Here is a 57671-nt window from a genome sequence, read left to right as displayed (position 1 = left end):
ATAACATATAAATGTAAATACGTAAAAATTAAAGTATTTTGTGTAAAATCATGAATAATTTATGGCTGTGGTGTTTGCTGCAGCCTTTTTATTTTGATTAGTACTATTATTCAAACAATTTTACGCAAAGAATATTTTGCGAAATGTTTTGCGTGTTTGCCTAATAACAAACATAGTGTAAAGTTGTTCATTGTTTGAATATTCCATCCAATTTATTCGGAGATTAGTATGAGTGATGCATGTTCTTCATGCGAATCAAACTCGCATAGTAAGAACGGCGTTCGTGTATCTCGTTGGCTAAGATTTGTTGCTGCGTTTACGTCGCTATCTTTACTAGGATTTTCTAGTGCTTGCGGAACAAGTGATGCTGTTGGGCCAGATCCTCTTTTAGCGCGCAGCTACGATGTTAATCGTATTAAAAAAGATAAAAGTATTGCTGCAATGTTGCCAAAAAAGCTTGTTGAAAGTGGCGAGCTTGTAATGGGCACTAATGTTGGGTATGCGCCAGCAGGATTTTATGCTAGAGATGGAAAAACGGTTGTAGGATACGAAATTGACTTAAACAAAGCGTTAGCAAAATTAATGGGGTTAAAGCTTCGCATTGTTCACGCGCCTTTTGACGCGATTTTGCCATCTGTTGGAAGCAAATTTGATATTGGTGTTTCGGGATTTACGGTTAGCAAAGAGCGAGAAAAGTCGGTTGATTTTGTAACGTACGCGGATGCTGGCTTGCTTTTTGTTGTTAGAAAAGGCAATCCAACAAATGTGAATCTTAACGACTTATGCGGTAAAAAAGTCTCTGTTCAAGTTGGAACAACAAGCGAAACTCAAATGTATGACGCAAGAGATGTCTGTAAAGTAAGTCGCAAAGCGCCATTAGACGTTCTTGCATTTAGGGAACAAACGGATGCTACGACTGCAGTAGTTGCAGGCCGCGCAGACGTTATGTATGCAGACACTCCTGTTTCTAGTTTTGCGATTGAGCAAACGGACGGGCAGCTAGAGCCATTGGGTAAAAGCCGCGATAAAGCTCTTATGGGCATTATTGCTCAAAAAGGAGATACTCAGCTTGTAGAAGCAATAAAAGCTGGTATTGAAAAGCTGATACAAACTGGCGCGTATCAAGAAATAATGAAGGCGTGGGGTGTTGAAGACGTTATGATTAAGCACCCAGAAGTAAATCCAAAAGTGTGATTGCTTTTTAGTTGATTAGACTAGGATAAAAACATGAGTGCTAAAAATAACAACAACAACGAGCGTATTTTGCCAGTCAAAAATCCAGTGCCGATTATATCTGGCATTATTGTGGCGATTATAGCGTGTGCTCTTGTGTATTCAATTGCTACAAATCCTCGATTTGAGTGGGCAATCGTTTGGAAGTACATTTTTAACGAGAATGTTCTTGCTGGTATTGGTTGGACTTTGTTGTTGACTTTGCTTTCTATGGTTATTGCGATTGTTTTGGCTGTTTGTTTGGCTATGATGCGTAAGAGTGTTAATCCTGTTTTGCGTGGTGTGAGTTGGTTCTTTATTTGGTTTTTCCGTGGTACGCCTGTTTATACGCAGCTTGTTTTTTGGGGTATGTTTGCGGTTCTTGTTCCTAAGTTGAGTTTGGGTGTTCCGTTTACGTCTGTTGAGTTTTTCTCGATTGATTCTAATGTTGTTATGACTTCTTTGAATGCTGCTGTTATTGGTTTGTCTCTTAATGAGGCTGCGTATTTGTCGGAGATTGTTCGTGCTGGCTTGGAGGCTGTGGATGCTGGTCAGGTTGAGGCTGCTCAGGCTTTGGGTATGGGTAGGTCTTTGACTATGCGTAGGGTTGTTTTGCCTCAGGCTATGCGTATTATTGTTCCGCCTTTGGGTAATGAGACTATTGGTATGCTTAAGACTACGTCTTTGGTTTTGGCTGTTCCTTTTACTTTGGAGCTTCAGTTTGCTACTAATGCTGTTGCTAATCGTATTTATAAGCCGATTCCGCTTCTTATTGTTGCTAGTGTTTGGTATTTGGTGATTACGTCTGTTTTGATGGTTTTGCAGGTTATGTTAGAAAAGCATTTTGGCAAAGGATTCGAAGCAAAAGCAGATAGCATTCATAGCAACAGATAGCAGTAATTGCAAAACATAATTCAAAACATAATTCAAAACATAATTCAAAACATAATTCAAAACATAATTCAAAACATAATTGCAAAACGAGTAGAAACACACACGTTTTATAACGTACAATAGAAAATTATGTGTGGAATTGTTGGATACGCAGGTTTTGGCACAGTTTGCGCAAAGCCTTTAGAAGTTTGCTTAAACGGATTAGAACGCTTAGAGTACAGAGGCTATGATTCGTCTGGTGTAGCTCTTGCTGCTCCAGGAATGGATTCTATATGCGTGCGCAAAAAAGCTGGTCGCTTAGCTGTTTTAAGAAAAGATATAGCCGAAAATCCAATGCCAGAAGCGAGCGTTGCAATAGGCCACACGCGTTGGGCTACAAATGGTGCTCCATGCGACTTAAACGCGCATCCTCACGTTAGTGCAGACGGAAAAATCGCCCTTATTCACAACGGTATTATTGAAAACGCTATTAGTCTTAAAGAACAAATGCAAAAAGAAGGCATAGAGTTTTCGTCTCAAACAGATACGGAAGTTGCAGCAAAAGCGCTTGGAAAAATCGCGAATCAAATAATTGAAGAAACTGGTAAGCCAGATCTTTTTGAAGCAATAAGACGAGTTGCAAAAATTCTTAAAGGAGCTTTTACTCTACTTGCAGTGGATGTTAGACAGCCTAATATTGTTGCTGCTGTTCGCCACGATTCGCCGCTTGTAGTAGGTGTTTCAAATAATGAGTATTTTCTAGGCTCCGACGTTGCTGCTTTTGTTCAATACACAGATAAGGTTCTTGAAGTTGGTCAAGATCAAGCTGTTTTAATCGGAGATATAGAAGGAAACAAAAAAGCACAGCTTTTACTTACAGATTTTGATGGCAATAAGATTGAAAACCCTAGTTACTTTACAGTAGACTGGGATGCTTCTGCAGTAGAAAAAGGCGGATGGGATTCCTTTATGGATAAGGAAATTCACGAAGATCCGCATGCTGTAGCCGATACTTTGCGTGGGCGATTCGACGCAAAAGGGAACATTATTCTTGACGAAGTTAGGATTAGTCAAGATATTTTGCGATCAATCGACAAGATAATAGTTGTGGCTTGTGGAACAGCAAGCTACGCTGGATTAGTTGCAAAATATGCGATTGAACATTGGGTGCGCGTGCCAGTAGAAGTGGAGTTGGCTCACGAATTTAGGTACAGAGACCCGATTTTAACGCATAGAACGCTTGTTGTTGCAATATCTCAATCTGGCGAAACAATGGACACGTTAATGGCGTTAAGGCATGCGCGTGAGCAGGGTAGCCGCGTGCTTGCAATATGCAACACTCAAGGATCGAGTATTCCTCGAGAATCGGATGCTGTACTTTACACGCATGCAGGCCCAGAAATCGCAGTTGCTTCCACAAAAGCATTTGTTGCGCAAATCGTAGCAGCATACATGCTTGGTCTTTATTTGGCTCAAGTCAAGGGAACAATGTACAGGGATGAGATTCAGCAAATCGTGTCTCAGCTTAAAGAAATGCCAGATAAAATTCAAAACGTTTTAGACACTCAAACGGATTCGATTATGCAAGCTGCAAAGCGAACAATGGACGCAAAATCGTTCTTGTTCCTTGGCAGGCATGTTGGTTACCCAGTAGCGCTAGAAGGCGCGTTAAAGCTAAAAGAGATTGCATACACGTTTACAGAAGGCTTTGCTGCAGGAGAGCTAAAGCACGGCCCGATTGCTCTTGTAGATAAGGGAGAGCCAGTTGTTGTTATAGTGCCATCTTCTAGAGGCAGAGACGTTTTACACGCTAAAGTGATATCGGGAATTGAAGAAGTTAAGGCTCGCGGAGCGTTTACGATTGCGGTTGCAGAAGACGGCGATCCAGACGCTGAGCGTTACGCAGATATTGTGTTTTGGCGCCCTAAATGCCCAACATTGCTAAGCCCTCTTGTAGATGTTGTAGCATTGCAACTTTTTGCTATGAATATGGCAAAGCTTAAAGGCTACGACGTTGACAAGCCTAGGAATCTTGCAAAATCCGTAACTGTGGAATAGCAATACAATGAGTGTTATGAGTGCAAGAAGACCGCACAAAAATCGCAAGCAGTATTTTGGTTGTTTTGTTATGCGTAATATAAACCGTAATATAAACTGCGATTTGACTCGTTATATAAAGCGTGTAATTTCTGCGATTATATGCGTTTTTGCTGTTGTTTTTTGTGCATCATGCGGATCTGTTGATTCTAGAACAAAAATCACAGTGTGGTCTTGGGAGCCAAGCATGAAGCGGATTGCTGCAGATTTTGAGAAGCAAAATCCAGATATTCGTGTTAGTGTTAAAGACACAAGTGGGTATAGCAATCTTAATAGCGCTATTCAAGACGGCTACGGTATGCCAGACGTTGCTCAACTTGAGTACTATGCTTTGCCACAATACGCTGTTAGAGGTCAGCTTCTAGACATTACAGATAGGGTACAGGGAACTCAAACATTTTACACGCAAGGATCATGGTCTTCTGTGCAATTAGGAGGCCGAATATACGGTTTGCCAATGGATTCAGGGCCTTTAGCGTGGTTTTATAATCAAGATGTGTTTAGCCAAGCAGGCGTGGATGCTACGCAAATTCACACTTGGAAAGACTACATTCACGCAGCAAGAAAGCTAAAAAATATTGGTGTTTATATTGCTGCGGATTCTGGAGGTGCTAGCTTTTACAACGCTATGATTTGGCTTTCTGGCGGGCATCCGTTTATAACTTCGCACGACGGAAAAACTGTTACTGTTCGCTTAAGCAAAGATAAAGGAACAAAAGACTTTACAAAATTTTGGCAATTAATGATTGACGAAGACTTAGTGGACACAAGGCTTACAACGTGGACTCCATCTTGGAAGAGCGCTGTTGGTTCTGGAAATGTTGCTTCCGTTTTTGCTGGAGCATGGATGACTTCGCTTTTAATGCACGATATTCCAGGCGGAGCAGGGTTGTGGCGTGTTGCAAGAGTTCCAACAATGGATGGCAAAAATCATAATGCGCAAATGGGCGGATCTGCGCTAAGTGTATTGCAATCTAGCAGGAAGCCAGAAGCTGCAATGCGTTTTGTTGATTTTGTTTGCCACAATCAACAAGGCATTAAAGAACGCGTTAGTTCGGGAGCGTTCCCAGCAGACGTTGTAACTCTTAGAGATAGCGCATTTTTGAATAAGACTACTGTTTTGGATTCTAGAGGAATTAAAGTGCCATACTTTGGCGGGCAACACTTTAATAGAGTTTTTGCGGATGCAGCACAACATGTGTATACGGGGTACAAGTATTTGCCATTTGAAGTATATTCGCGTAGTGATTTTCGCTCCACAGTTGGCTTGGCTTATGATTGGAATCGAAAGTCAAAAGCGCGATTAAATATTAAAGCTATGATTGACGCTGGAATTAAGCAAGATGACGGAAAAGATTTTGTTCTTCCAGACGACCCTGGCCCTAAGATTCGACTTAAAGACGGAATCGCGCTTTGGAAAAAAGACTTAAAAGAATACGGGTATAATCAAGGTTTTGTTGTTCGATAAGAGTGTTCGCTGAGACTTATGCGCTTTAGGTTTGTAATCCAAAGGAAAAGTCGCTAGCAACCGATTGTTCTTCTATAAATCTCGTACATTCCCTTAAAAATCAAATTTGGATCGTAGTGATCAATCGAATCAACATCTTTTTCAAAAAGTCGCCCCAAACCTCCTGTAGCAACAACCTTAAAAGGCTCATTTATCTCTATTTTGAATTGCTCAATTGTGCGCTCAATGCCTCCGAGGAAGCTGTAGTAGAGGCCAGCTTGCATAGCAGGACGAGTTGATTTTGCAAGAACGGATTTAGGGCGAGAAATCTCAACTTCTGGAAGCTGAGCAGTATTATCCCATAGAGCTGCCGCAGCCGAGCTGATTCCCGTGCAAATAAGTCCGCAAGTAATTGCTCCGCTTTTATCAACGTAGTTATAAGTGGTAGCTGTGCCGAAATCAATTACCAATGCTGGGCCGCCGTATTCGTAAAACGCGCCAACACAATCCGCTAAGCAATCTGCACCCAAAGAGCGTGGCTCGTCAATCCTAATATTTACGCCAGTTTTTACTCCAGGACCTACAATCATAGGGTCGATTTGCAAAAACTTAACAATGCTTGCGCGGAACGAGTGCATAACTTTTGGAACAACCGAAGCAACAATAACATCTTCAACATCGTTTACGCTAAAACCGCTTAAATTAAGGAATTGCGTAATCATAATGCCGTATTCGTCGGAAGTGTGATTTGCTTTTGTAGTCATTCTATATGTGCCAACAATCTTGCCGTTATCTAAGAATCCAAGCACAATATTCGTGTTGCCAATGTCTACTGCTAAAAGCATATTCGCCTCCAGTGTGTTTGTTGCGTGTTGCCAAACTTAAGTATGCGCATCTTTAGAGCAATACTACATTAATGCTAAGTCGTTGCGTGCAATTTGATTGTTTGTGCTTGCTGTTTTAGGAAATCACATAAAAGTGTGTCGGTGTGGCACAGTAGGTGATAAAGTCGAAAACAATGGCAGCGAGGCTAGAAAGGAATTGTAAATGATAAATCGTCAAGCAATATTGCATAGGCCACTTTCACAATACGCGTATTCTACGGCAGAATATTGCTTAACAATTCGCTTGCGTGCAGCAAAGAATAATCTTTGTTCATGCGTTTTGCATTACGGAAATCGCGTTGATTTAACTCCGTTAGACAAGTTTTGCACGCTGAAAATGGAAAAGATTGCAAGCGACGATTATTTTGATTACTATGAAGCGAATATAAGCAGCGATTTAGATAGAGTTTGTTATTACTTTGAGATGCAAGATGCGGATGAGCACTTGTATTTGTACGCCGATACTATTGCAGCTGATTTTCCAGAAGATCGTACAGAAGTCTACCAGTTCCCATTTATTCGTCGCGAAGAGATTAGCGACGTTCCGCGTTGGCTTAAAGAGGCTGTTGTTTACAACATTTTCCCAGATAGTTTTGCAGATTCTAAACGCGGCATAAGTTGCATTGCAAAAGATTATTTTGATGAGAAAACTGGCCAAACTTTACACACTCGTTTGGGTGGAACAATTAGAGGCATAATCGAAAATCTTGATTATATTGAGGATTTGGGCTTTAATTGCTTGTATTTAAATCCTATTTTTACAGCTGCAGAGTACCATCGTTACGATCTTCTTGACTATTACCATGTTTGCCCTAATTTAGGAACCGACGACGATTTTAGGGAGCTTGTTAGCGAGGTTCATAATCGCGGCATGCACATAATTATTGACGGCGTTTTTAATCATTCTAGTTGGTATTTCTTCGCGTTTGATGATGTTGTTAAAAATGGCGAAAATTCGCAATACAAGGATTGGTTCTATGGATTAAAGTTCCCTGTTAAACGCCCCGAAGATGGCGAGCGCCCAAGCTATACGTGTTTTGCGTATGAGCGTAAAATGCCAAAGCTTAATACTTCTAATCCAAAAGTTCGCGACTATTTTATGGACGTTTGTCGCTATTGGCTTGAAGATTTTGATGTTGACGGTTGGCGTTTGGATGTTGCTAATGAGGTTGATAAAGACTTTTGGCGTGCCTTCCGCTCTGTTGCTAAAAAGACTAAAAAAGATAGTGTGCTAATTGCGGAGATTTGGGAGAATTCTGAGCGTTGGTTGCAAGGAGACATGTTTGACTCCACTATGAACTATGAATTCCGCAAAGTTTGCCGCGATTTCTTTGCTTTTGGCAAGATTAATGCGCGCGAGTTTAATAGTCGATTTGTGGATATGCTTTTAAGATACCCATTCCCGATTGTTCAGGGTCAATTGAATTTGCTTGATAGTCATGACGTTAGTCGCTTTAGGAGCTTGTGTGCGCAAAATTCCGCGGATTCTGGCGATTCTTCCGCGGTGGATAAGCGATTCCGTTTGGCTGAGCTTTGTTTGCTTACGTCTGTTGGAACTCCAAGCGTGTTCTACGGGGACGAGCTTGGCGTAGTTGGTTTTGAAGAGTGTGATTACCGCGCGGCTATGCCTTGGGTAAATCCTGTAAAGGATAATCGCGACTGGTTCCGCGAACTTATAAACTTGCGTAAAAGTAACGATTGCTTTAGTCATGGCAATTTTAGAGTTCTTGACTATGATGAGCGCGGAAAATTTGTGTTTGCGCGAGAAACCGACTCTAAGCGCGTTGTTGTGGCTTTAAATGCGTTTAATGAGTCTAACGATTCGTTTAGTGGCTTGCCAGATTGTAAGCCGATTATTAGCTACAATTATGATGCTCAAAATTACTCTCTTGGAGCTTTTGGATACGCGATTTTTGAAGCAAAATAGCGATTTTTACTAGCGATTTTTGCTAGCGATTTAATCAATAAAAGTGGCACTTAATCAAGTGATTTAAGTGCCACTTTTATTTACAAGCTTAAGATATTTGCAAATCAAACTACAAATCTAAGAAAAGCTGGTGTATTCTAGTATCTTCGTCAAGCTCTGGGTGGAAAGCTGTTCCGATTTGATTTCCCTGGCGAGCAGCTACAACGTTGCCATTTACTGTTGCAAGAGTCTCGGCATTTGAGCCGACTTGCGCAATATAAGGCGCGCGAATAAACGTCATTGGAACAGCTCCAAGACTGCCAAAATCCGATTCGCAATGGAAGCTTCCAAGCTGGCGGCCGTAAGCGTTTCGCTTAACAGTAACGTCTAGTGTGCCAAATCCGCTAACTTCGTTACCTTCCACGTTTTTTGCAAGTAAAATCAATCCTGCACAAGTGCCAAGAACTGGCATTCCGCTTGCAATTCTCTCGCGCAAAGGCTCAAGCATGTTTTGCTCTTTAAGAAGCTTTGTTTGCACAGTGCTTTCGCCGCCAGGCAAAACAAGACGGTCAAAAGATTGCTCCAAATCTCGTGCTTGACGAAGCTCAATGACGCGCGCGCCAAGCTTTTCTAGCATTAAGCGATGCTCAAGAAAAGCTCCTTGAACAGCTAAAACAGCTACAGTGTGTGCGCAATTATTTGTATTGATAGGTGAGTTTGCCAAAATAATTCGCCTCAATCACTCGTCTTAATTACTCGCCGCGATTAGCCATTAAAAGCTTGATTTCTTGCTCGTTAATGCCAACCATAGCTTCGCCCAAATTCTCGGAAAGCTTAGCAATCATCTTGGCATCTTTGTAATTAGTAACAGCCTTAACGATTGAAGCAGCGCGCTTTGCTGGGTCTCCAGACTTAAAGATGCCAGAGCCAACGAATACGCCTTCTGCGCCAAGCTGCATCATTAAAGCAGCGTCTGCAGGGGTAGCAACACCGCCAGCTGCAAAGTTTACAACAGGAAGCTTGCCGTTTTGCGCAACATACTTTACAAGATCGAAAGGCACGCGCAATGTCTTAGCTTCTTCAAAAAGCTCATCCTCACGCATGCTTGTAAGCTTACGGATTGCGGAATTCATCATGCGCATGTGGCGCACTGCCTGAATCACATCTCCAGTTCCAGGCTCGCCCTTAGTGCGAATCATGGAAGCGCCTTCGTTAATCCTTCGCAAAGCTTCGCCCAAATCCTTAGCTCCGCAAACAAATGGAACTGCAAAATCGCGCTTGTTAATGTGGTACACGTCGTCTGCTGGGCTAAGCACTTCGCTTTCGTCAATGTAGTCAATCTCAATAGCCTCAAGTACTTGCGCTTCTACAAAGTGACCAATACGGCATTTTGCCATAACAGGAATAGACACAGCCTCTTGGATTCCGTGAATCATAGCTGGGTCGCTCATTCTAGATACGCCACCAGCTGCGCGAATATCGGCAGGAATACGTTCCAACGCCATTACAGCGCAAGCTCCAGAATCTTCAGCAATTCGTGCCTGCTCTGGAGTAGTAACGTCCATAATTACGCCGCCCTTAAGCATTTGTGCAAGCTGGCGATTTAGAGCAGTGCGGTCTTGGCTGCCGTTATTTTGCGGATCTGAGGATTCGTTTACTGTTACTGTAGTATTCAAGTTTTCTGCCATTATTCCTCGCTTTTTATTGGCGTTTTATTGGCGCATTTTGCATGCATGCTGTGTGTAACATCTTTATGCGTCTGTTATACATTTTTGCAAATATGCAAGCTATCGTATTGTTTTTTGCGCACGTTTGCAAGTTTACGTCTGATGGCATTTAACCACATTCATAGGATATGTGATTAGAATAACGTCAAATTTTTATAGAATAGTGTTAAATTTTTTACACAATGATGTCAAATTTTTGTAAAAACGTATAAATATCAATTACTTATTAATGATTTATAACCAGGTTTTTAGACTCGCTCTAGTTTTGATTGACTTGCTAGCAAGCTACGATTGTATATGCCGTTGACTTTGTGTTGCAAGTGTTGCAATTAGACAAAGCAACGAGCTTAAACAATTAAATAACAACATAAACAACAATTAAATAAATGTATCTAATTCAATCCAGAAAGGTTTGTTGAATGGATAACAAAGAACCCAAAGATGGCGCATACTCTAAAGATGTGACCAATAAATTCTATGTGCAAGAAAACGCGCAAGAGCGCCAAGAATCGCAAGCTGGATTTAGTACAGATGCTTCGCTTAACGCTGCGTCTAAAAGTGCGTATAAAACCAATAAGCGTGGTTTGGGAAAATTCTGGCTTGTTTCTGTAGCAATCGTAGTAATCGCAATATTTAGCGCGATTGTTGCAACGCTTACGGGTCCACAAAAAAATCCTGCAAGTCAAACATCTTCTGCGCAAGTTTCAAATAAAACTGTGTCAATAGGATTAAAACTTGCTCCTACAAATCTCGATATTCGTAATCAATCTGGCTCGTCATTGGAGCAATTGTTAATTGGAAACGTGTATGAAGGTCTTGTAGCTAGAAATACTAAAAATCAGGTTGTTCCATCCCTTGCAAAAAGTTGGAAAATAAGCAAAGATGGCTTAAAATACACTTTCCACATGCGTAAAGGCGTTGTTTTTTCTAATGGGAATAAGCTTACTGCAAAAGACGCTGAGTGGTCTTTTAACGAGCTTGTTGCAAAGAAGTATCGCGGATCAAACATGGTTGGAAAAGTTGAATCTGCTAAAGCTAAAGATGATTACACGTTTGAAATTAAGCTTAAAGAGCCAAATGCAAAGCTTTTGTGGGCGTTGTGCTCTAGAGCTGGCTTAGTTTTCGATAAGCTTGCGAATTATGACGCTAAAACTCAAGCTGTTGGATCTGGTCCGTATTTGGTAGAAAAGTTTGTGCCAAACGACCGAGTTGTGTTAAAAGCAAATCCGCGCTACAAGGGCGTCAATAAGGCAAAAACTCAAAAAGTTGTTGTTCGCTATTTTGTAGACGATGTTGCTGCTGTAAATGCGCTTTCTTCGGGATCTGTTCAAGCTTTGGCGCCTATTTCTGGCCAGCTTGCTAAGACTTTTAAGGCGGATTCAAAGCACTATGTTGTTAAAGCTGGAAACACTACCGATAAATTTGTGCTTGCTATGAATATGAATGGTGAGCGAACTAAAGATAAGCGCGTGCGTCAAGCGATTCGCTATGCGATTGACCACAAGCAAATTATTGCTTCGCGCGGAGGTACGGATGCTTTGCTTGGCGGACCAATTCCTTCTTTAGACCCAGGATATGAGGATTTAACTAAGATTTACGCGCATAATGTTAAGCGCGCTAAGTCGTTAATGAAGGAAGCTGGTTTTAGCGAGTCGAATCCTTTGCATCTTTCGCTTACTTACCCGAATATTTATGGAACGCAACTTGGTGAGCAATTGATGTCTCAATTAAAGCAAATTGGCATTGATCTAAAAGTAAACGTTGTTGAATTTACTACTTGGCTTCACGACGTTTATACAAATAAAAACTACGATTTGTCTATGGTAGATCACAATGAAAGCCATGATTTTGGCCAGTGGGCAGATCCTAAGTATTACTACGGTTACAACAATAAGCAGGTTCAGGATTTGTATGCTAAGGCAATGCTTTGCGCGAATATTAAGGAGTCTAATAAGCTTCTTGCTAAAGCTGCGCGAATCGTTAGCCAGGATGCTCCTGCAGATTGGTTGCTTAATTACAAAGTTGTTACAGCTAAGGTAAAGAACCTTGAAGGCATGCCTTTTGACATTAATCAAGTTCTTTTGCCGCTATACAACTTGCGACTTAAGTGATTTGGTCTAAATTTCCCGATTTTGTTGCTCAAAACCGCAAAATCACGTACAAAAAGCGGAAATTCTCGGGAACATTAAACTAAGTAAGGGGTTTGTATGAAGCGCATGATTCTTCGACGCATCGCGTTGTTTTTTGTAGCGCTGCTATTTATTTCTGCAATCGTATTTCTTGCTCTTAGAGTTTTACCTGGAGACGTTGCTCAAGTTATGGCTGGCTTAAACGCGCCAGATGGAAAAGTTGAGCAATTAAGACGCGATTTAGGATTAAACAAGCCCCTTTTCATTCAATATTTAGAGTGGATTTTTGGCGTTTTTAGGGGCGACTTCGGCATCTCAATGCTCACTGGTCGCTCCGTTGCGTCCACTATTGCTATGCGTGCTAGCATAACTTTTCCGCTTATTTTTCTAGGGCTTTTAATTGCGCTCGCAATTGGTATTCCGCTTGGATGTTTGCAAGTTTTGCATTCTGGCAAGTCTTTGCAAGGCTTTTTAAGATTTTGCGCTATTGCAGGCGGCTCTGTTCCTGCTCTTTGGGGCGGAATGATTTTAATCATGATTTTTGGCAGGGGCATTGGCTTAGTTGAGATTTTTCCTACTCAAGGTTTTCCAACAGACGGTTGGCGTGATTTTTCTAGCGCATTTTTGTCGTTGATTCTTCCATCGCTAACAGTTGGCATTATTGTTGGATCTGGCTTTATGCGTTACGCTGCAGCATCATTAGAGCAGATTTCTAATAGCGACATTGCTTTGCAAGCTATGGCTTGTGGCATGACTAAAAAGCAAATGATTTGGCGAGTTGGCTTGCGATTAGCGTTGCCGCAGCTTGTGTCTGTAATCGGCTTGACTTTTGCGCATATGATTATGGGCGTAATGGTTATTGAAAATCTGTTTTCGCTTCCTGGAATGGGTATGGGTCTTGTGCGCGATGTTGGTTTGCGAGATCTTATATCTGTTCAAGGCAATCTTTTTATGCTTTCTGCATTGTTCTTGCTTGTTGGGTTTGCGATTGACGTGTTGCATCGTTTGCTGGATTCAAGGCTTAGCCAAGATTCGAGTAGTGAATGATTCGAGCTGTGATTCAAGTGGGGAGTGATTCAAGCAATGATTAAGTTTTTAAGACGCATTTGGCGCGGAATTATTGGAAAATTCGTGTGTATTGTTTTGTGCTTGTGGATTTTTGTAGCTGCGCTTTCTTTTGTGTGGACGCCTTATTCTCTTCTAGAAACAAACGGGTACCAGGTATGGCAAAAGCCTTCTCTAAAGCATTGGCTTGGCACAGATGGCACGGGTGCAGATATGCTTAGCTGGCTTATGGCTGGTTCTAGAGTAGAGATTTTGCTTGTTATTTCAACAATTGCGATTGCAAGCGTTGTTGGGTTTGTTGTTTTAAGCTTTACGATTTGTCGTGTTCAAAAAATTCGTTCCCTAAGCATTATGGCAGTAGACGCTTTAATTTCCATTCCAACAGTTTTGATTGCGCTTATGCTTGCTGTGCCTCTTGGAGCATCCGTTCTTGTAATCATGCTTGCATGCGGATTTGGCTACGGCTTAAATCTTGCTCGTATTTTGCGACCAAGTGCTGTTCTTGTTCTTAAGTCTAATTATGTTGATTGCGCGATTTCTAATGGTGCTAGCAGAAGCTACGTTTTGCTAAAGCATGTTCTTCCTAATATTTTGCCAATTGCTTCCGTTCAGCTTTCGCTTTCGGCAGGAACTGTTATTTTAGCGGAAAGCGGATTGACTTATCTAGGTGTTGGTGTTCCTTCGGGAGTGCCGAGCTGGGGTCGTGTGCTTTCTACTTCGGTTACTTTGATTCACGTTTATCCGCTTGCGGCTTTATGGCCTGGTCTTGTTGTTACATTAACAGTTTTGGCTCTTAATCTTTTTGGCGATGTTTTAAGAAGTGCTACAAATCCAGCAAATAGGGAGTCTAAGAATGAGTCTTGATATAAAAGGATTATCGCTTAGCATTGGATCTTCGCGCATTTTAAGCGATGTTTCACTTAACGTTAAAGATGGCGAGCGCGTTGGGCTAGTTGGATCTTCTGGCTCTGGCAAATCAATGCTTTTAAGAGCTGCGATTGGCCTAGTTCCGTCTAATTGCAAAATCACTGGCTCTTGCCATGTTGGCAATGCCCAAACTGTTGGCGCTAACGATTCTGCGCTTGCAAACATTCGCGGTAAGTATGTTGGCGTTGTTTTTCAGCAAGCGGATCGTGCTCTTAACCCTATTATGAGTGTTAGCGAGCAAATCGCCTTACCTCTTAGGCTCCACTACAATTTAGATGAAGACGATATTCAAAATCGCGTTAAAGTCATGCTTGAAAAAGTTGGTTTAGGCACAAATATTTTGAATAAGCGTACTTTTGAGCTTTCGGGCGGGCAAATGCAACGAGTTGGGATTGCTACAGCGCTTATAACTTGCCCTAAGTTGATTCTTGCAGACGAGCCGACTACTGCTCTTGATTCTGTTACGCAAAAAGATGTTGTGAATATGCTCACTTCTTTAGTTGATAATATGGGCGCTTCAATGCTTTTTGTTACTCACGATTTTTCTGTTCTTTCTTACGCTGCTACGCGTTGCTATGTTTTGGATTCTGGGCGATTAGTCGATAGTGCGCGTGTTGGTGAATTGCTAGAAAATCCTAAGGTTCACTCTACTAAGCAACTTGTTTTTGCAGCGCGCGCTTTAAGTCTTAGTAAAAATGATTTAAGTCTTAGTAATAAAAATGATCTAAGTCTTGATGATAAGAATGATTTAAGTTTTAGTAATAAAAATGATTCTTCCAAAGATGATTGCATTTTTAACGCTAAAAACGTTCATGTTGTTTTAGGAAGTGCAAAGACTCGTGTTGAAGCATTAAAAGGCGTTGACTTTAATCTTAAAGTTGGCGAATCTTTAGCACTAATTGGCGGATCTGGAAGTGGTAAAACGACTTTGATTCGTTCTTTGCTTGGATTGCAAGAAATACGCCAGGGGAGTATAGAATATTGCGGAAAGCTAGTCGAAACCGTTGAAAATGCTAGAAAATCAAGTTTAAAAGATTCTGCTTACGTAAATATGAGAAGACAATGTTCGCTTGTGTTTCAGCATCCTTTTGCAGCTTTAGACCCGCGTTGGACAGTTAGAAAAAGCGTTGCTGAGCCGCTTGAAATATGGCGTAAAAACATGAGTTCTGATTCAAATACTGTTGATTCACATGTTATTGATTCTAAAGTAGATGATGTTTTGAATTTAGTTGGATTAGATCCTAGTGTTTTTGGCAAAAGATACCCTTGCCAGCTTTCTGGCGGACAAGCTCAATGCGTTGCGATTGCGCGCGCGCTAATCAATAATCCTAGAGTTTTGGTTGCAGATGAGCCAATGAGTGCAATCGATGTTGCTGAGCGCACAAGAATCTTAGATGCGTTTAATGTGATTCGCGCAAATCGCCCTAATATGGCGTGCATATTCGTTAGCCACGATCTTGGTATGATTCAACATTTAGCTTCTAGCGTTGTTGTTCTAAAAGATGGCGTTGTTGTTGAATCTGGGCTTGTAAGTCAAATTTTAAATAATCCAAAACATAGCTACACTCGCGAACTTATTGATGCTGCTACTTTGTAAGTCTGTATTGGTAAGTCTTGAAAGTTTGTAAGCAAATAAGTGTTGCAAGTCTAATAAAAAATATTTTTAGATTCGCGTTTATGTGTGTTTGGCAAGAATAGCGTCTAATATTGTTAGTAATCGTTATTTGCGTATGTATTACAAGTTAGGAAAGATAAAATGAGCGAAAATCAAAATAATCAGCCAACACCTCGTCCAGAAAGCTTTGAGCTTGACCACACTAAAGTTAAAGCTCCATACGTTCGCTATATTGACACTCAAAAAGGCCCGAATGGAGATGTTATTTCTAACTACGATATTCGCTTAACTCAGCCTAACCAAGAGGCTATTCCTACGGGCGCTTTACACACGATTGAGCACACGATTGCTGTTCTTTTGCGCCAGCGCATTGAAGGCTACATTGATTGCTCTCCATTTGGTTGCCGTACAGGATTCCACCTTTTAACTTGGGGCACTCATAGCACGGAAGATGTTGCGCGCGCGTTAAAGGAATCGCTTGAATTTATTGCGTATAAAGCTACTTGGGAAGATGTTCCAGCTACAACTATTGAGTCTTGCGGAAACTACCGAGATCATAGCTTGTTCGGAGCGCGTCAATGGTGCAAAGATATTTTAGACAAGGGCATTAGCTCCGATCCTTTTGAGCGTAAGATTGTGTGATTTGTTGCGTTTGATTGTGTAAGACTGTAAAACGCCATATTCTAAGCATAGGGGGGTGTATGTGTGAAATAAGATTGAGGAAAGCAACTCTTAGCGACCTAAAAGATATTGAAAATATTTATGAGAGAGCAAGAGTATTTATGGCAAATAATGGCAATCCTCATCAATGGGGGGATCGTTTTCCTCTAACATCTAGTGTTATAGAAGATATTCGTTTGAATCGTTTTAATCTTCTTGTAGACACGGACCCAGATTTTGGCGAAGAGCGCATTTTGGCACAATTTGCACTGTGCGAAGGTCTTGATGAAGTCTACGCAAAGATTGATGGAGCGTGGCTAGATGACGTTTTGCCATACGTTACAATCCATAGGCTTGCATCTTCGGGAGTCAAGCCAAAAATGGCAAGCGAATGTTTAAGATGGGCTAAGCGTAATTACTCTAATGTTAGAATCGATACTCATCCCGACAACTTGATTATGCAAAAAGTTATTTTGCGAGAAGGCTTTAGCAAGTGTGGTCTTGTTGTAATTCCAGATCGCGCGCATAGTGCAACTAGAATCGCGTATCAATGGTTGCGCTCGCATAATCATGTAATACGGTATTAGAAGTATTAGCAGTATTGAAATGTAAGTCAAAAAATACTTGCATATAAGTCAAAAATACTGGCATATATAGTAGATATAAAAGTAAACGTAAAAGTAAAGGCGTGAGATATGTGTAAAAATTCGAGTATACAAGCGATTTTGCAAGAAAACTACGCTCGCGCCTTGAGTACATACCCTGGGCAGGTAATCGTTGATCTAAAAGCGCTAAGAGATAATATGCGAACGCTTGTTGAGCGCGTTTCTAAAGATTTGAAGCCTGGTCAAAAGTCGCCAGCAGTTATGGGAGTTGTTAAAGCAGACGCTTATGGTCACGGGCTTATTCCTAGTGCGCTCGCAGCTTTAGCAGGAGGAGCAACTTGGCTTGGAACGGCTCAGCCTTATGAGGCTTTGCGACTTCGTAAATGTGGAATTGACTTAAGCAGATGCCGTATTCTTACGTGGCTTACTAGCGCTCCAACGTCTCTTTTTGCGGATTTAATAAAAGCAGATATTGATATTTCTGTTGGCTCACTTGATTCTATTGACGCTGTTGCGCTAGCTGCTAAATCGCTTGGTGCTGCTGCACGCGTGCACGTTAAGGTAGATACGGGATTTGGCAGAAACGGTTTTACGCCTGCTGGCTTTAGTAATGCTTTAGAAAAACTTAGTGAATATTCTAGTCAGGGATTAATCGAAGTTATTGGGCAATGGAGTCACTTGGCTGTTGCTGATTGCCCAGACGTTCCAGAGTTTGTGGCATCTACAGATAGGCAAATTGAGCAATTCCATGACTTTACTAGAAGAATGCGCGAAGCTGGGTTGGAGCCTAAAATCCGACATTTAGCTAATACAGCTGCAACTCTTAACAGGCCAGAGATACGTTTTGAGCTTGTTCGCCCAGGAATTGGATTATATGGATACGAGCCAGACCCTGTTATGGGAGCGCCTCAAACTTACGACTTGCGTCCAGCAATGACCTTACAAGCGCAATTAGGAACAGTTAAATCTGTAGAAGCAGGTCATGGTATTTCGTACGGGCGCACGTATTTAACGCCAGACAATACAAGCACAGCAATCGTTCCACTTGGATATGCGGATGGCATTTTGCGCGCATCTAGCGGATTCGATATGCAAGGATCTCGTCATGTTAATAAGCCTGGAGGCCCTGTGCGCGTGGAAACTAATAACGGCGCTAGGATTTTGCATGTTTCGGGGCGCGTTTGCATGGATCAATTTATTGTTGACTTAAAAGGCAGCGCTAAAGAGCTTGGAGTTGAAGAAGGAGATACAGTCAGGCTTTTTGGGCCAGGCAGGGGTCTTGAATATGCGGAGCCAACGGCAGATGATTGGGCAGCGGCTGCAGGAACAATAAGCTATGAGATTATGACTGGGATTGGCCCTAGAGTTCCGCGATTGTATAAGAATGCTTACGAAGTTTTGTCTGAAAAAGACATAAAAATGTTGGATGAAAAAAGCTTAATATAGCAATCTTGCGATTTTGCGATTAGCTGAATTGTTATTTGCTAATTTATGATTTGCTGCTTGCGATTTTAGATTTGCGATTTGATACTTGCGATTAGTGGAGGAGGTTTTTAATGTGTAACGATGTGATTGCTTCCGATAACGAAGTTGTTGGAGAATACAGCTTGCACGATACTGAGCGCTGGGCTAGTGAGCCTCACCACACGCGCGCTCGCACACCGTTTGAGCGAGACAGAGCCAGAATAATCCACTCTTCAGCGCTTAGAAGACTCGGCGCTAAAAGTCAAGTGCTTGTAGCTGGCTCCGACGATTTTGCTCGCACGCGTTTAACTCATACTTTGGAAGTTGCGCAAATTGGTCGCCAGATTGCTGCAATGCTTGGCGCGGATCCAGATGTTGTAGATTGCGCTTGCTTAGCTCACGACTTAGGTCATCCTCCTTTTGGTCACAATGGCGAGCGCGCTCTTGCTCAAATCGCAAGCAATATTGGTGGTTTTGAAGGAAATGCTCAAACTCTTAGACTTTTAACGCGCTTAGAGCCTAAAGTTTTTAGAGAAAATGGCGCTAGCGCAGGCGTAAATCTTACGCGTGCAAGCTTAGATGCTGCTGTTAAATATCCTTGGGGTTTTGATGAAGCAAAAGCGCACGATAAAGGCGAGCGCGATTTAAAATTCTGCGTTTACCCAGACGATAGAGAAGTTTTTGATTGGCTAAAAAGTGGCTCTCCGCGCGAATCGAAGCCTATGGAGTGCCAAATTATGGATCTTTCCGACGATATTGCATACAGTGTTCACGATATTGAAGACGCGATTGTAACTGGCGCTTTTAATACGGAGCTTGTTTGGGATTCAAGCGTTGCAGATCAAGTTGTTCAAGAAGCTCATAATTGGTACGGCAGCCAGTGGGATGCGGATAGTCTTTTGGCAGCTTTTAAGCGTTTGCGTTCTCTTAACATGTTCCCTGATTCTTATGACGGCTCTAGAAGGTCTCTCGCTCACTTAAAGAATATTACTAGTGCTTTAATCGGCAGGTTTGCAAGCTCTGTTGAGAAAGCAACTAGAGAAAAATATGGAAACGGTGCTTTAATTCGCTACCGCGCAAACGTTGTGATTCCGCCAGAAACATCTTACGAGATAATTGTTCTTAAAAGCTTGGCTGTGCATTTTATAATCCAGCCTAGGGAGCGCGAGTTTTATAAGCGTGAGCAAAAGATTCTAACGGATTTGGTGGAGGTGTTTATGAGCAAGTCTCCACGAGCGCACGATGCTATGGAATTTGTGTTTATAAGCGATTGGGATGCTTGCTCTAGCGATGAAGAGCGTTTAAGAGTTGCGATTGATCAAGTTGCAAGTCTTACAGATGGATCTGCTACAGCTATTCATGCCGCTTTGTGCTAAATCTTTGTGCTAAATCAATGCTTTCCACTTCAATGCTTTTATGCTTTTACGAATAGAGTGTCTGTAGCCTTCGGCTTGCGATAAGCTAGAGACTATGGCTGGAATGATTGTAAAAGAAGACGTTGAGCGTGTGCGCGCTGCTGCAGATTTGTACGATATTGTGTCTGCAACTGTTACGCTTAAGCCTTCTGGAACGGGTACTTTTGTGGGGCTTTGCCCGTTTCACGATGAAAAAACGCCTAGTTTCAGCGTTCGTCCAAGCTTAGGTGTCTGGCATTGCTTTGGTTGCGGTGCTGGCGGCGATGTTTTTAAGTATGTTGAGCAAAAAGAAAACATTGATTTTCGCGAGGCAGTAGAGCTACTAGCGGATCGCTACCACATTGAAGTTCATTATGACAAATCGCAGGATGCTAAAGATAATTCTCATGCTGGCTCCAAGCGCGCTCGTCTTATAGAAGCAAACGAGGAAGCTCAACGTTTCTTTGCGTCTCAAATCAACTCTAATGAAGCGTCTGCAGCGCGTAGTTTGCTTGCAGGGCGCAATTTTACTCAAGCGCAATGCGAGCGTTTTGGTTGTGGATACGCGCCTAACGGATGGGATAATCTTGTTCGCTATTTGTCTAATAAGGGTTTTACTCGTCAAGAATTATTGGATGCAGGATTGGCGCGCCAAGGTCAGCGCGGAATTTACGATTACTTCCGCGGCCGATTAACGTGGCCTATTCGAGATTCTACTGGACGTACTTTGGGTTTTGGCGCTAGAAAGCTTTACGACGACGATTCTATTAGCGCAAAGTACATTAACACTCCAGACACTGTGTTGTACCGAAAAACGCAAGTTCTTTACGGAATTGACATTGCTAAGTCGAATATTGTTAAAAAGCGCCAGGTTGTGATTGTTGAAGGCTACACGGATGTTATGGCTTGCCATTTAGCTGGCGTAGATACTGCTGTTGCAACTTGCGGAACGGCTTTTGGCGCGGAGCACGCGAAGATTATTCGCCGACTTATTGCAGACGATTCTTTGGGAGCGATTCAGCTTGTTGGCCCTGTAAAAGTAGAAGGTCAAAAAGTTAGTTCGCGTATTGTTTTTACTTTTGATGGAGATGCCGCTGGTCAAAAAGCTGCTCTGCATGCTTTTGGCTTAGATTCGGCGTTTTTAACACAGACTTTTGTTGCTGTTGCAGATAATAACTTAGACCCTTGCGATTTGCGTATTCAAAGGGGCGACGATGCTGTTCGTTCTTTGATTGCGCGCGCTAATCCTCTTTACGATTTTGTAATCGATACTGTTATTCGTAAGTTTGACACGTCTTTTACAACAGGGCAGATGGGTGCTGTTAAGGCGGTTGCTCCTCTTGTTGCGCAAATTCGAGACAGGTCTTTGCTTGACTTGTACACTAGAAAAGCTGTTAGAAATATTGGTGTTGATTTAGACGTTATGCGTAAGGAGGTGGAGTCTAATAGAAGGCGATTACACGTTGTAGACGATGACGCTTATTCTAAAGGCTACTCTTCCAACGTTTATGCGGATTCTCGCGTGTTTGATCAGCGTTCTCAAAGCATGAATGAAGCTGCTGTAAAAACAGCCATGCTTAGAAGTGCGTACAAGAATCAAAGCTATTACAAGGTTGACGATTCCGTGTTTATGTGCGAACAGCAGTTTATGGCTGTTCTTATGCAATCTCCTCTAGCATTTAACGGCCAACTTTTTGCGCATCTTACTTTGAATAATTTTATTACGCCAGTTTTTAGAACTCTTTTCCAAGCATTTGTTGCTTCTGGAGGCTTGCCTAGCACAAATATTAGCCAAGGTCTTTGGTTGCACACTATTACTAAGGCTGCAGGCCCTATGTTAGAAGGCGTTATTAACGAGCTTTCCGTAATGCCTCTTCCATTGTCTTTAAGCAAGGGCTTAAGTGGAGCTTCTTCTATTAACTCGTCGGCTGCTTACGATTATAGTTGCGAAGGTACAAAAGGCGGGCCATCCAGCCTTTTGCGCGTTCCTAGCGAAGAAGAACAAAAGTATGCAAACGAGTTGCTTATTAAGCTTTTAGACGTTGGTTTTATGCGAAAAATCGGAGCTATTAAGCTTAGAATGAGTAAGTTAGAAGATGGGAGTGAAAAGCTTAATCTTTTAGGTCAGATTACTAGATTAGAATCTGCTCGAAAAGATCTTCAATCACAAATTCTATAAGATTTATCAATTACTTGTTTTGTCTTTATATACCGAGATACGCGATTTATGTATAAATGTGTAGTTGTGTAAGAAAGAAGTGTAGAAACAATGTTTTTATTACCTGAGCAGCAGTTGAATCGCTGTACAAGAGTTATGCAACAACGCCTATATCCGTATATAAATACTGTTTTATCGCATTGTAAAATTCGAGCGTATGAGATTGCTGGAGAACCTATTTCTTCTAGCGAATTCTTCTCTAAGTTAAAAAGAAACGATATTGCGTTTCGTTCATTTAATGCTCCATGTGTTTGGGGAACAACTTGGGGCACAACGTGGTTTGAAGTTACAGGGTCGATTGATTTTTCAAAGGTAAAAGGGCGCAAAGTTGAGCTAAATGTTGATTTAGGTTGGATTAGCAATCTTTTTCCTGGTTTTCAGGCAGAAGGATTAGTGTATAACGTTGACGGAAGAGTTATAAAAGCTGTAAACCCTTGTAATCATTGGGTTCCGTTGATTGATGAGCATAATAATCGTTCTATTAGTATTGATGAAAATGGTAATTTTACTTTATATTTGGAAGCTGCAGACAATCCATTTGTTGAAGGAGCTACTCCGTTTTCTCCTACTGATTTAGGTGAGCGTGCTACTGGAAAAACTGAATGCCAATATATGTTGAAGTATATTGACGTTACTGTTTTTAATCGTAATATTTTTGATTATTACATGGATCTTCAGACTGTAAGTTCTTTGATGCGCGAATTAAATGATGATAATCCGCGTTATTGGAAACTGGCTAAAGCTTTACAGCGATCCTTAAACGCGTATGATGAGCATGATTTTTCTACTGTTCAAAATGCTCGCAAAGAGTTGTTTAATGTATTAAGTAGCCCTGCTGCAGCAAGCTCTATAAAGCATACGGCTGTTGGTCATGCTCATATTGATTCTGCTTGGCAATGGCCTGTGCGCGAGACTCATAGGAAGGTTGCGCGCACAATATCTAACGTTTTAGCTCTTATGGATGAGGACCCTGATTTTACTTATGCTATGAGTTCTGCTCAACAATACGAGTGGCTAGAAAACGAGCATCCCGATTTGTTTGAGCGTATGAAAAATAGGATTAAAGAAGGGCGTTTTATACCTGTTGGAGGTATGTGGGTTGAGTCTGATGCAATGATGCCGTGCGGTGAATCTTTAATTCGCCAAATGACTTTTGGTAAGCGCTATTTTAAGGAGCATCTTGGCGTTGAGCCGCATGGTATTTGGCTACCAGACAGTTTCGGCTACACTGGCGCATTGCCTCAAATCGCTCGCCGCGCTGGTTTTGACTGGTTCTTAACTCAAAAGCTTTCCTGGAACGATACCACTAAATTCCCACATCATTCTTTCCTTTGGGAAGGAATAGACGGTTCTAGGATTTTGGCTCATTTTCCTCCATCTAATACTTATGCTTCGTCTGTTAGCATGCATGAGTTAGTTTATTCTCAACGCAATTTTTTGGATAAAGATTTATCTGATCACGCAATATTGCTATACGGTTTTGGCGACGGAGGTGGCGGGCCTACTCGCGAAATGACTGCTCGTATTAGGCGCGATCGTAATCTAGAGGGTGCTCCTAGAGTTGATTTCGGTACTCCTGATGAGTTGTTTGAAAAAATACGAAAAGATATTGTTGACGATTCAAATTGCAATACACCAGTGTTTAAGGGTGAGCTTTATCTAGAGTTGCATAGAAAAACTCTTACTTCTCAGCAAGATATGAAGCGCTATTGCAGAATAGAGGAATCATTGTTGCGCGTAGCTGAATATCTTGTTGTTTTAGCTCGAGTTTATGCGCCAGAATACCGTTTTAATAACAATGAGCTTACTAGAATTTGGAAGACTTTATTATTGAACCAGTTCCACGATATTCTTCCAGGCTCCGCTATTGCATGGGTTCATAGGCAAGCTAGAGAAGAATATGCTAGAGATATTTCTTCTTTGCGTAAAATTATTTCAGATATTGCTAATGCGATTGTAAAAGCTAACAGCACTAATAGCACTATTGGCAGTATTGGCACTAACAGCGCGATTAATATGCGTGAAAATGTAAAGTTATTGACTTATACAGGTAAAAATGATGTTGCTTGGAATTTGTACCAATGCAATGAAAGCAGTAAAAATAGTAAAACAACTGTAAAACACAAAAATGATGGTGGAATAATTCTTAATAATAGTGTTTTAAGTGTGACTATTGAACGCGATGGCACAGTGTCTTCTGTTAAAGATATTAAATTTAATCGCGAGCTAATTCCATCTGGTTATCGCATGGCGCAATACGAGATACTAAAAGATGAGCCATCTCAGTGGGATGCGTGGGATGTTGAGCGAGATGCATTTATGAGGAATCGTAAGATTGATGATTCTTCAATTGTTTGTGTTAAAGAACTTTTATCGGGCGGTGTGTCTGTTGAAATCTTGGCATGTAAAAAAGATATAAAGATTAAAACAAATATAATTTTAGAGCCGTGTGTTAAACGACTTGATTTCCATGCGCAAGTTGATTGGAAAGCTAAAGAGCAATTTTTGAAAGTAGATATGCCAACATCTATATGTTCAAATAATGCGCAATATGAGTGTCAATATGGTTTAGCTGAACGTCCAATAGTAAAAAATACTCGTAGTGATGATGCAAAATTCGAGTCATGCACGCATAGGTTTGTTCGCATAGAAGATTCCTCTTATGCTGTTGCTGTTGCGAATTCGTCTACTTATGGCGCTGATGCTTCTCCTATTGGCGATTATTCTTCATCTTATGGAACTATGCTCAGATTATCTTTGCTTTCTGCGCCTCTTTACCCAGATCCAAATACGGATCAAGGTAAGCACGAATTTACTTGGTCATTTATTGCTGATGCAAATATGGACTCAGTTTTAAGTGCGGCTAATCTTTTGAATTCGCCAATTATTGATAAGCTTCCAGATGTAGATCCGCTGTTTACGATTCATAGAAACTCAGGTCTAATTGCATTAGATTGGGTTAAGCTAGCTGACGATTGTTCTGGAGACATAATCTTGCGTATTTATGAGCCATGTGGTGGCTGCGCGAGTGGCCAAATAAAACTCAACAAAATCTTGCGTGCGGCTTCGATTGAAGAGGTAGATCTTATGGAAATGCCAGTATTGCACGGTATGCCTACAGCTTTGCACAAGAATAATGATGAATTAAATATAGAATTACGTCCTTTTCAGCTATGCTCATTGCGAATTCGCATTGCATCTGAAACTACAGTTTCTATTAATTGATAGGATGTTGAGAGTTTATGAAAAATAAAGGAATTTATTCTAAAAAGAAAATAATAATAGATACAGATTGTGGTTCGGATGATGCTATGGCAATTGCCATGGCTTTAAATGATCCTAGATATGAGATATTAATGTTTTGCACTGTATCAGGAAACGTGTGCATGGAACAAGCGACTATTAATACGCTTACTACTATCGAGCATGCTGGTTCGTATGAGCCACCTGTATATAAAGGAAGCAGAAGCATGCTCTTACGCGATTTGTCTTATGCTCATGAAACTCATGGTAGAGATGGAATGGGTGATATTGGTCTAGCGCCTCATCGTTTGAAAGAAAGTAATGGTAATGCTGTTTTGAAAATGATTGAAACTTTGAGAAACAGTGAAGATGGTGAAATAGACATTATTGCATTAGGGCCATTAACTAACATTGCTCTAGCTATTAAGGTTGATTATGAAGCTATGCAAAAAGTTGGTCGCATAGTCGTTATGGGATCTGCTGGTTTAGGCCGTGGAAATGTTTCTCCTGTAGCAGAATTCAATATTTGGCAAGATGCAGAAGCTGCAAAGATATTAGTTGATTCTGGTCTTAAAAATATTATGTTTGTTGGATGGGACGCATGCTTGGGAGAATGTATGCTGAATCCACAAGAAATTGCTAATATTCGCAAAAGTGGAGAACTTGGTAAGTTTGTAATTGATTGTAATAGGGAATTAATGGAAATGAATGTTAGCCGTTTTGGGGATGCTTATCTAGATATGGCTGATCCATCTGCTGTTGCCGCTGCGTTATATCCTGAATGTATAAGCGAGTGCACAAAATATTATTGCCAAGTTGATGCAACTCCTGGACCAAGTTATGGCTCAGTTCTTGTTGATGCTAATTTCTTCTCTGGTAAAACTCCGAATGTTGAAATATGTAGTAGGCTTAATCCCGAAAAATATAAAAATTACATTTATAGTACTTTGCATGTTGTAGATTAGCAAAATTTGTTTTTACCAACATGCTTTCTATATTGAAATAATATTTAAATACGACCGAGTTTGTTTATGGCTATTCACAAACTTTCTCGGTCGTATTTATATTTAATGCGTATAAATTAATGCGTATATTTTCAGTATAAATATACTTTAGTTGCCGAAGTCAATGTCTCCAAGCTTTTCAATAAGCTTCATGTTTTCGCTATAATCCACTGGGCAAGCTATAACGTCAACACCGCTTTCTTGAGCCAAAGCCTCTTTAAGCATGTTGTATAAGTCTTCTGGCTTTTGTACAACGTGGCCTCTTGCGCCAAAGCTTTCCGCCAATTTTGGAACATTTGGATTAGTAAAATCAACGTATTCGTGTTCTCCAGCGTGCAAGTCCATCTTCCACTTAATTAAACCGTACGCGTTATCTTCCCAAACCAAAACCACCATTCTAGAACCAACGCGAACAGCGGTTTCAATCTCTTGAACGTTCATCATAAAGCTGCCGTCGCCCATAACAGCAAGGACAGGCTTTGTGTTGATTTTTCCACTATTATCTTTAATGAACGATGCTCCAACAGCTCCAGGCAAAGTCCAAGCCATTGTAGAAAGACTGTTGTCTATAATGCACGTATTTGGATGCATTGTTGGGTAAAGCCTTGCCATCCACATTTTTAGTGCGCCCGTATCTACAAGAACCTTAGTTCCTTCTGCAACAGCACGACGAGTATCGTAAACAACGCGCTGAGGCTTCATAGGAATGCTGTTATCGTTTTCAAACGAACGCAACTCGTCTGTAATCATTTGACGAATCTTTGGGTGAGTTACGTCAAAAGTAACGTTTCTATCTTTAAGCACACTTGTAAGCGCTTTAAGCGTTTGAGCAATATCTGCCATAATGTTTAGTGCAGTAGGGTAGTGAGCGTCTGTGTCTTCAACAAATGTGTTTATGTGAATAATCGTCTTGTCAATATTTGGATTAATCTTCTTAGGGTCAAATTGCTGAATTGAGAATCCTACAGCAATAATCAAATCTGCTGTGTCGAAAGCAAAATTCTCATAATCTCTATGCATAAATCCAACTACGCCAAGAGCGTTCGGGTGATTATCTGGGAACACGCCTTTGCCTTCAAACGTTGTTGCAACTGGAACATTAAGCTGTTCTGCAAAATCTAGAAGCTGTTTTTGAGCGTGGCTTCTTGCAACGCCGTTTCCTGCAAGAATAATCGGCCTTTTTGCTTGGCTAATTATTTTAGCAGCTTCGTAAATTGTGTCTGGAGCTGGAAGAATATGCAACGGCTTTGGAAGCGGAAGTGGCTTTGCATCTTCTGGCACGCTCATTTCGCTAATATCTTCTGGAATAACAAGGCATGTTGCTCCTGGGCGCTTTCTTTGAGCGATTGAGAAAGCTTTGCGAACCATTTCTGGAGCTGTGCTTGGAGCAAGCATCATAGAAGACCATTGAGTGATTGGTTGGAATAGTGCTACTAAATCAATGATTTGGTGAGATTCCTTGTAAAGTCTAGATACGTTTCCTTGAGCGCATATTGCAACAAGCGGAGTTGTGCTTGCATTTGCTTGAGCTACAGGAAGCGTAAGATTTAGTGCTCCAGGCCCCAGCGTTGCCAAGCATACGCCTGGCTTTCCAGTAATATGTGCATAAGTTGCGGCCATAAAGCCTGCGCCTTGCTCGTGGCGAGTAAGCACAAAGCGTATGTTTCCATTTCGCTCAATTGCCTCTAAAAGCGGAATATTTTCTTCTCCTGGGATTCCAAAAACAACCTCAACGCCTTCGTTTACAAGGCATTCTACGATTAAGTCTGCTGTGTTTCTTTTATGGCTTGCTGTTTTTTGAGCTTGCGATTCTTGATTTGTCATAATTGCGTTTCTCGCTTTGTGCTTAATGTGCTTGTTAGCCTTACGACTTCTTTTCCATTTATAATATAAGACTCTAAGACATGTGCATTTTGCGCGTGTCACAAAAATGGGCGGATTTTTACATATTCGCTTTGTGGCAAAACTAAAGCGCTTTTAGCACCCTGTGCCTTGTTATTTCAACGATTTTGTCGGGAATTTTTGCCTCTTTGGATTGGGTTTCTTATACAATTGAAAGAGTCGTTTATTTTAGTTGCGGAGGAATGATGAGGCGTTGGCTTCTGAATTTGGTCAAATGTGAGACCATCCTTATTGTGGCCGCCGTTTTAGCTGTTATTTCTTGTTTTTTCGTTCCGCCTGATGCGCAATATTTTAGTTACATTCACGTAAACACTATTTCTCAACTTGTTTGCTTAATGATGGTTGTTTGCGGATTCCAACGAATAGGCGTTTTTAGAAGCATTGGCGCGAATCTTCTTAGAAGAGTTAGGACTGAGCGCGGATTAGTTCTTGTTCTTATGTCTCTAACGTTTTTCTCGGCAATGCTTATTACTAACGATGTTGCTCTTGTGACTTTTGTTCCTTTTGCGATTTCTGTTTTAATGATGGAGAATGCCGAAAAGCACGCGATTCTTATTGTTACTTTAATGACGATTGGTGCAAACGTTGGAAGCATGCTAACTCCTATTGGCAATGCGCACAATTTGTATCTTAAAGCGCTTACTGGAATGTCTACTGGCGACTTTCTTTCCATTATGGCTCCGTACACGCTTACTGCTGCGATTCTTATGATTGCGTTTGCGTTTGTGTTCTTTAGTTCTAGAAAAGTCGATCAGTTTGAAGGATTGCACGGAGACGACATTGAGCAAGGCGTTTTAGCTCCGCATTCTAAATCACCTAAGCCAGACGAGATTCGCGTTATGGGCTACGGTGTTGGCTTTACTCAATGGCGAGTTGTTATTTACAGCCTTTTGTTTATTTTGTGTTTGTGTGGAGTAGCTGGCTGGATTCCAGACTGGATTATGGTTTTGGCAGTTGTTATTGCCTTTATTGTTTGCGATTCGCATGTGTTCCGCGCTTTGGATTGGGCTTTGCCTCTTACGTTTATAATGTTCTTCATTTTTATTGGAAACATGCGCAGGGTTCCTGGATTTACCGAGATTGCGCAAATGTGGGTTGGCTCTCACCCTATGGAAGTTTCGGTTGTTTCTAGTCAAATGATTAGTAACGTTCCAACAACTATTTTGCTTTCTGGATTCTGCGACCAATGGAAGATGCTTATTATTGGCACTAATCTTGGCGGCATGGGAACGCTTATTGCGTCTATGGCGTCTTTGATTTCGTACAAGAGTATTACGCATAAGTATCCTCATAATAAGGGTCGCTATTTGCTTATGTACACAATTGTGAATCTTCTTTTCTTAGCTGTTTTGATTGGCTTAGCTTGGATTATTGAGTAGTTTCTGGCGTGTCTTTTTAAGAATTATTGTGATTATTTTCACATATTTTTAAGTTATTGACGAATAAAAGACTATTAATTTTCAGATTATATACGATTTTGTTATATTATTTTCTGTTAAATCGCGATTATGCGTAATAATTTTCATTTTATTTGTGATATGCCTAAAAATCACTATAAATTGAATATAACATTATAACAAATTTATGTCTTGGCTTATCCATTATTATGACTTTTGAATTAAATAAATTCGAGCATTCTGGTTTGACTTATTTGACTCAGTTAATTACACTATCTCTCTTGTAATTTTCGTTTCATGCCAAAATGCGCCTAAAAATGTTAACATACAAAATAAGGAGAGAACTGTGAACGGTATTCTTTCTATACTGCTCGATGTTTTCCGTCAACCAGCTGTAATAGTTGCGATGATTTCTTTGATTGGACTTGCAGTTCAAGGCAAAAGTATTTCCAACATTGTACAAGGTTCAATTCGTACAATGGTTGGGTTTTTGGTTTTGGCTGCAGGCTCTGGCGTTGTAACTCAAGCGCTTGATCCATTTGGAAGCATGTTCCAATATGCTTTCCATGTTCAAGGTGTAGTTCCAAACAATGAGGCAATTATTGGAACCGTTCTTTTAAAGTACGGCTCGGAATCTGCTCTCATCTTCTTCTTTGGAATGATTGTAAACATTATTCTTTCTCTAACATCTCGTTTTAAATTCATTTATCTAACTGGTCACGTTGCTTTCTACATGGCTAGTATGATTGCAGTAATCTTCAATGTTGCAGGTTTTAATACTTTAACTCTTATTGTTATTGGTTCTCTTGCACAAGGCTTATTGATTACGATTTCTCCAGCGTTGGTGCAATCGTTTATGCGTAAAGCTTCCGCCAAAGATGACGTAGCTCTTGGTCACCCTGCTAGCAGTGGTGTTCTTATTGGAACTTTAGTTGCAAAGCTTACGCGCTCTAAAAAGCATCCGTCTAAGTCTACTGAAGATATTAAGTTCCCATCTGCTCTTGGATTCTTAAAAGATACAACTGTTTTAATTGCGCTTTCAATGGCAATTATTTACGTTGTAGTTGCTCTTTTTGCAGGTCCAGAATTTATTGAGACTAAGCTTTCTGGCGGCCAGAACTTTATTGTGTTCGTTATTCTTAAAGCAGCAATGTTCTCTGCAGGCGTATTTGTTATTCTTGCAGGCGTTCAAGTTGTTTTAGATGAGATTGTTCCAGCATTTAAGGGAATATCCGAAAAATTGGTTAAAAATGCTAAGCCAGCATTGGATGCTCCTATGACATTCGGTTTTGCTCCAAACGCCGTTCTTATTGGATTCCTTGCAAGCTTTGCAGGTGGAATTGTTGGAATGGTCATTATGGCCTTGGCTGGCACAACAGTTGTTATTCCAGGAATTGTTGCGCACTTTATGGCAGGTGGCGTTACGGGAGTGTTTAGCAATGGTCAAGCGGGTAGAAGAGGATGCGTTATAGGCGGTTTTGTTAATGGCCTTGTTATTACATTCTTGCCTTTGCTTCTTTTGCCTGTTTTGGGAAATCTTGGCTCTGCAAACTCAACCTATTCCGACGCTGACTATGGTGTAGCAGGAGTAATATTTGGCTACTCAAATGTTGCTGGAGGAAGGATTCTGCTTATTGTTGCAATCGCTATTCTATACGTTCTTTTCTATGCGTCGTCAATAATATTGACTCGTTTAGAAAACAAAAAAGTTAAATCGCTAGCAACAAACAATTCTGCTTCTAGCGCGTCGGATTACATATTGGACTAATAAACTGATACTATTAGTTCTATATGTATTCAAAAGCATTTTTGTAAGAATTGTCGTAGAATCATAAGGCTTAAGGATCGTAGGATTTTAGGCAATTCTTACAATTGTTTTTCTAATCATTCTGTTTGGAGAGTGAATTGTGACTGAAGGTGTGCCTAAATATGTAGCAGTGCGCGATAATCTTAGAAAGCGCATTGATTTAATGAAGCCGCAGGAGCAGCTCCCTCCAGAATTAGAATTATGCAAACAATACAACGTTAGTAGAATAACACTTAGGCATGCAGTAGATAGTTTGATACTAGAAGGCTTGCTTGTTAGAATCCAAGGAAAAGGAACTTTTAGAGCAAAGAATATTGTTCATAGCTCTAATCGAGAAGTTATATCAGATAAAATTCAAGGATTCTATCAAAATTATTCCGAAAACAATACAAACGTGCGAATCAAGGTTATTCAAAACAGCATTGTTAAAGACGAGTCGGCTGCGCATAAGCTTGGTTTAGACGAATCAGAAGATTTGATTTGCATAAAGCGACTAAAATACGTTGATAACGTTTTATCAAGTTATATTGTTGTTTATCTTTCGGCATCTAGATTCCCTAAGGTTTTGAATATCGATTTTTCTAAGCAATCAATAGTGAATTTCTTGGAAAGTGATTATGCTGTAAAGCTTTACGAAAATGATTTATTAATTCGCGTTGAACAGTTATGCGACGATATGTCTGAATTTTTGCATGTTGAGCCAAAAACTCCAGCGCTTACTGTTGAGTCGATTGTTAAAGATTCTTTTGGCTCTATAATCGCCTTTGGCGTTGGTATACATACGCCTAATTATGGAGATATTCAGTTTAAGATGCACGTTAGCTCGTGAGTTTTTGTGCTATTTTCTTTCTTTAGAATACAAAAATCCCCGTTGCCAAATGAAATCAATGGTAGCGGGGATTTTTCAAACTCTAATCAATTCGCAATATGCGATTATTAAAGAGCGTTGATTGCTACAGCAAGACCAGACTTGCGGTTTGCAGCCTGATTCTTGTGAATCACGCCACGGCCTGCAGCCTTATCGAGCTTCTGAGAAGCTACTGCAAAAGCGGCCTGTGCGGCAGCCTTGTCACCAGCGGAAATGGCTTCGCGAGTAGCGCGGATAGCAGTCTTCAAAGCAGACTTCACTGCCACGTTACGCTTGTGTGCCTTTTCATTGGTGAGCACGCGCTTTTTCTGCGACTTAATGTTTGCCACTATTACTCCAAACGACGTTTACTATACTAAGGACATACAGTGTGCAAGCATAGCATGGTTTATGGATAAGTGTTTCTAGGCCAGTCAAGTGTTTCTAGGGTAGTCAAGTTGCTAACATTAGTTAGTTGCAATACTTTTCGCATATTTGATTGCTCGTATAGTCTTAAAAGGAGATATTTGCTTTGATTACACCGCATAACCAGCCAGGATTTACGGATCAATCGCTGATACGCAACTTCTGCATTATTGCGCATATAGATCACGGCAAGTCTACTGTAGCAGATCGCATTTTGCAGCTTTCGGGAATTGTGCCAGAGCGCGAGATGCGAGACCGTTTCTTGGATCGCATGGATATTGAGCAAGAGCGCGGAATCACTATTAAATCGCAAGCTGTTCGAGTTCCTTGGGTTTTTGACGGTAAAGAGTATTCGCTTGGAATGATTGATACTCCTGGTCACGTTGATTTTACTTACGAAGTTTCGCGTGCGCTTGCAGCATGCGAAGGTGCGGTTTTGCTTGTGGATGCAACTCAAGGTATTGAAGCGCAGACGCTTTCTAACCTTTATATGGCAATCGAACACGATTTAACGATTATTCCTGTATTAAACAAAATCGATTTACCTAGTGCGGAGCCAGACAAGCATGCAGAAGAAATAGCTGGTTTAATTGGATGCAAGCCTAATGAAGTTTTGCGTGTTTCTGGCAAAACTGGCGAAGGAGTAAAAGATCTTCTCGACCAAATCGTACTGGAAGTGCCATCTCCTAGTGGAAATCCTAATGGAGCTGCTCGCGCGCTTATTTTTGACTCCGTCTACGATTCGTATCGCGGAATCGTAACATATATTCGTATGGTTGATGGCGAGCTTAAATCGCGTGAAAAGCTTCACATGATGGGCATTGGCATGACGCACGATCCTATTGAAATCGGTGTTATTAGCCCAGATATGACTCCAACAAAGGCGCTTGGAGCGGGAGAAGTCGGCTACGTAATTACAGGCGCAAAAGACGTTAGCCAATCTAAAGTTGGCGACACAATTACTAGTGCTGCGCACCCTGCGGCTAAGCCGTTGGAGGGCTACAGAGACCCTAAGCCTATGGTTTACGCAGGTTTGTTCCCAATCGATAACGCGCAATTCCCAGAGCTTAGAGACGCGCTAGATAAGCTAAAACTTAACGATGCTGCTCTTATTTACGAGCCAGAAACGTCTGTTGCGTTGGGCTTTGGTTTCCGTTGCGGATTCTTAGGTCTTTTGCACATGGAGATTGTTTCCGAGCGTTTAAGCCGCGAGTTTGGCTTGGATCTTATTTCAACTGCTCCAAACGTAACTTACGACGTTACAAGCGAAGACGGTACCGAGCATCATGTAACTAATCCTAGCGAGTTCCCAGAAGGCAAAATCAAGCGCATTATTGAGCCAATGGTTGCTGCCGACATTATTGCTCCAAAAGATTTTATTGGTGCGATTATGGACTTGTGCCAAGATCATCGCGGAGAAATGGGCACAATGGAATACATTAGTGCCGACCGCGTGGAAATGCACTACAGGATTCCTCTTGCGGAAATCGTTTTTGACTTCTTCGATCAGCTTAAAAGCCGCACAAAGGGCTACGCTTCTCTTGACTACCACGAAGATGGCGAGCAAGCTTCAGATCTTGTTAAGGTAGATATTCTTATTCAAGGAGATAAGGTCGACGCTTTTAGTGCGATTGTTCACCGAGATAAGGCTTATTCTTACGGCGTTATGATGACTAAGAAGCTTCGCGGACTTATTCCTCGTCAACAGTTTGAGATTCCAATTCAAGCTGCGATTGGCTCGCGTATTATTGCGCGCGAAACGATTAGTGCGCTTAGAAAAGACGTGCTCGCTAAGTGCTACGGTGGCGATATTACGCGTAAGCGCAAGCTTCTAGAAAAGCAGAAGGCTGGTAAGAAGCGCATGAAGATGCTTGGGCACGTTGAGGTTCCGCAAGAAGCGTTTGTTGCAGCTTTGGCTACAGACGATAGCGCAAACGATAGAGACACTAAAGATAAAATTCGCGCTGCGCAAAAATCCGAAGGATGAGGCTTATATTGAATTTTGAATCGAACAATACTAGTGAAGATTCGCGTTCAATCATGCCTTTTGAAGTGTATGTGCATGTGCCATTTTGCTTGCGTAGATGCGGTTACTGCGATTTTAACACGTATACAGCTAGAGATTTGGGAGAAGGCGCAAGCCGAAGTGGGTATGCGGATGTTGCGATTCGCGAGATGCGTCTTGTAAAAAAGTGGCAAGAATTTCACGGTATTTTCGAGCCTAAAGCGCAATCTGTTTTCTTTGGCGGCGGCACACCAACTGTTCTTAAAGCGCAAGATTTAGTGCGAATTTTGCAAGAAATCAGCGAATTATGGGGCATTATGCCTGGTGCGGAAGTCATTACGGAAGCAAACCCAGATACAGCAGACGAGTCTTATATTGAAACGCTTGCAAAAGGCGGATTTACGCGAATATCTTTTGGAATGCAATCGGCTGTGCCGCACGTGCTAAAAACGCTTGACCGCACGCATACGCCAGAAAACGTAGCGCGCGGAATTAAAGCGGCGAACGCTTGTGGCTTGCGTTCGAGTGTTGATTTAATTTATGGCGCGCCAGGGGAGAGCATAGATGATTGGCGAAAGTCTGTAGAAATGGCTTTGAGCTTGGGTGTTAACCACGTTTCCGCGTATGCGCTAACAGTAGAGCCGCGCACAAAAATGGGTCGCCAAATTGCTGCTGGCATAATTCAAGCGCCAGATGACGATGATGAAGCAGCAAAATACGAGTTGGCAGATAGTCTTTTTAGTTCTGCTGGCCTAGAGTGGTATGAGATTTCTAATTGGGCGCGCCCTGGTTTTGAGTCTCGTCACAACCTTGGATATTGGAAGAACATTGATTGGGCTGGGATTGGCCCTGGAGCGCATTCGCATTACAATTCGGCGAGCGGTCTTAGCAAGCAAAGCATGGATGATTGTGCTGTTTTGGCGGATTCAAGCAAGTTTTACAATCTTAGATCTTGGGATATTTTGCATCCAAAACGCTGGGCGCAGGCGATTAATGCAGGAAACGTGCCTTGGCAAAACTACGAGTGCATAAATAGTGAAGATGCGTTAATAGAAGAGGTAATGCTTGGGTTGCGCATTAGGGAAGGACTTAATGTTGATGAATTGTGCGCAAAGATGCGTAAAGCCAATTGCGAATTTGACGATTCGTATTTGCAAAAAGTGCTAATCGAAGTGTGTAAAGAAGATTTGGCAGTGTTGCGCGAAAATCATATTATTGCCACTCAAAAAGGGCGTTTATTAAACGATTTATTAATCGAAAAAATTGTTGACGCGTGCCAAAATGGCTTAGTTATGCGCTAAAATGATTCGTATTGTGTGAAAATTCAATGCAGAAAGGAATCAGTCATGGCAAACCGCAAGGAGCGTAGAGCAAAAGCCAGGCAGAGTCGTAGGGGAATCCCATCTCAATACGATCAGACGAATGGTCGCGGTCGCGGTGGAATGATTGACGAGTACAATTTGCAAGAACATTCAAGAAGACTTCAAGAAAATGGCGTTGATGGATGGAAGCCATCTTCTAGCGTTACGCAAAGCCAGAACAAGATGGAACGCAATATTAAGCGCGCGCAGGCTGGAGACGATACGTGGAATGCTGTTCGCAAGGTTATTGGCGTGTGCTCTTGGGCTGTGCTTTTGCTTTCTGCGTTTGCGTTCTTGGTGATTATGTGGCTGCCGAGCCAACCAATGGTGCTTGTTGTAACGATTGCTGTGTTGTTTGCTTTGGGCGTGTTTGGGCTGTTCTTTAGTTTTAGTAACGCTAAGCAAAATCCGCGCCTAGACGAGCACGGCACTGCGATTTAAGTGTATTTATGTCGATTTAGGTGTGTTTATAAATAAATAAAACTGTTTTTAATAAATTAAGGCGGGCACTTTGGTAACGCAATGTGCTCGCCTTATTTGTTTTTATTTCGATTTGCTATTTCTTAAAAATCTATTCGTTAAATACGTCTGAGTGTGTTCCTGTTCGAGAAAGTACAAGCACTACGTCATCGTTATCTATGCGATATATAAGCAGCCAGTCTGGCTTTATATGGCATTATCGAAATCCTAAATAGTTTCCTGTAAGTGCGTGGTCGCAGTATCTTTCAGCAAGCTTTTCTTGCGATGCAATCATTCGCACTACACTATCTAAGAGTCTTATATCGTATCCTCGTTTTTTGATTCTTTTAAGATCTCTTTTGAATGAATTTAATAATACGACTTTTAGGCTCATTTTAGTGCGTCCTCCAATGCTTCGGTAACATTGTCGTAGCGCTTGTACTCTTCTGGATGCGCTTTCATGTAGTCATATTCCTTAAACGCGGCGATTGTTTCTTTATTGTATTTTGGCTGTTTTAAGTCGAATGGGAGCCCTTCTACCATAAGCGATTTGTGTAAGAACATGTTGATTGCATCGCTTAGAGTTATGCCGAAGCTGGCGAATAGTTCTTCTGCTTGTGCTTTAACTTCTTTTGTAACTCGCACGTTAATGCTTGCGGTTTTTGCTGAGGACTTTGCTGGTGTTGCTGTTGCGGTTGCGCTGATTGCCATAATATGCTCCTTGATTTTATACTTATAATTTTTGCTTCTATAAGTGCGTTAGTTTTTTGACTCGTTAATTTTGTTTGTTTTTGATTTGTTTTTCTAGCTTTTCTAGTTTCGCTAGTTTCGCTAGTTTTTCTAGTTTTTGATATTCAGCTATCAACTTTTATTACATTCTACAATGTATTGCACTGTTTTACAATATGCTATAAACGTTTTACAATATATTACGATTGTATTACATTTACTGCCTGCTGCTCTTGTTACAAGATACGCTTTCTTGCAATGTGTGCGCTTATTTAAGTAGCAAGTCCGTAAGGTTAATCGCCTTAATGCCGTCGTAAGAGTTATAGTGTCAAAATTTGTAAAAATTCAAAGTTTTTGAATCTTTCGTCAAAAACTTTTGTATTTTGGTAACTTTTTGAATTCTGCGTCAAAAACTTTTAGACGTCTGGGTTAAAATCTTTTTGTGAAGCATAAGCAAGTTTCTGTTTTTATGTGTCTTTGTGCGCTAGTTGTTTGGTTAAGCGTTTGTGCTAATCGCAGAGCATAAATTCTATAAAACGAGGCGGGCACTTTGGTAATGCAACGTGCTCGCCTCAATTTTTATGTGTTTTATTTCGTGCGCTATGCTTATAGATTATTTTTTGCTTTTTGCAATAAGCGACGTTAATAGCGTTGTTAGCGCAATTGTTGTAATTATAGACGTTATTGCAACTGCGAGAGAATTGTCTACGCCCGTTCTTGGCAGTGTGTTTTGCATGGCAGTGCCAAGTTTATCTACAACGCTTCTTTTATTTGAATTTGCAGAATCGTTAGTTTGATTTGAATTAGTTGATTCTAGCGATTTTAATTTATTGTTACGCATATTTTGATTATTAACATTCGACTTATCGCTAGCGTTTTCGTGGCTATTGCTTCCATCTTCTGAGCCATTATCTAAGTCGAGAATTGAGCCGCTTTCAGAGTTGTTATTTGGATCCTGTGGATCTTGCGGATCTTGCGTATCCTGCGGATCTTCTGAATCCTCTGGATTTTTGGGATTATCTGGATCATGCGTATCTTGCGGATTGGAATCCTTAGTGTAAACTGCATGCACTGTAATATCGTCTATCACATTTGTTGTGCTTAAGAATCTAGCGCCTTTTCCGTCTGCTTTTGTATTCCACTCCTTAAACGTGTAACCAACTTTAGTAGGATTTGCTGGCATAGACTGATCCTCTAAAGAATCGTTTACAATATTCTTTCCAGCTTCTACTTCAACAATCGCAATAGTTTTTTCTCCGTTTTTAAATGTTACTTTTCTATGCGCAGAATCTTCTACAGGAATAAACTTCCACGTTCCGACTAAAGTAGTGTTTCTATTTACATTTTCAATAGTCGTAACAGGCTCGCCTTGTCCATCAATCTTCCACCCAGCCATTTCGTCAAAAACCCACGTACCAGTCTTCTTAGTGCCATCGCCAACTACTTCTGGATCAGGTTCAAACATCTCATCAGTTGTTTTGCGCAAAGTAGAGTTATCGATAGTGATTGACTTTCCTTTATAAACATCAATCGACTTTAAGGCATATTGCTTACCAATATACTCAGGCAACGTTTGGTTAGTGGTACCACTTTCAAACTTAAAATGAATCTTGTACGGAGCTTCTACAGGCATTTCTACGTTTTCTTTGCCAAATTTAACGTTAAAAGGTATAAGCTTGTTCGAGTCGTATGCTCCAAGTTTTCTATATACGTAATTGATTTTTCCAGATAGTTCGCCTTTTGCTGAGCCTTCAATTTCATAGGTTCTTCCAGCTTGTGCATCTGTGTTAAACCATACAGGAATAAACTTAATTTTTATCTCATCAACTAAAGCATTAATCCTACGTTTAATCTCATCATACGAGTAGGCGTAAGGCTTCATCAGCTGATTGCCTTTGTACCAGTCTTTTAGGTACGCGGTTGCTGTAATAGTATTACCATCTTCTTTTACATCTTTGAGCGCAAAATCACCAAAATTACCTAAAAGCGATGTTGGGTCGTTTCTCACTCCGCCATATTTCTTTGGGTAGTGTTCTGATGGTTTATCAGGAAGTTCTCTACTAGGCGATAACGATATTTCTTTAGGCAACGTAAAGGTGAGTTTAATTGATACGTTTAAATCAGATACGTACACTCTTGAAACGTCGTTAATCTTTGTTTTTAGCCATTCTTCAACGTTTTCTAAAGAGGATTTGAATGGTTGGCTGCTAATTGTAGAGTTTATTTCAAGACCGTCTCTGGTTATAAGAGGAGAGCTGTAATCTTCATACGTAACTTTTTGCGCAGTTCCAGAAAAATAGAATTTTCCGATTGATGTAATGCCCGTGTTTTTATTCTTGTCTGTTAAACCCTTGCTGTAAATAAGCTGATTATAGTCTTGTTTTGTTGTATCAAGAGGATTACTTATTGTAGGCTCACCGCCAAGAAGTGGAATGTTCAGCTCATTAGTAATATAGGTAAATCCAAATCCAGGCACCCACTTTACACCATCTTTTTTGTACAGATTTAAAATGCCTGTACCAGTAATGTTTTTATTTTGAACTTGGTCAAGTGAGCTTTTTTTAAACGAAAAATGAGCAGTTAGCTTTACAGTTTTGGAATCGTTAGAATTAGATAAATTTTCCCACGTGTTTTCGTATAAATCAGCAATAAGCGTGATTGTGTTTTTATGACGAGGAGAGATTTTTGCGCTCGCTGATTTAACGAGTGAAGATTGATTCTCAATGTGTGCATCTTCTTGCCATTCAATAGGTTCAGGCAAAGATAGTGAGTAGCTAAAATCAAGCTTAGCTTTTTCATTTTCGCAAGATTTCATTTGATCCTTAGTTGCTTTAAGAACCTCATTGAATGGAATGTCTAGCGTAAGAGTGCCTGAATAATTAGTAGCGTTGCTGCTGTTTGCGTCTACGATAGCTCCCGACGCGTTTGTTACAGTGATGTTTAGAGAAGCATATTTTCCAACTTCTAACAATGGGCTATTAACGTTTAATCCACCGTAGAATGGCCCAGGAATGTCTTGAGTGTCTTGATTATTTTGAATATTGCTATTGGTGTTTGCAAACGATGCTTTGGAAAATGCAGTTAATGACGATGCGAACAACCCCCCCCCCCAAGGCAAAAATTAGGAAAGAGGTTAGAAATTTTCGTTTCAAGAAGAAAATAGTATGCCCGTGTTTCATTGATTGACTTCTCTCCATATAGATGTGCCCAACTACAATACGAACCAATAGTCTATCATCTTAGCTTTTATTTATGCAATAGTTTATAAGTTCTTTATTCTTGTATGCCTTGTGTTGTATGCCTTGCAATGATTGATATTCTATTAAAAAATGTATTGGGTGGCAAAATGGATGAAACAATAGCTTGGGGAGATAAAAGTACAAAATCTAGCAAAGGCTGATTATACGGATAAACTTATAGAACTTGTGCTGAACGATTGTGCTGAAAGAGAATGATTGAGAAGTTTGTTGTGATTAATCGCAAGTTAATCGCAGAACATAAATCTCATAAATAAACTAAGGCGGGCACTTTGGTAACGCAATGTGCTCGCCTTAATTGTTGTTGTATGTGCCTTTATCCATGCAAATCCTCGTCAAATCATGCAAAATAAATTTTTTTGACTGTAAAGTCTCAAGTTGTAAAACTTGCTAATCGATTAATAAATTTTCTTTCATTAACATTTAGTCACATAAATTATTTCAAATGATTATAACAACATGTCATATATTTTTTATTGAAAATCAGTAATTTTCATAAAATTTTCTAAGATTTTTGAAGATAATAAACAGATTATTCACAGTGTTTTATAAGGGTAAATAATATAGGCTACGTGATTGTACTTGCTGTGTGGCTTATACGATTTTGTGGCTTATACGATTTTGTATTATTCGTGCGGCTTGTACTTAGTACTGATATTAATGATTGAATAACTACGATTTAACTACAAGTGTTCGATGAGGATGGTAGTCAATGACATTTATTTCTCGCGCAATACGCTACGTTTTGAGAAAAAGAGTAAAAACAGCAATCGTGTTTGTAATACTAGCTTTGATTTCAACGCTTTTGCTAGCATCTTCTGCAGTTGCGATTGCTGCAGAAAAAGAAGGAAAAAAGGTAGAAGAGCAAGCGGAATCTAGTTTTGTTTTAGCAAATAATCCGCAAGTAAATCCTGGAACTCCTAGGGGAGCGGGAACCGTTAAACCAAGTGATGTTAAAAAAATCGCGTCACTAAAAAACGTTGATTCGTATGTTTTGCGTCAAAATGTTACAGCCGATTTAGTTGATGCAAAAGCAGCGAGAATAAAAGGTGTTCAAGACTACGATGCGCGCAGAGAAAAGCAATTTGGCAATGCTGTAAACCTAGAAGGAACAAACTCTTCTAAGGGCTTAAATGCTTTCAAAACAAAATCAATTCACATTGTTAAAGGAAGGGCTTTGCGCGAATCAGATGAGCATGCTTCCTTAATCCACGAAGATTTAGCAAAGCTTAACGGGCTAAAATTAGGCGATTCGCTAACTCTTAAAGCCAACCCGTTTGATGCCGATAACCTTAACCATTCTACGGAGCAAGTAAAAACACGCATAGTTGGAATTTACGGCGGAGCTAACAATCGTCCAGTTGCAACGCGTGCAGAATTAACTGCAAACACTGTGTATACAGATTTAAGAACAACCAGAGAGCTTTACAAATATAAGCCTGGAAAAGAGATATACCAGGACGCAAGTTTTAAGGTTAAAAAAGGAGTGGACGCAGATTCTGTGATTGAAGAAGCGTCTAAGCTGCCGATTGATTTGCAAAACTATCAGATTACTAGAGATGACCAGTTTGTACAAGGCATGATTGGCGCAGCAAAAGGCGTAAAATCCATGATGAACATAACGGTTATTGCAGTAAGCGCGTTTGCTGTTGTAGCTCTTGGATTGGTTCTTATTCTTTGGATTAATGAGCGTAGAAAAGAAATTGGAGTTTTAACTTCCATTGGCGTTGGAAAAGCTTCCCTTGTGTTGCAGCAGCTTTTTGAGCTTGTGTTACTTGCGATTCCAGCCATTGCAATAGGCTATGGTTTTGCTAGCGCAATATCTCCATGGTTTAGCGACTGCGCATTAGGTTCGGTAAAAAATTCCGCCGCGCAGCAGCTTAGCTCAATGGGTCAAGCTGGAGGAAACTTGGAATCAAGCATGGCCACTAGAACTTTAGATAAGATTGCTGTTCAAGTTAGCTTAGATTGCTTAATTCAATCGTCATTAATGGTTCTAATGATTATTATTGTTGCGGTTGCGTTGTCTTATCTTCCTATTTTGCGAAAGTCTCCTAGAGATTTGCTTGGCATGCAAAAGTAGTTGGCATGCAAAAGTAGTTGACGTGCAAAAGTAGGTGGTAAAATGACTCAAATTATAAAAAGATCTTGGCTTGCTATAGTTAGAAAACCAAGGCGTAGCGCTATTTTAGCGTTGATTATTACGGTTGTTCTTAGCGCGCTTATTTGCCAAGCGAGTGTTATTTCTTGCGTAAAAAATCTAGAGAATCAAATAACTTCCAGCATTGGCTTAGGCTTTAGCGTTTACGCAAAAACGCAAGGGCAGACTTTGCCAGAGTCTGATTCTGCTGGCGATTCTTCCAGTGACTCCGTCAGCGATTCTTCTAAGCAATCACAGCAAGATATTCCTCAAGATTTGCAAAAAAACGAGGGAATTCCCGAAAGTCTTATTGCAAAATTTAAAAAGATTAGTGGAGTAAAAACCATTGCAGAAGAAAAAGATGTTTTAGCAAATCCTGTTAACGCTAAAATCGTAGCGCCAATAAATGGTCCGCGTTTAGACAATGATGAAATGTTCTCGCTTGTTTCCATAACGGGAACAACTAAATCACAGTTGGCGCAGGGATTCCAAGAAGGATTATATAAGCTTGATGAAGGCAATCATATTGATTCTTCGGCACCTGGTAGCTTTAAGCGCGCAAAATCTGCAATAATTCACAAGAGCTTTGCTAAACAAAATAATCTTAAACTCGGGTCTGTTTTAACTCTAAAACAAGGCAGCAAAAGCATTAATCTTAAGGTTGTTGGCATTTTTTCTGGCAAGATGCAAACAAAAGGTGCTCTTCCTTCCGATTCTTCCGAAAATCGCGTAATAACTGATTTAGAATCCGCTTTTTACTTGTTTGGAAGTAAAAATCGCAGTTCTATAAAGTGCGTTATGCAAAATCCAAATAATCTAGAAAAAGCTTTAAAAGAAGCCAATAAAATCGCTAAAAACTATGGCAGCGGAATGCTTTCTGTAGAAAATAATGCGCAAAGATTTGCCTCTGTTCTTCAATCTGTAAAAACAGTTAGGCAATTAGTGTTTATGATTCTATTTTGCCTTGCGATTGTTGCAGTAATAATTCTTGGATTAGTGCTTGTTTTTTGGGTACGAGGAAGGATTCACGAAGTTGGCGTTTTAATGGCAATTGGTGTAGAAAAACGTGTTATAGCTTTGCAAATGATTATAGAAGTTTTTATAATATCCGCATTTTGCTCAGTGCTGTCTACTGCGATTAGTGCTGCAATATCGTCTAGTGTTGGATCAATTCTATTAGCAAATGTTGCAAATGGTGCAATTACGTACTCATCAAATCAGCCTTTGCTAACTAGCCAAACAGCGTTTGCTATTCTTATAGGATTCGCTATAGCGTTTGTATCTCTATGTATTGCTCTTGCGCCAATAATGTTTAAAAAGCCGCGTTCTATACTCAGCTCAATTAGTTAGAGGAGATTAAAGTGGCGTATTTTGTATGCATATAGCGCTTGCGATTAGTGCGCGGAATATATACATAGGCCAAAATAATCATAAAAATAATAGATAAATTTATAACACAGATTCATAAAAATATAGATTCATAAAACACAGATTAATAGAATATTGGAGTTTATTATGACAACTTTATTAAAACTAAACAACGTTGATTACTCTTATGGAGCAACTAATATTGCGGTTCTTAAAAATGTTAATGCAGATTTTGAAGCTGGAAAAATCTACAGCATAACGGGGCCATCTGGAGCTGGAAAATCTACCATGTTATCTCTTCTAGCTGGTTTAGACTCGCCAACAAGCGGAACAGTATTGTTTAACGGGCAAGATATTTCAAAGAATGGTGGTTATGCTAATCATCGTAAGAACAATGTTTCTTTAGTTTTCCAGAGTTTTAATCTAATTGACTATTTGACTCCTGTAGAAAACTTGCGTCTTGTTAGCCCAAAGGCGGATTCTACGATTCTTAAAGAGCTGGGTCTTAGCGAAGACGAGTCCACTAGAAATATAACAAAGCTTTCGGGAGGCCAGCAGCAGCGCGTAGCTATTGCGCGAGCGCTTGTATCTTCTGCTCCTGTTATTCTTGCCGACGAGCCAACAGGTAGCTTGGATCCAAACACAACTCAAGAAGTTATAGCAATCTTAAAAGATGCCGCTCATAAACGCGGAAAATGCGTGATTGTTGTAACACATTCGAGCGATGTTGCGGATGCTGCAGACGTAAAATATGTTCTTAAAAATAAGCAGCTAATAAAGAAGCAATAAAGAAGCTAATAAAACACCAGTAAATCACTAATAAAACACTAATTATTAGCCATTTTTCCGTGCTTATGCGTAAAGTAAAACTTGCGTATAAACTTTGCGCATAAGCCGCTTATTTACGCATATACGGGAGGTTGTTGTGGCAGATATTTTAGATTCAAAACCTGTTGTGGCGGTTGTTATGGGCTCTTCTAGCGATTGGGAAACAATGCGCCATGCATGCGAAATCTTAGAAAGATTTAGAGTGCCGTATATGAAGCAAGTTATTTCTGCACATCGCACTCCAGAACTTATGGCAGATTTTGCGCATAGTGCTAGAAAAAACGGTTTTCGCGTGATTATTGCTGGTGCTGGTGGAGCTGCACACTTGCCAGGTATGATTGCTGCTCAAACAACGCTTCCAGTTGTTGGTGTTCCTGTAAAATCCCATGCTCTTTCGGGCTGGGATTCTTTGCTTTCTATAGTGCAAATGCCTGGCGGAATTCCAGTTGCAACAACCGCTGTTGGCAATTCTGGCGCTACAAACGCGGGCTTGCTTGCCGTAAGCATGCTTAGCACAACAGATAGTCGCCTAGAAGAAGAACTTGAAGAATACCGCAAAGAATTAAAAAAGAAGGTTGAGGAATCTAATGCCGAGCTTATGTGAAGCAACTAATGGTGCTGTAAAGTGCTTAATGCCAGGGGCAACTATTGGAATTATAGGCGGCGGTCAGCTTGGTCGCATGATGGCGATTGCTGCTAGAAGAATGGGCTTTAAAATCGGCGTTTTAGACCCAGCGCATAATTGCCCAGTGTTCCAAGTTGCGGATTTTCAAGTTGAATCTGAATATGATGATTTAGAAGCCTTAAAAAAGCTTGCTAAAAGTTGCGATGTGCTTACGTACGAATTTGAAAACGTAAACGCAGATGCTTTAGATAGTGTGCGCGATTTGGTTGCTGTTCCTCAAGGAACCGACTTATTGCGAGTTACGCAAGACCGTGTTTTTGAAAAAAGCTTTATTAACAATCATGGTATTGAAACTGCTAAATGGTGTGAAGTCAACAATTTAGACGATTTAGATAAAGCAATCGAAGAAATCGGACTGCCTGCAATTCTTAAAACGCGCAGAGGTGGTTACGACGGCCACGGTCAAGACGTTTTGCGCACTCAAGAAGACGTTAATAATGTTCGTAATCGCGTAGAAAATGGCAAAGAGATGCCGCCTTCTATTCTCGAAGGTTTTGTTGACTTTGCTTTTGAAGCATCAATTCTTGTTTCGGGAAATGGCAACGAATTTGTGACTTATCCACTTGTAAAAAACGTGCATCACAATAGCATTTTGCACATGACTTTGGCTCCTGCAAATGTTGATGCTAAGGTCCAAGAAGCTGCGCATAGCTTAGCTCTTAGATTGGCTCAAGGCTTTAAGCTTGCTGGAACTCTTGGAATTGAGCTGTTTATTACTAAAGATAATCGCGTAGTAGTAAATGAGCTTGCGCCACGCCCGCATAATTCGGGGCATTACACGATTGAAGCTTGCGATATGGATCAGTTTGAAGCTCATGTTCGCGGTATTGTTGGATGGCCACTAAAAGAGCCTAAGCTGCTTTCTGCTGCTGTTATGGTTAATGTTTTAGGTCAGCATGTTGCACCTACTCGCGCGCTTATTGCGGAGCATCCAGAATGGCATGTTCACGACTACGGCAAGGCACAGGTTCGTAAGAATCGCAAAATGGGTCATATTACTGTTCTTTGCAATAATCCTGTTGAGGAAGCCAATGTGTTAGACTCTACAGGTTGTTGGGATGACGAGCTTGATTAAAAGTTTTTGTTGCGAAAGGTTAAATAATGGTTGGTGAGCCAATACGCAGAAACACTAAGCAAAAGGAAACAGTTCTTGAGCATTTAAAAGCTTCGCGTAACTTTGTTTCTGCTCAAAATTTGCATCGCGCGCTTGTAGAAGATGGGGAAATCATTGGTTTGGCCACCGTTTATCGCCAGCTTAATACGCTTGCACAAAGCGGAGATGTTGATACTGTGCGTTTTAACGGTCAGCAGCTTTTTAGGATTTGCGATGAGAACACGCATCATCATCATCTTGTGTGCGAAAAGTGTGGCAAAACTGTAGACATAGAGCCTCCAGATGACGAAGGTTGGATTCATAAGATTGCTGAATCTCACGGATACACGGTTATAGACCACACTTTGGAAGTGTTTGGGCTTTGCAAAGATTGTAATAGTGAGAAGCTAGAGCACTAAGTTAGAGCGCATAAAACATAGCGCATAAAACAAAAGAACGAGGAACAAATCCAACTTTGGGAATGTTCCTCGTTCTTGTAAGTCTACGCTTAAAGGTTCAACCTACTCAGTAACAGCCTTCTTAAGCAAAGAACCAGCGGAGATTCTAACACCGTAAGATGCAGGAATCTTAATGGTTTCGCCAGTACGTGGGTTGCGGCCAGTGCGCTCTGCGCGCTTTACGCGCTCTGCGGAGAACAGACCAGTGAGCTTCAATCCTTCGCCAGACTGCAAAGCCTCAACGAACACATCCTGGAATGCGTTGACAGCGGCCTCGGCCTGTGCCTTGGTAAGGTTGGACTTCTGAGCGATCTTCGAAACGAGATCAGACTTGTTGTATGCCATACAAGCATCCTTTGTGTTAGGGGCCTTCTCTTCCAAAGACCACTTTCACTCATAGATATTAGTACATTTTCCCTACAAATGCGCGGTTTTTCAGCGTTTTATTAAGATTTTTTTACGATTTTTTACTTTTTTTAGTGAATAAAGTGTATAAAAACCGCAAAAATGCCTTATATAGGCTTATTTATGCGTTTTTTAACTAAATATATTCTTTTTTAAACTAGTTAAATTTACACTAATTTGTTATTAAATTAATCCCTTATTGCTAAGACTTTTCATTGCAAAAGCGCCTATTGGTATTCGTAACCAATAGAACATAAGGCGGTAAAGAAGAGTTGCAGATAATGCGATTGTTGGAGGAACGCCAACCGAAGTGAATGCAAAAGTCAAAGATGCTTCAACAGCTCCCAATCCGCCAGGCGTTGGAACAGCAGATCCTGCAGTGTTTGCTACTAAGAACAGAAGAACTGTTTCCCAAGGGTTTGCGTAGTATCCAAATGCCAAAAGAGCAACCCAATATCCTAGTCCTGTTGCAAAAACAAGAATCAAACCGCCCAAAGTGCCGTTAAAAAGCTGTTTTGGTTTAGTTACAAGTTCTTTTATCTGTTTGCCATAGTCGGAAAGAATTGGAAGATATTTTTTGCGTATAAATTTGCGAATAGGAGTAATCGCCATAAACGCGCATAGGATTATAGTAACAATTCCTATTACGGTAATAAGCATATGTGTAGGGATCATTCCAGAAAGAAGGTTTTTACCAGTAAAAATTCCAACGCTAAATATAACAAGAGCTGTTACTAGCGATTGCAAAAGCCATACTGCGCTTGTAATCGCTGTTGCTTGAGATGTTGAACTACCATTTTTCTTTATAAGTTGCATGTTTACAAACGCAGGACCTACTCCAGCTGGCATAGACACGGCAGTAAAGCCAGAAGCTGCTTGCGATGTAAATAAAACACAAGCATTTGGCTTTGAGTCATCCATAAAAGATCCGAGCGTAATAGAAGACCCAACCCAAGCAAGCATGCTGCATGCAAAGCAAGCAACGACCATCACGCTATCTGCTTTTTTGAGCGCAAAAATAAATTCTTGCGGATGCAATTGAGTAACAATAGCCGAAATTGCAGCAATAATAAGGATTAAGCTAACAAAGAATCGAATATTAAAGCGTGCTAAGCGTACAGTGTCGTAGTCTTCTTCGTTGTTAAGCGTGCAAACTTTTTTACTAATCTCATTTTTAAGATCTTCAAAAAGCTTTTTATTGCAAGAAGAAAGTGACCTTGCAGATGCTGGAACGGCTGCTTTTTGAATAAATGGAAGTATTTGCGCAACCTTATATTCGCCCCAAACGTTTATTGCTGACTCAACAGCAGTTTTTGCATCAATGCAAGATGCGATTATTGTTAAAAGTTGAACTTTATCTAAAGCAATATTAGTTGAATCACTAGCAACATCGCCATTTTGCCAACCTGCAATTAGGGGAGTTCCATCTTCTAGTCGCGCAAGCGATTCGGGTCCTATTCTTCTGTGTGTAATGCCTCTAGAGTTTGCAATATCAAGATATTGCATAAGTCTTTGAGCGTCTTTAGATGTAAGTGTGTTTAGATTGCAAGGAACAAGAACATTACTAGTATGAAATACCATTATTGATGATTTTTCTAGGTCTGTTACCCCATACACGTTTGCTGTCGCAAGATGCAAGTTTCTAAGAGCAAGTAGCATAGAAAGATGGTGATGTATTGAGTGTCTAGCAGAGCGGTCTCGTCTAACTGGAATGTCAATTAGCTTAACCCATTGCCATAGCTGATTTAGATACCCAGGCAAATGCACTTGATTGTCTAATACAGATATAACGTATCTTGTTCCGTGAATATCAATCGCGTCGTATAGCCTTGAATTTTCAATCAAATCGTCGTCAAGACTAGACTTAAGAACTCCACTATGGTCGGTTGTTAGTGTTCTTCTATTAAGCTGAACAAGATGCGTAATGCCAATGTTTTCTAGTGCTTCAACAATATCTTTGCCCCACGCTCCTTTGCTTTGCGTTCCCTTAATAAACCGAATTAGTGTTCCAAAAGAGCGCCCAATGCACCAAGATGTTAATGCGCCTGTTAGCGAATGCCAAGAAGTTACGATTAATATTGGAGACGCAATTAGCAGCGCTTGCCAAGAGAGTTTTACGATTTTATTATCTCTTCTCGGTCCGCTAACAGTTAGAAAAGCAACCAAAACCGCGTACATGTCTGGCAATAATTCTGTGCCATGACTATTAGATATTGAATTAAACGATGCGAATATCGAAGGATTGTTTAGCGTTGTAAGAATGTAGGAAATATACCATACAAGCGGATATGTTAAAAGCAAAGTTATTGTTGATATTGCCGTATTAATCCATTTTTTTGAATCGATCATTGATACGATTACGCCAGCAACAATTGCGATTGTAAGCGCTTGCTGAAAAAGAGAAGATGGAAGTCCTTTTACAATCCACTCAATAATCTTCCCAGCATTTTTTGCGTCGTGTTCTACGCCTGCTGTTGTTCCCGAAAAACACGTTGCAAATAACACTACTGCTGTAGCTACGCCAGCAGATGCAATTGAGTAGATTAAATCTGCCCAATTGCGAACTAGCTTAGGCTCAACGTCGTTAATAACTAAATCATCTTTTACTTGCGATTGCATAGTACACCGTTTATTTATTAATAGTTATTAATGTTTAATAAGTTATTGAACAAAATAGTTATTGAATAAAATCCACCAAACGTGATGCAATTCCAGTATAAGATTCTGGAGTAAGATTTTTTAGCCTATTTGCAGTCTGAGCATCGAAGTTTCTAGAAGATATAAAATCTTCAACATCTTGTCTAGAAATACTATGACCACGCATAAGCTCTTTAACTTGCTCGTACGGCTTTTCCATTCCTTCTACGCCAGCAATTTCTTGAGCGCGCATAGCAGTTTGGATTGGCTCTCCAAGAACTTCCCAATTGTTGTTAAGCTCTTCGCTCATCATTTGCGTGTTTGGATGAATCGACTTTAAGCCACCAAGAAGATTGTTCAAAGCAAGAAGAGCGTAGCCAAATGCGGATCCAACGTTTCTTTGAGTAGTGGAATCTGTTAAATCGCGCTGCCAGCGGCTTTCGGTAAGCGTTGCACAAAGAGTGTCGAAAAGTGCGCAAGAAATCTCTAGATTTGCTTCCGCGTTTTCAAATCGAATAGGGTTCACTTTATGAGGCATTGTGGAAGACCCAGTAGCGCCTTTAACAGGAACTTGCACAAAAACGCCGCGAGAAATGTACATCCACACGTCCACAGCAAGATTGTGAAGAATGTGATTAATGTGACTTACAGTGCTATAAAGTTCCGCTTGCCAATCGTGGCTTTCGATTTGCGTTGTAAGAGGATTAAAGCAAAGACCCATTCTGTTTTCTACAAATTCTTTAGAAACACTAAGCCAATCAACATTAGGGAAAGCAGCAAGATGAGCGCCAAAAGTTCCAGTAGCACCATTTATCTTTCCAAGATACTCTTGGGAGTTAAGGTGTTTTAGCTGGCGATTTAGCCTATAAACAAACACAGCAAGCTCTTTGCCTAAAGTTGTAGGAGTTGCAGGCTGGCCGTGAGTGAGCGATAGCATTGGCATATCTCTATACTCTTGCGCTTTTTGAGTCAAGTAATCAACAATAGCTTGCAAATTTGGCCTATACACGTTTTCAACAGCGTTTTTTACGCAACGAGCTATAGAAAGATTGTTTATATCTTCGCTTGTGCAAGCAAAATGAACTAATGTTTTAAGATCGCTAAGCTGGGTTTTATGCCCTAATACTTGCTCTGCTTTGTCTAACTCATCGTCAATATAGTATTCAACAGCTTTAACGTCGTGATGCGTAACAGCTTCGTGAGCAGCATGGCGTTTTATGCCTTCTGCTCCAAAGTTTTCTGGGATTGTGCGCAAATAATCGCATTCCTCGTCTGTTAAAGGCTTTACGCCATCTACAATCGTCTTAAAATCGTTTCCCTTATAACCGTTTGCTAGAAGAATCATCCATTCAACTTCTACACGCATGCGCTCGCGGTTTAGTGCTGGTTCGCTTAAATATTCTACAAGGCTTGCGGTTTGGTTGTGGTATCTTCCATCTAGAGGAGTCAAAGCAATAGCAGGGCAAATATCAGTAAGCTTCATACTCTAAAGGTTACAGCATGGCAAAAACTACTAAGTTTTGAGCGTTGCTATTTTACTTTGCATTAGTGTTGCATAACACCTTGCCACAATGTTGTTTCTTCTAATTTTCCGCTTAATATCTTATTAAAATGTGATTCTTGAGTTCTAATTTCTTTAGACGCAAGTTGGTGAGCGTCCGCATATGCTGCTTGATGATAGTTCAAATCGTGTGTGAGTGTTCCTTCTTCTGGTACATTTTTTACTAATATTCCGTCTTTTTCAAAGATATTTTTTGTGTTGCGATTTGTGTTGCGATTTGTGTTGCCAATCTTATTACGATTTTGTTTAGAAACATTTTCATCATCTTCTTCTTTTCTTTTAATTCGATTAGCGCTTTTACTTGCCACTGCTTTACTTGCAATTGCGTGAATCGTAACCCAATTATTTCTGCTCGGATTACTTGCTCCGTCTAGTGTTGGAACTAGCTCGTCTTCCATTTCTATGCTCGTAACCCAAGTTTTACTTGGGATTGCGTGGTTTGCTATTGGAGACCCAGCAGTTACAACGTGTTTTATGTTGTATTGTTTTGAATAGTCGCTAGCAATTCCTGCAGCAACTATTCCTCCTTGAGAATGTCCAACAAGAACAACATTGTCGTTCGCTTTAATTCCGCTCTTTTTCATAGCTTCTACAACCATTCTTGTGCTGTCTGCGTTCATTCTTACGCTTCTAGAACTGCTCATAACCTCTGCGTTTTGAGGCCATCCAAAAGGAGACTTTGGTTTACCGTCGGTTCCAGGTATTGTAACAAGCCAAGACGTGCTACCGTCTTTTTGTCTAAAACGTTGAATTGCGATTGTTGCAGCATCTGGATTTGTTTTTGGAGGATGCACCGAAAGATTTCCGCTAGAAAGGCTGTTAAGATTTTCAAGCGCTTGACCAATATTGTTTCCCTTATAGAGAAATATTTTAGATTGTGCGTTTTTAGGCAAAACTAATTTTGTTACTTTAAGATTGTTTCCTTGGTTTGCATCGTTGATTTTTGAGCTAAACATGCTTAATGCGCTTGCAAAAGTGGAAACTGGCGCTTTTGAATGTTTTACATCGTTCTTTTCTTGAATACTAGAAAAAAGACGAATAGGGATTCCTGTTACGGGGTTTATTAGAAAATGTTTAGAAAAGCCTCTAATAAATCCTTGCTGAATAGGAGCTGTTGCGTGGCTCCACTTAGAAAAGTTTTTCATGCCACTTTTTTGAGTCATGTCTAAAATCGCGCTGAATCCTACGCTTGCAAAGAATGGTACTGCAGCAATAGGGAAGATGGTAGTTCCAATAGACACAAGGTTATCCAAGGTTTCTCTATTTTTGTATTCTGCTTGAGAATATAAGTTATTTGCTCTGACTATTAGAGTTGCTAATTCACTAAGATTGTTAGACATTGATTCGCATTGGCTTGACTTTATTCTGCATTCGTTAGAATCAGGCAAGTTTTGCAAAGCATGTTGATTAATGTTTTCGCTAAAACAGTTGTTTTGGTTTTGTACAAGAGCTGCTTTTTGGCTTTCGATTTGCATTGCAGTTTGCATCCAACAAGCACTTAGCGAATGAAAATCGTTTGATAGTTCGCTAAGTCTTGCAGCTTTTGTTCTATATGCGTTAGAATCAGCAACGCTAAGAGGTTCTCCGCCAGTTATTGTAGATTTTACTCTCCAAGGCATTATTTACCCCCAAAGTTTAGTATCGATCTAAAAGTAGAATTAGCGTTAATAAAATCACCGTCAACAAAACTAGTGTTAACACAGCTGATTTGGCATGCTTGTCTAGCAGTTTTAGCCATCTGTTCGTTAAACGCGTTTGCGGCTCTTCCGTGCCAGTCTTTAAGCGTGTTTGAGTGTGCTTCGCTAAGCACGCTGTTAGAGCATTGTTCTGTTCTTTCTAACAGCCACTGGTAGTCGTTAAATATGTGCATACAAACATTACACACAATGTTTTTCAAATAGTCACGAAAATTCTTGCAATGTGGTTAAAGGCTATAAGCCTTGAAATATAAGGTTTTTGTGTTTTAAGTCGTTTTTTTTTTAACGAATTTTATCGCAAATTTTAGCGCGATCTACCAAGGCTTATTGCTTGAGTCTTCTTTTTTAGAAGACTTAGTTTTTTCATTCTTATTTGATTCGTCTTTAGTGGAATCATCGCTATTTTGATTTGATTGATTTTGCGAATTTTGGCTAGAATCGCTTTGATTATTTTGCTTTAGCAAGTCTTGAATTTTACTTTTTTGCGAATCGCTTAAGCTGGATTTGTTGGATTTTTCTTGCGCTTTATTAGTCATATTTTTGCGATTATTTTGGCTTGTTTGCGCATTAGAATCCGTATCTTTTTTATCTTGGTTAAGTTGCTTTTGCAAGCTTTTAGTAAGCTCTTTAGATATTATTGCGTTATGATTAATGCTTTTTAATAAGTGCGGCATTAAAATCGTGTAAGGCGATTTTGCTTCGTTAAATTGGTCATCAACCTGTTTTTGAGATACGACCAACGTTTCTTTATCTGCATCAACTTTTTTCGATGCATTTATGTTGTTTATAAGACTTTTTGTAGCAGCGTTATACGTTGATTCTGCTTTAAGATTAGTTGCAATTAAATAGATTGAAACCATGCATAGAAATATAACAATAGAAGATATTGCAATAATAGAAAATCTTAGGAATGACTTAGGTGTGATTTTGCTAATCATATAAGCTTCCTCGATTTTGTAATCCAGCATGCAAATTCCCAGAGAATTAATACACTTGCAAGAATAGCAAACGGCCAAACGATTGGCTCTGGCCTAAGTCTTGGCTTAACAGTGTTGTTTTGTCTCCATTGCTTAGAAAGAATTTGCTTTGCTTCTACGCCAATAGAATGGTCTTTACTGGAATCAATATATTTTCCACTAAGCTCGTCTGCAATATTCTTAAGATTTTTTGAATCCATTTTAGAAATTCCAGGCTTTTTTGTAGAAGGGTCAATAACCCATTTTTCAGACTGTTTTATAGAAGAATCAGTTACGTTAATATCGTCTAAATTATCCAACTTAGTGCTTTTATTTGGTATTTTTCCGCCATTTTTAGAGCCAACACCAATTACGTAAGCATGATTTATGTAGCCGCGCAAAGATGAGAATGTTCTGCGCTTTCTGCTAGTAGTTTCTTCGCCATCGCTAATTAAATACAAAACAGTAACATCTTGAGGATGAGCGTTGTGAATCGCTTGAGCGGCAAGAAGAGTCTTATCTAGAGGAGCGTCTAAGCTCGTTCCGTTTGAAACTCCAACAGGCTCTGTGTTAATGGTGTTAACCCAATTTTCAATGGCATTTGCGTCTGGAGTTAGTGGAACGTCAACACTAGAAGATGCTCCAAATCTTATTGCGCTAAAGCTTGCATTTGCGTAATTATTCGTTACTTGCTTTATTATTTGCTTTGCGCTGTTAAACCTAGTAGTGCGATTGTTGTTTAAGTCTTTGGAATCATTAACGTTCATAGAGCCAGTAACGTCTAAAACAAATATTACGTTTGTAGCGTTAAGAGAGCGTTGAAAAGTGCTTTTCATAATGCATGGGCATAATGCGCAAATCGCAAGCAAAACGCATATTAAAACTCTGCGAATACGCATATAAATAGTTTCATCTGTGTTATAAGAGTTGCGTTTTAGTGGGAAAATCTCAAATAGTGCTAAAATGGCAAGAATTGCAATTAAGATTAACGAAATCCAACTAAAATATATTCTCATCGTTTTATCCTTCTTGCAAAAATAAGCCAAAGAGACACAAAAATAACCGCTAAAATTGTTGCAATACTAGGGTCATCGCTTAAAGCTGATTGAGATGAATCATTTGGAATACTCGTATGTTGCTGCTCGATTTTACGAACCAAAGCCATTACAGAATCAGCGTTATGTTGCGTTAAGAAAATACCTCCGTTTTGAGTAATTAGATCACGCATTTGCTTAGTGGTTGCCTCGTTTTCGCTTTGAGCAGACCCAGAATACAATCCATCAACTTGAATATTCGCTTGTTTTGTTAAATCCAAAGCTGCTTTAAGCGAATAAGACGGCTTTCCAGAAACAACATTGTCTGTTGCTAAAACAATAGAAGCACTGCGATTAAGGCGATTATGAGGCTTTTTAGAATTGTTAGAAGAGCCGTACACAACTCCTGGAATCATTGCAGCACAACTAACAAGACCATCTCCGATTAAAGATGTTGCTTCTTTTCGATTTTGAGTTCCATCAAGCCATGTAGAAATTTGCTGATATTGCTTTTGTTGCATATTGTCGATTTTGTCTTGAGTTTGAACTCCATCCAAGAGTTTAGAAGCGTATTGCAATTGCTTTTTAACAAGCGAATAATCGTCTGTTAGTGGAAAAACAGTTCTAGATGTTGAGTTAAAAATACTCAAGCCAATGCGCTCGCCTTGAAAATGCTCAACAAATTTTAAGTAAGCGTTAATAACTTCTAAATCGTAGGGAAGAGTGGATCCAGAAACGTCTAAGCAAAGCACAATATCTCTAGAACTCGATTGCTCGTTTGCGTCTAAAACTCTAGAAGGCCTTGCGCTAAGAATTAGCGTGCATAAAAGAGCAAGAGAAAGCATTAAGGCGCATGTTCTTCGCAAAATATTCCATAATCGCCATCTTCTTGAGCATATGCTTCCTTTAAGGTCTTCGTCTAAAGAAAAAGACGTTAAAAAGCTTGTTTCTAATGTTTTGGAAGATTTAATTTTGTAGTTTTTAGAATTACGTTTTTTAATCTCACTTATTGCAAACGCCAATATTGCAACGATTACGCTTATTAAAACGCCAAAAACAAAGATTAGCGGCCATTTTAATCGCATTGAAAATAGTGTTGAAGCAAATATTTTGCTCATTTCTAAATTAGGTATTGCAAAATTATGTATTGACAAATTATGCATTGCAAAAGTGCATGTGCTTAAAGTGGAGAATGTCATCTTTTATTCTCCTTTGGCTTGTTCTCCTTTGTTTTCCAACTTTCCAGAAGAACAAGAACCCACCTTGCGCCTTGATCAACATCCGTATTTTTAGCTTGATTATTATATTTAGTATCTGCAAATTCAGTAGGGTATAGTGCTGCAATAGTTTGGCGCAATAAGTCTGCTCCATGCGTGTTCTTCCAAGAGTTTCTAAGCGAGCTTATGTCTGAAAGAGTATGTGATTTAATGTTTTCGCCGCTTATTATCGAAACATATTGTCTTGCAATTTGAGCTAATTTTGCAAAAGCTTGATCTTTTTTAATCTTTTTTTGATTATAGTCGCTAACAACTTGCTCGATTTTTTTACGCCATTCTTGCTTATTTGCATTTAGAGTATGCGCAGCATTCTTTATATCTTTTTTAGTATTAACTTTAGGATTGATTTTGCATATAGCAAAGTAGAGCGTTGCGCTTGCAAAAAGTGCCACTATTATGCTTAAGCCAATAAAAGCAAGTAGCATTGTTTCGTCGTTTAGAACCTTTTGAACATTAAGAATACTCACTGATTACACCAACCCAAACTACTCTAAGAGTAAATCTTGATTCTTCTTAACATTAAAAACGCTATTTTGCAAAGTTGCGTTGCAAATAAATTTAGCTAAAGAATGGAATATTTGGCTGCTGGAAGATCCTCGTATAAGGCAAGCCTTATAAGTGTTTAAGCAATCATGCAAAGCGTTGTTTACAAATGCCCTATGCGCTTTTACTTCTTTAGCGCATGAATCATCTACTAAGAATGATGGTATTTTGCGCATAGTTGTTCCGTCAACTATTGGAATATTTTTAGAAGCGCTAAATGGGTTTACAGGATTTATTGTTACAACTATTAAAGAATGTAAACTTGCGATTTTCTGCAAATCGTTAAAATGTTTTTGCAAAATAGCGTATTCGTCCGTAATTATTACGAT

Annotated in this window: 45 protein-coding genes and 1 pseudogene (1 of these 46 only partly in view); 28 read left to right on the top strand and 18 right to left on the bottom strand. The window is 40.2% G+C overall.

Annotation, left to right across the window (positions count from 1 at the left end; genetic code table 11):
* The first annotated feature begins 228 nt into the window (after positions 1–228).
* The 4 genes from D0T20_RS04335 to D0T20_RS04320 all read left to right on the top strand — a co-directional run bounded on the left by D0T20_RS04335 (position 229) and on the right by D0T20_RS04320 (position 5650).
* Complete coding sequence (locus D0T20_RS04335; protein WP_016635665.1) at positions 229–1194, top strand: ABC transporter substrate-binding protein; 966 nt, start codon at positions 229–231, stop codon at positions 1192–1194.
* Positions 1195–1227: 33 nt separating this feature from the next.
* The gene (locus tag D0T20_RS04330; RefSeq protein WP_116438491.1) at positions 1228–2106 is read left to right on the top strand and encodes an amino acid ABC transporter permease; all 879 of its coding nucleotides are present in this window, start codon (positions 1228–1230) and stop codon (positions 2104–2106) included.
* Positions 2107–2235: 129 nt separating this feature from the next.
* Entirely contained in the window at positions 2236–4143 is a 1908-nt protein-coding gene (gene glmS, locus D0T20_RS04325) for a glutamine--fructose-6-phosphate transaminase (isomerizing) (RefSeq protein WP_116438490.1), read from the top strand.
* Positions 4144–4159: 16 nt separating this feature from the next.
* Positions 4160–5650, top strand: a complete 1491-nt coding sequence (locus D0T20_RS04320) for an ABC transporter substrate-binding protein (RefSeq protein WP_116438730.1) — start codon at positions 4160–4162, stop codon at positions 5648–5650.
* 53 nt (positions 5651–5703) lie between these two features.
* Here D0T20_RS04320 and D0T20_RS04315 read toward each other — a convergent pair whose 3' ends face one another.
* Positions 5704–6474, bottom strand: a complete 771-nt coding sequence (locus tag D0T20_RS04315; RefSeq protein ID WP_116438489.1) for a type III pantothenate kinase — start codon at positions 6472–6474, stop codon at positions 5704–5706.
* A gap of 202 nt (positions 6475–6676) precedes the next feature.
* On the opposite strand from D0T20_RS04315, the gene D0T20_RS04310 reads away from it, so the two are divergent.
* A complete protein-coding gene (locus D0T20_RS04310; protein WP_116438488.1) occupies positions 6677–8440 on the top strand; it encodes a glycoside hydrolase family 13 protein in 1764 nt (587 codons plus the stop codon).
* A gap of 109 nt (positions 8441–8549) precedes the next feature.
* Here D0T20_RS04310 and pdxT read toward each other — a convergent pair whose 3' ends face one another.
* Together pdxT and pdxS are read right to left on the bottom strand one after the other, a co-directional pair.
* Positions 8550–9149, bottom strand: a complete 600-nt coding sequence (gene pdxT, locus D0T20_RS04305) for a pyridoxal 5'-phosphate synthase glutaminase subunit PdxT (protein WP_198684130.1) — start codon at positions 9147–9149, stop codon at positions 8550–8552.
* 22 nt (positions 9150–9171) lie between these two features.
* Complete coding sequence (gene pdxS, locus D0T20_RS04300; RefSeq protein WP_101896600.1) at positions 9172–10107, bottom strand: pyridoxal 5'-phosphate synthase lyase subunit PdxS; 936 nt, start codon at positions 10105–10107, stop codon at positions 9172–9174.
* 458 nt (positions 10108–10565) lie between these two features.
* On the opposite strand from pdxS, the gene D0T20_RS04295 reads away from it, so the two are divergent.
* From D0T20_RS04295 to D0T20_RS04245, 11 genes are all read left to right on the top strand, one after another.
* On the top strand, positions 10566–12257 hold the full coding sequence (locus D0T20_RS04295) for an ABC transporter substrate-binding protein (RefSeq protein WP_116438486.1): 1692 nt from the start codon (positions 10566–10568) through the stop codon (positions 12255–12257).
* Positions 12258–12353: 96 nt separating this feature from the next.
* Complete coding sequence (locus D0T20_RS04290) at positions 12354–13322, top strand: ABC transporter permease (RefSeq protein ID WP_116438485.1); 969 nt, start codon at positions 12354–12356, stop codon at positions 13320–13322.
* A gap of 36 nt (positions 13323–13358) precedes the next feature.
* The gene (locus D0T20_RS04285; protein ID WP_162862683.1) at positions 13359–14204 is read left to right on the top strand and encodes an ABC transporter permease; all 846 of its coding nucleotides are present in this window, start codon (positions 13359–13361) and stop codon (positions 14202–14204) included.
* The gene (locus tag D0T20_RS04280; RefSeq protein WP_116438483.1) at positions 14194–15864 is read left to right on the top strand and encodes an ABC transporter ATP-binding protein; all 1671 of its coding nucleotides are present in this window, start codon (positions 14194–14196) and stop codon (positions 15862–15864) included. The genes D0T20_RS04285 and D0T20_RS04280 overlap by 11 nt, the downstream gene beginning before the upstream one ends.
* Before the next feature lie 159 nt (positions 15865–16023).
* Entirely contained in the window at positions 16024–16524 is a 501-nt protein-coding gene (locus D0T20_RS04275) for an S-ribosylhomocysteine lyase (RefSeq protein ID WP_004113527.1), read from the top strand.
* A gap of 59 nt (positions 16525–16583) precedes the next feature.
* Positions 16584–17129 carry a hypothetical protein gene (locus D0T20_RS04270; RefSeq protein WP_016786277.1) on the top strand — a complete coding sequence of 182 codons (546 nt, stop codon included), beginning with the start codon at positions 16584–16586 and terminating at the stop codon, positions 17127–17129.
* Between the two features lie 108 nt (positions 17130–17237).
* Positions 17238–18593 carry an alanine racemase gene (gene alr, locus D0T20_RS04265; protein ID WP_116438482.1) on the top strand — a complete coding sequence of 452 codons (1356 nt, stop codon included), beginning with the start codon at positions 17238–17240 and terminating at the stop codon, positions 18591–18593.
* A 110-nt stretch (positions 18594–18703) separates the two neighbouring features.
* The gene (locus tag D0T20_RS04260; RefSeq protein ID WP_116438481.1) at positions 18704–19987 is read left to right on the top strand and encodes a deoxyguanosinetriphosphate triphosphohydrolase; all 1284 of its coding nucleotides are present in this window, start codon (positions 18704–18706) and stop codon (positions 19985–19987) included.
* Positions 19988–20081: 94 nt separating this feature from the next.
* Complete coding sequence (gene dnaG, locus D0T20_RS04255) at positions 20082–22184, top strand: DNA primase (protein WP_116438480.1); 2103 nt, start codon at positions 20082–20084, stop codon at positions 22182–22184.
* A gap of 90 nt (positions 22185–22274) precedes the next feature.
* On the top strand, positions 22275–25448 hold the full coding sequence (locus tag D0T20_RS04250; RefSeq protein ID WP_162862682.1) for an alpha-mannosidase: 3174 nt from the start codon (positions 22275–22277) through the stop codon (positions 25446–25448).
* Positions 25449–25465: 17 nt separating this feature from the next.
* A complete protein-coding gene (locus D0T20_RS04245; protein ID WP_016635565.1) occupies positions 25466–26431 on the top strand; it encodes a nucleoside hydrolase in 966 nt (321 codons plus the stop codon).
* 147 nt (positions 26432–26578) lie between these two features.
* Here the strand turns inward: D0T20_RS04245 and D0T20_RS04240 are convergent, their stop codons facing one another.
* Entirely contained in the window at positions 26579–28294 is a 1716-nt protein-coding gene (locus D0T20_RS04240) for an acetolactate synthase large subunit (protein ID WP_116438478.1), read from the bottom strand.
* Positions 28295–28557: 263 nt separating this feature from the next.
* Between D0T20_RS04240 and D0T20_RS04235 the strand changes: the two genes are divergently transcribed.
* The 3 genes from D0T20_RS04235 to D0T20_RS04225 all read left to right on the top strand — a co-directional run bounded on the left by D0T20_RS04235 (position 28558) and on the right by D0T20_RS04225 (position 32405).
* On the top strand, positions 28558–29751 hold the full coding sequence (locus D0T20_RS04235; RefSeq protein WP_116438477.1) for an SLC13 family permease: 1194 nt from the start codon (positions 28558–28560) through the stop codon (positions 29749–29751).
* A gap of 364 nt (positions 29752–30115) precedes the next feature.
* Positions 30116–31537, top strand: a complete 1422-nt coding sequence (locus D0T20_RS04230) for a PTS ascorbate transporter subunit IIC (RefSeq protein ID WP_016635562.1) — start codon at positions 30116–30118, stop codon at positions 31535–31537.
* A 139-nt stretch (positions 31538–31676) separates the two neighbouring features.
* Entirely contained in the window at positions 31677–32405 is a 729-nt protein-coding gene (locus D0T20_RS04225; protein ID WP_016635561.1) for a GntR family transcriptional regulator, read from the top strand.
* Between the two features lie 107 nt (positions 32406–32512).
* Here D0T20_RS04225 and rpsT read toward each other — a convergent pair whose 3' ends face one another.
* Positions 32513–32773, bottom strand: coding sequence for a 30S ribosomal protein S20 (gene rpsT / locus D0T20_RS04220; protein ID WP_004130697.1), 261 nt, complete (start codon positions 32771–32773; stop codon positions 32513–32515).
* 182 nt (positions 32774–32955) lie between these two features.
* Between rpsT and lepA the strand changes: the two genes are divergently transcribed.
* Genes lepA through D0T20_RS04205 form a run of 3 tightly spaced genes read left to right on the top strand, consistent with a single transcriptional unit; the run spans position 32956 to position 36656 of the window.
* Positions 32956–34836, top strand: coding sequence for a translation elongation factor 4 (lepA, locus tag D0T20_RS04215; RefSeq protein ID WP_116438475.1), 1881 nt, complete (start codon positions 32956–32958; stop codon positions 34834–34836).
* Complete coding sequence (gene hemW, locus D0T20_RS04210) at positions 34833–36155, top strand: radical SAM family heme chaperone HemW (RefSeq protein WP_162862681.1); 1323 nt, start codon at positions 34833–34835, stop codon at positions 36153–36155. The genes lepA and hemW overlap by 4 nt, the downstream gene beginning before the upstream one ends.
* 45 nt (positions 36156–36200) lie before the next feature.
* Positions 36201–36656 carry a tripartite tricarboxylate transporter TctB family protein gene (locus D0T20_RS04205; RefSeq protein WP_016808534.1) on the top strand — a complete coding sequence of 152 codons (456 nt, stop codon included), beginning with the start codon at positions 36201–36203 and terminating at the stop codon, positions 36654–36656.
* Between the two features lie 130 nt (positions 36657–36786).
* Here the strand turns inward: D0T20_RS04205 and D0T20_RS04200 are convergent.
* The 3 genes and pseudogenes from D0T20_RS04200 to D0T20_RS06470 all read right to left on the bottom strand — a co-directional run bounded on the left by D0T20_RS04200 (position 36787) and on the right by D0T20_RS06470 (position 40503).
* Positions 36787–37068: pseudogene (locus D0T20_RS04200) on the bottom strand (type II toxin-antitoxin system YafQ family toxin).
* A complete protein-coding gene (locus tag D0T20_RS04195) occupies positions 37065–37385 on the bottom strand; it encodes a type II toxin-antitoxin system RelB/DinJ family antitoxin (RefSeq protein WP_116438474.1) in 321 nt (106 codons plus the stop codon). The pseudogene D0T20_RS04200 and the gene D0T20_RS04195 overlap by 4 nt, the downstream one beginning before the upstream one ends.
* Before the next feature lie 631 nt (positions 37386–38016).
* Positions 38017–40503 (bottom strand): InlB B-repeat-containing protein, encoded by a 2487-nt coding sequence (locus D0T20_RS06470; protein WP_240320595.1) that lies wholly within the window; start codon positions 40501–40503, stop codon positions 38017–38019.
* Between the two features lie 869 nt (positions 40504–41372).
* On the opposite strand from D0T20_RS06470, the gene D0T20_RS04185 reads away from it, so the two are divergent.
* The 6 genes from D0T20_RS04185 to D0T20_RS04160 all read left to right on the top strand — a co-directional run bounded on the left by D0T20_RS04185 (position 41373) and on the right by D0T20_RS04160 (position 47193).
* Positions 41373–42743 carry an ABC transporter permease gene (locus D0T20_RS04185; protein WP_116438473.1) on the top strand — a complete coding sequence of 457 codons (1371 nt, stop codon included), beginning with the start codon at positions 41373–41375 and terminating at the stop codon, positions 42741–42743.
* 42 nt (positions 42744–42785) lie between these two features.
* On the top strand, positions 42786–44150 hold the full coding sequence (locus tag D0T20_RS04180; protein WP_116438472.1) for an ABC transporter permease: 1365 nt from the start codon (positions 42786–42788) through the stop codon (positions 44148–44150).
* A 165-nt stretch (positions 44151–44315) separates the two neighbouring features.
* Positions 44316–44957 (top strand): ABC transporter ATP-binding protein, encoded by a 642-nt coding sequence (locus D0T20_RS04175; protein ID WP_016801475.1) that lies wholly within the window; start codon positions 44316–44318, stop codon positions 44955–44957.
* 178 nt (positions 44958–45135) lie between these two features.
* On the top strand, positions 45136–45600 hold the full coding sequence (purE, locus tag D0T20_RS04170; protein WP_217430129.1) for a 5-(carboxyamino)imidazole ribonucleotide mutase: 465 nt from the start codon (positions 45136–45138) through the stop codon (positions 45598–45600).
* The gene (purK, locus tag D0T20_RS04165; RefSeq protein ID WP_116438471.1) at positions 45584–46756 is read left to right on the top strand and encodes a 5-(carboxyamino)imidazole ribonucleotide synthase; all 1173 of its coding nucleotides are present in this window, start codon (positions 45584–45586) and stop codon (positions 46754–46756) included. Before purE ends, purK begins: the two co-directional genes overlap by 17 nt.
* A gap of 26 nt (positions 46757–46782) precedes the next feature.
* The gene (locus D0T20_RS04160) at positions 46783–47193 is read left to right on the top strand and encodes a Fur family transcriptional regulator (protein WP_016840232.1); all 411 of its coding nucleotides are present in this window, start codon (positions 46783–46785) and stop codon (positions 47191–47193) included.
* A gap of 102 nt (positions 47194–47295) precedes the next feature.
* On the opposite strand, the gene D0T20_RS04155 is transcribed toward D0T20_RS04160, so the two are convergent.
* The 10 genes from D0T20_RS04155 to D0T20_RS04110 form a co-directional block, all read right to left on the bottom strand.
* Positions 47296–47577, bottom strand: coding sequence for an HU family DNA-binding protein (locus tag D0T20_RS04155; RefSeq protein ID WP_004112617.1), 282 nt, complete (start codon positions 47575–47577; stop codon positions 47296–47298).
* Positions 47578–47820: 243 nt separating this feature from the next.
* On the bottom strand, positions 47821–50256 hold the full coding sequence (locus D0T20_RS04150) for a lysylphosphatidylglycerol synthase transmembrane domain-containing protein (RefSeq protein WP_116438470.1): 2436 nt from the start codon (positions 50254–50256) through the stop codon (positions 47821–47823).
* 58 nt (positions 50257–50314) lie between these two features.
* On the bottom strand, positions 50315–51757 hold the full coding sequence (gene purB / locus D0T20_RS04145) for an adenylosuccinate lyase (RefSeq protein ID WP_116438469.1): 1443 nt from the start codon (positions 51755–51757) through the stop codon (positions 50315–50317).
* Between the two features lie 62 nt (positions 51758–51819).
* Positions 51820–53454: an esterase/lipase family protein gene (locus D0T20_RS04140; protein ID WP_116438468.1), complete on the bottom strand. Its 1635-nt coding sequence runs from the start codon at positions 53452–53454 to the stop codon at positions 51820–51822.
* Complete coding sequence (locus D0T20_RS04135; protein ID WP_116438467.1) at positions 53454–53705, bottom strand: hypothetical protein; 252 nt, start codon at positions 53703–53705, stop codon at positions 53454–53456. The genes D0T20_RS04140 and D0T20_RS04135 overlap by 1 nt, the downstream gene beginning before the upstream one ends.
* Positions 53706–53846: 141 nt before the next feature.
* Positions 53847–54470, bottom strand: coding sequence for a DUF6466 family protein (locus D0T20_RS04130; protein ID WP_162862680.1), 624 nt, complete (start codon positions 54468–54470; stop codon positions 53847–53849).
* On the bottom strand, positions 54467–55504 hold the full coding sequence (locus tag D0T20_RS04125) for a vWA domain-containing protein (RefSeq protein ID WP_116438465.1): 1038 nt from the start codon (positions 55502–55504) through the stop codon (positions 54467–54469). The genes D0T20_RS04130 and D0T20_RS04125 overlap by 4 nt, the downstream gene beginning before the upstream one ends.
* Entirely contained in the window at positions 55501–56721 is a 1221-nt protein-coding gene (locus D0T20_RS04120; protein ID WP_162862679.1) for a vWA domain-containing protein, read from the bottom strand. Before D0T20_RS04120 ends, D0T20_RS04125 begins: the two co-directional genes overlap by 4 nt.
* Positions 56718–57266 (bottom strand): hypothetical protein, encoded by a 549-nt coding sequence (locus D0T20_RS04115; RefSeq protein WP_116438464.1) that lies wholly within the window; start codon positions 57264–57266, stop codon positions 56718–56720. Before D0T20_RS04115 ends, D0T20_RS04120 begins: the two co-directional genes overlap by 4 nt.
* An 18-nt stretch (positions 57267–57284) precedes the next feature.
* A protein-coding gene (locus D0T20_RS04110; protein WP_116438463.1) for a DUF58 domain-containing protein crosses the window boundary here: on the bottom strand, positions 57285–57671 show its 3' end. It continues 630 nt past the right edge of the window; only the last 387 of its 1017 coding nucleotides appear in the window; its start codon lies beyond the right edge, outside the window; it ends in the stop codon at positions 57285–57287.

It is taken from the genome of Gardnerella piotii (assembly GCF_003397585.1).
In the GTDB taxonomy this organism is placed as follows: domain Bacteria; phylum Actinomycetota; class Actinomycetes; order Actinomycetales; family Bifidobacteriaceae; genus Bifidobacterium; species Bifidobacterium piotii.
This window is presented reverse-complemented; position numbering and strand designations above follow the sequence as displayed.

Coding starts and splice junctions, on each gene's coding strand:
- D0T20_RS04330 (WP_116438491.1), top strand. CDS start 1,228: ATGAGTGCTAAAAATAACAACAACAACGAGCGTATTTTGCCAGTCAAA.
- purK (WP_116438471.1), top strand. CDS start 45,584: ATGCCGAGCTTATGTGAAGCAACTAATGGTGCTGTAAAGTGCTTAATG.
- D0T20_RS04260 (WP_116438481.1), top strand. CDS start 18,704: ATGTGTAACGATGTGATTGCTTCCGATAACGAAGTTGTTGGAGAATAC.
- D0T20_RS04205 (WP_016808534.1), top strand. CDS start 36,201: ATGGCAAACCGCAAGGAGCGTAGAGCAAAAGCCAGGCAGAGTCGTAGG.
- D0T20_RS04150 (WP_116438470.1), bottom strand. CDS start 50,256: ATGCAATCGCAAGTAAAAGATGATTTAGTTATTAACGACGTTGAGCCT.
- purE (WP_217430129.1), top strand. CDS start 45,136: ATGGGCTCTTCTAGCGATTGGGAAACAATGCGCCATGCATGCGAAATC.
- D0T20_RS04290 (WP_116438485.1), top strand. CDS start 12,354: ATGAAGCGCATGATTCTTCGACGCATCGCGTTGTTTTTTGTAGCGCTG.
- D0T20_RS04275 (WP_004113527.1), top strand. CDS start 16,024: ATGAGCGAAAATCAAAATAATCAGCCAACACCTCGTCCAGAAAGCTTT.
- D0T20_RS04140 (WP_116438468.1), bottom strand. CDS start 53,454: ATGCCTTGGAGAGTAAAATCTACAATAACTGGCGGAGAACCTCTTAGC.
- D0T20_RS04125 (WP_116438465.1), bottom strand. CDS start 55,504: ATGAGAATATATTTTAGTTGGATTTCGTTAATCTTAATTGCAATTCTT.
- D0T20_RS04130 (WP_162862680.1), bottom strand. CDS start 54,470: ATGATTAGCAAAATCACACCTAAGTCATTCCTAAGATTTTCTATTATT.
- hemW (WP_162862681.1), top strand. CDS start 34,833: ATGAGGCTTATATTGAATTTTGAATCGAACAATACTAGTGAAGATTCG.
- glmS (WP_116438490.1), top strand. CDS start 2,236: ATGTGTGGAATTGTTGGATACGCAGGTTTTGGCACAGTTTGCGCAAAG.
- D0T20_RS04270 (WP_016786277.1), top strand. CDS start 16,584: ATGTGTGAAATAAGATTGAGGAAAGCAACTCTTAGCGACCTAAAAGAT.
- D0T20_RS04245 (WP_016635565.1), top strand. CDS start 25,466: ATGAAAAATAAAGGAATTTATTCTAAAAAGAAAATAATAATAGATACA.
- D0T20_RS04280 (WP_116438483.1), top strand. CDS start 14,194: ATGAGTCTTGATATAAAAGGATTATCGCTTAGCATTGGATCTTCGCGC.
- D0T20_RS04185 (WP_116438473.1), top strand. CDS start 41,373: ATGACATTTATTTCTCGCGCAATACGCTACGTTTTGAGAAAAAGAGTA.
- purB (WP_116438469.1), bottom strand. CDS start 51,757: ATGAAGCTTACTGATATTTGCCCTGCTATTGCTTTGACTCCTCTAGAT.
- D0T20_RS04240 (WP_116438478.1), bottom strand. CDS start 28,294: ATGACAAATCAAGAATCGCAAGCTCAAAAAACAGCAAGCCATAAAAGA.
- pdxS (WP_101896600.1), bottom strand. CDS start 10,107: ATGGCAGAAAACTTGAATACTACAGTAACAGTAAACGAATCCTCAGAT.
- dnaG (WP_116438480.1), top strand. CDS start 20,082: ATGGCTGGAATGATTGTAAAAGAAGACGTTGAGCGTGTGCGCGCTGCT.
- D0T20_RS04285 (WP_162862683.1), top strand. CDS start 13,359: ATGATTAAGTTTTTAAGACGCATTTGGCGCGGAATTATTGGAAAATTC.
- D0T20_RS04335 (WP_016635665.1), top strand. CDS start 229: ATGAGTGATGCATGTTCTTCATGCGAATCAAACTCGCATAGTAAGAAC.
- D0T20_RS04180 (WP_116438472.1), top strand. CDS start 42,786: ATGACTCAAATTATAAAAAGATCTTGGCTTGCTATAGTTAGAAAACCA.
- D0T20_RS04250 (WP_162862682.1), top strand. CDS start 22,275: ATGTTTTTATTACCTGAGCAGCAGTTGAATCGCTGTACAAGAGTTATG.
- alr (WP_116438482.1), top strand. CDS start 17,238: ATGTGTAAAAATTCGAGTATACAAGCGATTTTGCAAGAAAACTACGCT.
- D0T20_RS04235 (WP_116438477.1), top strand. CDS start 28,558: ATGAGGCGTTGGCTTCTGAATTTGGTCAAATGTGAGACCATCCTTATT.
- D0T20_RS04160 (WP_016840232.1), top strand. CDS start 46,783: ATGGTTGGTGAGCCAATACGCAGAAACACTAAGCAAAAGGAAACAGTT.
- D0T20_RS04120 (WP_162862679.1), bottom strand. CDS start 56,721: ATGACATTCTCCACTTTAAGCACATGCACTTTTGCAATGCATAATTTG.
- D0T20_RS04310 (WP_116438488.1), top strand. CDS start 6,677: ATGATAAATCGTCAAGCAATATTGCATAGGCCACTTTCACAATACGCG.
- D0T20_RS04295 (WP_116438486.1), top strand. CDS start 10,566: ATGGATAACAAAGAACCCAAAGATGGCGCATACTCTAAAGATGTGACC.
- D0T20_RS04175 (WP_016801475.1), top strand. CDS start 44,316: ATGACAACTTTATTAAAACTAAACAACGTTGATTACTCTTATGGAGCA.
- D0T20_RS04195 (WP_116438474.1), bottom strand. CDS start 37,385: ATGGCAATCAGCGCAACCGCAACAGCAACACCAGCAAAGTCCTCAGCA.
- D0T20_RS04155 (WP_004112617.1), bottom strand. CDS start 47,577: ATGGCATACAACAAGTCTGATCTCGTTTCGAAGATCGCTCAGAAGTCC.
- D0T20_RS04135 (WP_116438467.1), bottom strand. CDS start 53,705: ATGCACATATTTAACGACTACCAGTGGCTGTTAGAAAGAACAGAACAA.
- D0T20_RS04315 (WP_116438489.1), bottom strand. CDS start 6,474: ATGCTTTTAGCAGTAGACATTGGCAACACGAATATTGTGCTTGGATTC.
- D0T20_RS04320 (WP_116438730.1), top strand. CDS start 4,160: ATGAGTGCAAGAAGACCGCACAAAAATCGCAAGCAGTATTTTGGTTGT.